This is a genomic window from Andreprevotia sp. IGB-42 (genome assembly GCF_009848685.1).
Taxonomy (GTDB): Bacteria; Pseudomonadota; Gammaproteobacteria; order Burkholderiales; family Chitinibacteraceae; genus Andreprevotia.
Genome location: NZ_WXTX01000009.1, coordinates 112050 through 169720, shown reverse-complemented (window position 1 = coordinate 169720; position 57671 = coordinate 112050). Strand labels below are relative to the sequence as shown.

Sequence of the window (57671 nt, the reverse complement as noted above, 5' to 3'; positions counted from 1 at the left end):
GCCGTCACAGCGGAATAGCCGTGCCCTTTCAGTGAATAAATTATAGTTTTTAACTATCAAAGTCAATCGGGCCGCATGCAAATTGCCATCTTGCATACGCATCCGCCCGGCAGCGCCTGCCCACCCCGCCGGGCGCAGCACGGCCACAACGTGCGCGGGCGCCACACCGGTACGCAATTACCGGCAGCGTGGCGCATCCCTTGGCTACAATCAGCGCAACACGTCGCCGGCAAACCGCGCTGCCGGCACCACCACGGATCAAACATGCGTACCCGATACCTGATCGCACTGTTGTGCTGCACGCTGCCCATGCTGGCGCGCGCGGACGACGGCATCAAATGCAAGGCCGATGGCAACCAGCAGCAGATGAATGCCTGTGCGCTGGATGATTACCGCAAGGCAGACAAGACACTCAACGACCGCTACCAGGCGCTGATGGGCACATTGCCCGCGCCGCGCCAGCAAACCCTGCGCAAAGAACAGCGCGCCTGGGTCAAGCAGCGTGATCCGCAATGCAAGGCCGCAACCAAAGCCAACGAAGGCGGGTCGATCTGGCCGCTGGAATACTATGGCTGCCTGCAGGCCGCTACCGCCAAGCGCACCAGGGCGCTGGAAAAATGGCAGCGCTGACCGAAGCCGCCTGCACGGCCTGAAAGCCAATCATCAATGCCGTCCTACTCCCCCGAAGGAGCAAAGCAATGAGCCATATCCTGAACGCCAGTTGCGAGTGCGGCGCAGTGCAGTTCACCAGCACGCATGCCCCCATTCTGCAGCTGTACTGCCACTGCAGCGATTGCCAGCACGCCACCGGCAACGCCTACGCGCGCACGGCATTCTTCAGGCTGGCCGATGCCGACATCAGCGGCACGCTGGCGATCCATCGCTACCAGGCTGCATCGGGTGCAGCCACCACGCGCGAGGCCTGTGCCAGTTGCGGCACCCTGCTGTTCGATCGCTCTGCCGGCTTTCCCGGGCTGATCGGCGTGATGGTGGAAACGCTGGGGGACGGCTTTGCATTCAGCCCCTCCTGTCATATGTGGACACGCAGCAAGCGCGTCGATGTAACCATTCCGGATGGCATCGCCCAGTTTCCCGAGAGCCCGCCCTTTTCCTGATTTTCCTGTTCGCCCACTACGGAGGTTTACCCATGCAACGCAACCGCAAGGACATCGCATCCAGCTTTCTGCAACTGGTGGCAGCAGGCAGCGTGCGCGAAGCATTCGGTGAATACATCGCCGGCAACTTCCGCCACCACAACCCATCCTGCGCTGGCGACGCACATGCGCTGATGCTGGCGATGGAAGAGAACGCTTCCGCCATGCCGCAGAAAACGCTGCAGATCCAGCGCGCGCTGGTGGAGGGCGATCTGGTGGCCATCCACTCGCACATGGTGCCGGCACCGGGCGAGCGCGGCGTGGCGCTGATGCACCTGTTCCGCTTCGAGCGCGACCTGATCGTGGAGCTATGGGATATCGGCCAGCCGGTACCGGCGCAATCGGTCAACCAGTACGGCATGTTCTGATGCTGTAACCCTGCTTGCGGCTGATTCACACATCGACCGCATGGCCAGCACGCTTTCTGCACACAAGCAAAAACCCGCCGGATTCTTTACACAAAACTGAATCTGCTATGCTGTGAGTTCCGCATTCCGCCGGGCATTGCACCATGCAAGCAACGCAGGAACCTGTGCTGGCGCGCACCGGCAGGCCAGCCTGATGTGATGAAACGCCGCATCACCATCGCACTCTTCACGCTGCTGGCCGCCATGGCATTGCTGCTGCCCATGCTGCTGGGCGTGCAGTTGGCACAGCGCGAGGCCAACCGGCGCGAACACCGGCAACTGCAGGCCTATGCCGATACCGCTGCGCAGCTGGCGCAGCGCATTACCGTGCAGGCCACCACCGCCTTGTTCGAGATGGCGCGTATCCCCTATGAGCGCTGCTCGCCCGGCTACATGACGCAGATGCGCCGCATCACCTTTACCTACCCGGATGTGCGCGACGCCGGTGCGCAGGACGGCCAAGTACGCTTGTGCTCCGCGCTGCTGGGGCCGGAAGGCCTGCGCAAGCAGCGTTTTCCCGAACCGGACTGGCGTGGGCACAACGGCTTCGATGCGTGGAGCGATGTACCCAATCCGTTCGGCTCGCGGCACAAGGTGATGCTGCTGGGCTTCCAGGGCAACTATGTCTCGCTGGACCCTGCGTCGTACGTGGATCTGGCTGACCCCGGCATGCGCCACGTGGCCGTGTTCAATACCGAAACCAGCCATGTCTTTGCGGCCAGCCCCGGCGCGGATACGCAGCAGATGCTGGATGCATTCCATAATGGCAATCACCTGCCGGACCGGGATCATGTGTTTGCCAGCCGCATCACCGGCATCGGCCCGCTGGCGGTGGTGGCCAGCATGCCGCGCGGGCAGATGCTGGTGGCGTGGCGCCCGTTGCTGCTTGGCGGGCTGGCGGCAGGGCTGGTGAGTGGCACGCTGCTGGCGTGGCTGGTGCTGAGACTGCTCTCGCAGCGACTGTCGCTGGCCGGGCAGTTGCAGCAGGCGTTGCAACAGCATGAATTCACCGTGCATTACCAGCCCATCGTCGAGCTGGCCAGTGGCCGCTGCGTGGGCGCGGAAGCGCTGGTGCGCTGGCAGCAAGATCAGCAACTGATCAGCCCGGATCTGTTCATTCCGCTGGCAGAAAGCACCGGGCAGATCACGGCCATCACCGATCAGGTGCTCGAAACCGTGCTGGCCGAACTGGGTTCCCATCTGGTCAGCCAGCCTGCACTGTATGTGTCGATCAATGTCTGCGCGGCAGACCTCAGGACCACGCGTTTTCTGCAGGTGATTACCCGTGGGCTGGCCGGCACCGGCATCAGGCCGGCGCAGATCCGCATCGAGGCCACCGAGCGCGGCTTCCTGGATGCGGAGGCCGCCAGCAACACCATTGCCGCATTCCGCGCTGCCGGCCACCCGGTGTATATCGACGATTTCGGCACCGGTTATTCCAGCCTGTCCTACCTGCAAAATTTCAGGGTGGACGTGCTGAAAATCGATAAATCCTTCGTCGATACCATCGGGCAGGACGCGGCCTCCAGCAGCGTGGCGTCACACATCGTTGCCATGGCGCATACGCTGCAACTGCAGGTGGTGGCAGAAGGCATCGAGCACGCAGCGCAGGCGCAATACCTGCAAGAGCGCGGCGCGCAGTACGGGCAAGGCTGGCTGTTTGCCAGGGCCATGCCGGCGGCGGGGTTCCTGCGTTACCTGTCACAAGGCACGACAGCGCAAGCTACACCACCGCCCGGTACGTAAAACCCGGCGCCTTATCCGCCGCGCAGCAGCCGGAAGCTCTGATCGGGTGCCGGCTTGGCGCCAATGCCCCAGCCGATCGAGCGGCGATAGCTGCCCAGCAGTTCGGCCGCTTCCAGCTGTGCCTGCGCCACGATGATCTGCTGCTCGGCAAACGGTGCCACGTACAGCGCATCCACCGGGCAATACGCTTCGCACATGAAGCAGGTCTGGCAATCGTCCTGGCGGGCAATCACCGGATTGTCGCCCGGTACCGCATCGAACACATTGGTAGGGCACACCTGCACGCACAGGTCGCAATTGATGCAGCGCTCGCTGCTCACCAGCTCGATCATGCGGCCACCGCTTCGGCTTGCGGCGCGGTATGCCACGCGGCGCGATGCGCCTGCGTCCACACGGTATCGAGCCCGCCGCTATGGATGAAGTGCTGCTGTGCAGGGTCTTGCCCCACGCTATCCTGCCGCTTGTGCATGCCGCGTGATTCGGTGCGTGCCAGCGCGCTGCGGTACATCCAGCGCGCGGTCGCCACCAGCGCGGCCGCTTCGCGATCGCGCGCCTGGTCGGCCAGCGTATCGGCCGGGCCGGCCTGCTGCAGCGCCTGCCAGTAATCATCCAGCCGCGTGAGCGAATCGGTGAGCTTCTCGCCGGTGCGGAACAGGTTGCGGTGATAGGGGATCACCTCCTGCTGCACGGCTTCGATCACGCCGCGGCGGTCGATGGCACGGCCGCCACCGGCCAGCGTGGCGGTGCCAGCCCCTTGTGCGGGGCGGCTGGCGGCGTGCGCACCTTCTGCCAGTGCAAACGCAGCAGCCGCTTCACCGGCCCAGTAGCCCGATGAGGTGGCCCACGCCGCATTGTGGCTGCCACCACCGGTAAAGCCACCGCAAATCAGTTCGCGCGTGGCCGCATCGCCCGCCGCGTACAGGCCGCGCACCGTGGTGGCGCAACCATTGTTCACCAGCCGCAGCCCACCGGTACCGCGCACCGTGCCTTCCAGCCGCAAGGTCACCGGAAACTGCTGGGTAAACGGGTTGATGCCCACGCGATCGAACGACAGGAAGAAATTGGGTTGCGCTGCACGTGCATGGCGGCGGTCTTCATCAGTCGCCAGATCCAGCTTGGCATAGACCTGCGTACCTTCCTGCAGATGGCGCGCAATGATGCTGCGACCATGCTTGGCGCCCGCGCCGTCGATCAAACTGCCATCGGCATAGCGGAAGGTGGCCCAGCGGTAGAATGCCGATTTGGTCACCGGTGAAAACGCCGGGGATAGACCATACGCGTTGGAGAACTCCATGCCCGAGAACTCGGCGCCAGTTTCCGCCGCCATCAGGTAGCCATCGCCGGTCAGCACATTGCAGCCCAGCGCATTGGACAGGAACGCGCAGCCACCGGTGGCAATCACCACCGCACCACTGCGCACCCGCCAGGCCTCATCACCCTGGCGACTGGCGCCCTCCGCGCCCACCACCGCGCCTTCGTCATCCACCAGCAACTGCAACGCCGGGCTCTGGTCGAGGATCTTCACCCCCGCCTGCTTGATCACCTTGCGCATCAGCTTCATGTATTCCGGCCCCTGCAGCGACGTGCGCCGCTGCCGCCCGGCATCATCCACCGGGAACGGATAGCCCCACTGCGCCACCTGTTCCAGGTTGGCGTAGGTCTGATCGAGCACGCGCGTGGCCCAGCCACGGTCGGCCAGGTGGCCGCCCAGCGCCTCGCGGCTGGTCAAGGCGTTCTCGCGTGCTTCCGCCTCGGGTGGCACATACCATACGCCGGTGCCCGACGGCGCGGTCGCGCCGGATGTCCCCACGTAGCCCTTGTCGGCCAGTACCACGCGCGCGCCGGCCTGCGCAGCGCGCCACGCGGCCCAGCAGCCTGCGGGGCCACCGCCGATCACCAGTACATCTGCTTCCAGATTGCGCACTGCGGTGCGCACCGTTGTTGCCGGGGTGCTTGTCTGAGTCACTTCCATGCTCCTGGGTGGATAGCTGCGCGGCCGGTCAGGCACGCAAGGCAATGGCAAAGATGCGGGCGCCTTCCTGGCGGATGCCCTTGCCGTTGTGGGTGGCATCGAGCGCCACGCGGATCTCCTCGCGCGCGCCGGCCCGCAATGCCTCGGGCAGATGCCCAAGAAAATTGCCAAATGAGCTGGCCTGCGAGAAATCGATGGCGGCATCCGCGCTGGCGTGTACCTGCTGGTTGGGGCGCACATCGATGCGCACCGCACGGTAGCCGCCCTGCGCCAGCAGGCTGCCCAGCTCTGCGGCAGCCAGCCGGTCGGATGCGCCCTGCTGTGCCTGCGGGTAATCGCTGTACGGCGCTTGTGCCAGCACCTGCTGGCGGATGCGCTGCAAGGCGCTGGGATGTTCGCGCGAGCCGGTAGCAATGCCGATGCGGCCACCCGGCTTGAGCACACGGTGGATTTGCGCCAGCGCGGCCGGCTTGTCGTTCACCCAGTGCAGTACCGCGTTGAGGTAGACCACGTCGAAGGAAGCAGGCTCGAATACATCCAGCGCCAGCACATTGCCCACCGCAAAGGTGAGGTTGGCGGCGCGGCGGCGCTTTTGCTGCGCCAGCTCGATGCGCAGCGGCAACGGGTCGATGCCGATCACCCGGCCATGCGCCCCCACACGGCTTGCCGCCTGTTCGGCCAGCAGCCCCGTACCGCAACCCACGTCGAGCACCTGCTCGTTGGGCTGCAGCGCCAGCACATCCAGCAGCTGCAAACCGGCCTGGAACTGGCGCTCCACACTGACTGTTTCGTAATGCCGGGCGAGTTCGGGCGTATCAAGAACAAGGCTGGTACCGGACATGCGGCCTCCTGCACAGGGGCGATGGGATGCGTTCACTCCAGCACAAGCCGTGCCACCCTTTCAACCCACTTGCACATTGCCTTGCCGCCGCGTGCTCCGCTCAAGTATGCAGGCGCACTGTCGCGCAGCCAGCAGCACGGGCAGCGCTTTGCTGGCTTTGGTGCAGTCACTGCATCTTTGTACAAATGATCTGCGGCGCCCACCAGCAACTGCAACCTGACTGTCATATACGCGCCGGATAATCCACCCGGCGACGGCACCGGCAAGGATGCCGGCTGCGTGGCGCAGGCAAGGATGCCGGCTGCGTGGCGCAGGCAAGGATGCCGGCTGCGTGGCGCAGGCAGGCGCGCAAGCCATCATGCTGCCAGCCGTTGCGGCCTTCATCGGCCTGTCCAATCCATGCCGCCCCGGCGGCGCCCAACGCGAGCCGCCATGTCGCAACCCATTGCCCAAGCCACCTATGGCGCCGACCAGGCCGGATTGATCGCCGGTTTCCGCTTTGCCAGCGGCCAGGCCGGTACCGAGATCGATTCAGCCCAGGCATTGCAGTGGCTGCAAAAGCACAGCGATGCCGAAGCCGCGGGCAATGACCGCGCCAATGCCAGCAACGACGACGACGAATTCCTCTGGCTGCATTTCAACCTGGCGCACGTGGCGTGCGAGCGCTGGATGCATAACCACCTGGGCCTGCCCGATGCATTTTTCCAGGCGCTGCGCGAAGGCTCCAGCTCCACCCGCATCGAACACATCGACAACGTGCTGCTGGCAGTCATCAACGATGTGGCGTTCAGCTTCGGCATGGTGTCGTCGGACATTGCCACCATGTGGGCGTGCGCCAACCACCGCGTGCTGATCACCGCACGCGCCAAGCCGCTGCGCTCGGTAGACCAGCTGCGCGAGGCGGTGAAGCGGCGCGAGCGCTTCCACTCGCCGCTGGCGCTGCTGGTGCACCTGCTGGAAGACCAGGCCGATGTGCTGCTGCATATCGTGCGTGAAACCAGCGGCAAGGTGGACGGCATCGAAGACCGGCTGCTGGCGCAGCGTGTGAACGACAACCGCGCCGAGCTTGCCGCCATGCGCCGCACGCTGGTACGCCTGCAGCGCCTGCTGGCGCCCGAGCCCGGTTCGTTGTTCCGGCTGCTGAACCGCCCTCCCGCCTGGCTGCAGGAAGAGGATGTGAAAGCACTGCGCGAATCCACCGAGGCGTTCTCGCTGGTGCTCAATGACCTGACCGCACTGGTGGAGCGTATCCGCCTGGTGCAGGAAGAGCTGGCCGCGCAGCTCAACGAGCAAACCAACCGCACGCTGTTCACGCTGACCATGGTGACGGTGCTGGCACTGCCGATCAATATCGTGGCCGGCTTCTTCGGCATGAACGTGGGCGGCATTCCCATGGCCAACCACCCGCACGGTTTCTGGATACTGGTGGCGCTGGTGGCCAGCTTTACGGTGCTGGCAGGGCGCTGGGCATTCCGTAAGCAAAGCCAGTTTTAGCTGCCAGGCGCCCGCCTGCAAGCGCAGGCGACCCGGCAAGGCCATGCGCTGCAGTGGTCCACCATATTGCATGCTCGGCAATCGTCCACGCATCCTGTCGATCATGCTGCAAGCCGCGCATTTGCTCGAATGCATTCTTCCAGCACATGGCGGTACTGCCAACTTGCGGATTAAACCGTCAGTCGCAACGTAAATCTTTGTCTAACAAGGTGTTTTTATAAACACCAGCCGTTCATCCGCCGATCCGGGTGCCTGACTTCAAACGATCATCCCCAGCTACGCAAAGCAGGTACTGCATTGCGCTGTGCAAACCCTCATTCCTGCCCCCCGCTCCTTGCCGGCCAGCCCGGACTGCAGCCCTTTTGCCACATTGACTTTGCCCGGTGCGGCCAAGAATATGGTACAGCGCCGTGTAAGGATTGGCGCAGCGCTGGCGACATCCAGGCTGGCGTACCAAACACAATAAAGGAGCGAGATATGTTGGAAACCATTGCAAGACATCGCCACGGCAAGCTGGCCAGAAACACCCTGCTTGCCGCCGTACTGGGCATCAGCCTGCTGGCACAGGCCGCACCACTGTGGCAGGAAGGCAATACCTATACCGCCGGCACCGTCGTCACCTACAACGGCAAGGACTACAAAGCCCTCGTCACGCATTCCGCCTATGTAGGCACCAACTGGAACCCGGCGGCCACGCCAACGCTGTGGGCTCCCGTCAGCGGCTCCTCCAGCCCGGTGCCTACCCCGGTACCGACCGGCGCGCCTGTCCCCACGCCGGCCCCGTCCACCGGCAACTGCAGTGCCACCACATGGACAAGCGGAGTGAACTACACGCTGGGTACGGTAGTGCGCTACAGCAATGGCAGCTATTACAAGCTGGTGAACGTGGGCGGCAATGGCAGTGACGGCACCGATCCCACCGTCAGCACCTGGTACTGGCAGCCCACTACCTGCACCGGTGGCGGTGGCGGCACCTCCCCCACCCCGACGCCGATTCCTGGCGGCGGCAATGGCTTCGTGGTGAGCGAAGCCGATTTCAACCGCATGTTCCCGGGCCGCAATACGTTCTACAGCTACCAGGGGCTCGTCAACGCGCTGTCTGCCTACCCCGCATTTGCCAACAGCGGCAGCGACACCACCAAGCGCCAGGAAATTGCCGCCTTCCTTGCCAACATTGCGCATGAGACCGGCAACCTGGTGTACATCGTCGAGCAGAACCAGGCCAACTGGCCGCTGTATTGCGATCCGGGCAGCCGCTATGCATGCGCGCCGGGCAAGCAGTACTACGGCCGTGGCCCCATCCAGCTATCGTGGAATTTCAACTACGGTCTGGCCGGCGAAGCACTCGGCCTGCCGCTGCTGGCAGACCCGGATCTGGTCGCACGCGATTCGGCCGTAGCATGGAAAACCGCCATCTGGTACTGGATGACGCAAACCGGCCCGGGCACCATGACACCGCACAATGCCATCGTCAACGGCTACGGCTTTGGCGAAACCATCCGCAGCATCAATGGCTCGCTGGAATGCAATGGCCGCAACCCGGCCCAGGTGCAAAGCCGCGTAAATTCGTACCTGAACTTCACGCAAGTTCTCTCCGTCACTGCGGGTAGCAACCTGAGCTGCTGACCGCCAGACCGAGCCTGCCCCGCCGGGGCAAATGGCAACGGGGCCCGCAGATGCGGGCCCCGTTTTTCATTGCTGCATACGCGCTGGTGCCGGGTGCATCAGCCCGCCATCATCACCCTCTACTGTTGGCCGGTAGCCGGTTCAGATGAGCGGCCAGCGCGCTTCGGGATGACGGGCAGCGGCCCGCCACCCCCCCGCCTGTTTACGCCTTCTTCGCCGGTGCCTTCGGCGCTTCCACCACGGTTTCTGCTGCAGTCGGGCGGCCGGTCTTGATGTTTTCAACCTGGGCCAGCACGGCTTTCAGCTTGGCAGCTGGCAACGCTTCCAGCGCATGCAGGCCAGCGCGCAGCAGCTCGCTCTTCTTGATGCCGATACCCAGGCCCAGCGCCGTTTTCTTCAGCGCATCGATCTTGGCGTAGTCCGATTCAGGCATGGTGAAGCTATCGCGGATCACCTTGGCCTTCTTCTTTTTCTTGCCGGCCTCTGCTGCAGCCGCGGCTTGCCGGGCGGTTGCGGCCTTGCTGGCTACCGGCTTGGCAGCGGCTTTGGCCTTGGCCGGCGCAACTGCCGGAGTACTGGGCTTTGCAGCAGCCTTGGCAACGGGTTTCGCAGCCGGCGCAGTTTTCGCGGTCGCTGCCGGCTTCACTGCAGCGGTGGCGGCTGGCGCTGCATCAGCAGGTGCAGTGGCAGGTTTTGCTGCAACCGGCTTTGCGGCGGCTGTTTTTGCAGCAGCAGGTTTTGCCGGTGAGGCTGCAGCGGGCTTCGCCACTGCTGGCTTGGCAGCAACTGCTGTCGGTGCGGTTTTCTTCTGCGCTGCCACCGGTGCAGCAGCTTTGCCGACGGCCTTGGCAGCAACTGCAGCGGTTTGCGCGGCAGGCTTGGTATCGGTGCTGGCGGGGGCGGTCGCTACTGTGGCGGTCGGTGTAACAGCTTTTTTCATTCTGGCTCAGTCCAATCAAAGTGATGATTAAACAATATATACCGTTTACCCCGTTACGGGAAATGACTGTTTTGTGTCAACAAGAAAATAATTATCCTGTAGCGACCGCAGCCAAAATCATACACCCGCCGCTTTTACCAAAGCCATTCAGCCAGTTTGCTGTGCACTGGCCAGTGCACGCGCCAGCAGGAACACGCGATCCATCCGCCAGTGCTCGTTGGCATAGCGCGGGTCGCTCGCCCATTCATCCCAGCCCGAATCACGACGGAACTGCCCCAGCAGCCCTTGCGCCAGCACCGCCTGCCGATCCACCGGCTGCGCCGATTCACAATCCGCCCCTACGAAGATCGCATCTTCCTGGCAATACAGCTCGCACATGAAACAGGTCTGGCAATCTTCCTGGCGGGCAATGCGTGGCGGGCCGTCGCTAGCGGCTTCCAGCACATTGGTCGGGCACACCGCAACGCACTGGTTGCAGCCGGTACAACGGTCACTGACGATCCATTCAATCATGCTGGCTGCTCCTCTGGTTGCGGGGTACTGACTGGCGTTTGCCACTGCGGCTGATCCACACCGTGCTGCACCAGCCGGTGCGCCAATGCCGCATCGGTTTGCCGGTGATCGAGGCGATGATGCATGCCGCGTGATTCCGCCCTGGCCAGTGCGCCGCGATAACTCCAGCGCCCGCTCGCCACCAATGCGGCGGTTTCACGCCATTTCATCCGGTCTGCACCATCCACGCCGGCGCTGTCGCGGATGGCCTGCCAAGCGTCATCCAGCAGTGTGAGCGATTGGCGCAAGCCGGCGCCCGTACGGAAGTAGTTCTTGTCCAGCGGCAGCATTTCCGCTGTCACCAGCTGGCGTACCGCTGCCAGTGGTGGTGGTGCCGCACGCGTACGGGGGCGCAGCCCTGCCTCGCCCGCGCCCTGCACTGCCGCTTGCGTGCGGATACCCACGCTGCGTGCATGCCGCGCGGCGCCCTGCCCGGCCCAATGGCCGGACGACAACGCCCACGCCGAGTTCTGTGCGCCGCCACCCGATGTGGCGCCGGCAATCAGCTCGCGCGTGGCCGCATCGCCAGCGGCATACAGGCCCGGCACGCGCGTGGCGCAATCGTCGCTCACCACGTCCAGCCCGCCGATGCCGCGCACCGTGCCCTCACCCCGCAAGGTCACTTCAAAACGCTGCGTGTACGGATCGATGCCCTGGCGCGCGAACGGCAGCATCACGTTGGGGGAAATGCGTGGCAGTTGCGCGCGCACGTCCGCCGGCATCTTGTGCAGGCTGCAGAACACCGTGCCCTGCAGCAGCGCACGCGCCAGTGCATCGGTGGAGCCGGGGCCGGGCGGAATCGGCAACTCGTGGCCTGCGGCATCGTAATAGGTGGCAAACGCGTACGACATCGATCGCGTCATGCTGGTGTGCACCGGCGCCACCGTGTAGTAAGTGGTGAACTCCATGCCCGATAGCGCCGCGCCCGCTTCGGCCGCCATCAGGTAGCCATCGCCGGTATTGGTATGCGCCCCCAGCAGGTGCGAAAGGAATGCACAGCCACCCGTTGCCACTACCACCGCACCGCTGCGCACCTGCCAGTCCTGGCCCAGCTGGCGCTGGTGGCCGCGGGCGCCAGCCACTGCGCCATCAGCCAGCAACAGCAATTCCAGCGCCGGGCTCTGGTCGAGGATCTGCACGCCCTGGTCCAGCGCCAGCCGGCGCATCGCCCGCATGTATTCAGGGCCGCGCAAGCCACGGTATTGCGTGACGCCTGCATCATCTTGCGGAAAATCGTAATAGCCAGCCAGCGTGGGCAGCGTTTGCCACGTCAGCTCGATGATGCGCGCCATCCATGCCGGGTCGGCCAGGCCAAACGCAGTGGCCAGGCGTTTCTCGATCGCGGCGCTGCGCAGTGCCGGGTCGGGCGGCACCCACCAGTGGCCGGGCCCGGCCGTGGCCGTCACGCCGCTGGTGCCGCAGTAACCCTTGTCCGCCAGGATCACGCGCGCACCGCTGCGCGCGGCCGCCACTGCCGCCCAGGTACCGGCCAGACCGCCGCCCAGCACCAGCACATCGGCTTCCAGCTGCAGCGTTTCGCGCATGTCATGGCTCCTTGCTGAACGAGGGGTCCAGCCCCTGCGCGGCATTGAGCCTGGCCGTGATCACACCGGAGTTGAACCAGGTATCGGCCGTTTTCTGCTGTGCGGCGATCACTTTCTGGTCAATCGGCACCGCCTGCGCGCTGGCGCGCTGCGCGGCAAACTTGTGTACCGCTGGCGTCAGGCCGGTGATGCGCGACTGGATCAGCGCGTGCTCGTCCAGATGCGTCAGCGCCCACTGCTGCGAGATGCGGTAGCGGCGCAGGTAATCTGTCAACGCGGCACGCTTGGTGCGGATTGCTTCATCGGTCGCCACCTGGTAGCTCAGGCCCGACAGCAGCCCGGCACCATCCACCACCACCCTGGCCTTGTCGTTGATCTGCGCCAGCGCCGTGTACGGATCCCACACCGACCACAGATCCACATCGCCCGAGGCCAGCGCGGCTTTCGCATCCGACGGGTTGAGGAAGATCAGCGTGACATCGCCGGGCTTGAGCCCGGCTTTCTGCAGCGCAGCGATCACCAGGTAATGGCCGATCGAGCCGCGCGTGGTGGCGATGCGCTGGCCCTTCAGGCTGGCCGGCCCCTGCAGGGTGGAATTGGCGTTGGCGAGGATAGCTACCCCGCGCGATGTGTTGCGCATCGCACCCACGCCTTTCACCGGTGCCCCGGCTGCTTGTGCAAACAGCAACGGTGCATCGCCCACCCCGCCGGCATCGATGGCGTTGGCGCGCAATGCCTCCAGCAACGGCGCGGCATTGGGGAAGTCGGACCATTCGATCTTGTAAGGCAGGTTTTTCAGCTGGCCGGATGCCTCCAGCGTGGCGCGTGCGCCGCCACGCTGGTCGCCGATACGCAGCGTAACGGTTTCTGCCGCGTGGGCGGCAAGCAGCAGCACGCTGGCAGCGATGGCCAGCAGGGCGTGGATTCGATGCATGTTCATGAAGTCTCCGTATGCCCGCGTGATCAGGTAGCGGGCAGTCAGGGCCGTGCCGGGGCAACGGCCGGATTGGGGAAGAAGCTAGTCGAAACGGTAGGTCAGCCGTGTGTAGTAAAAACCGCCGTTGATGCCGAACGGGGAGAAGCTGCCGTAGCCGCCGTTGCCGGTCTTGGCATCGATCACGCCGATCTTGTCCGGGTACACGTCGAACAGGTTGTTGGCGCCGATGGCGAGATTCACGTTGGGCGTGAACGCGTACGACACATCCAGATCGGTGATCCACTTGGCGCTATAGGTGCGGTCGTTGGCCGCATACACACCGGTTTCCACGTAATCGCCGTAGCGGGTCAGCCGCAGGTTCACGTTCCACTGCTTGATCAGCCAGTCGCCCGACAGCACCAGCTTGTCCTGCGGCGTGCCCACGGTGAGATCGCCCTGTTGCTGGCGGTTGAACAGGTCGTAGCCGATCTTGCGCAGCTGCTGCGGCGTATCCTTGATATGGGTGATGCGTGACTTGTTCCACGAATAGCCGGCGCTCCATTTCACTGCGCCGTAGTCGTCAAGGTTGCTGGTGTATTCGCCCACCACGTCCACGCCGCGGGTGCGGGTATCCACCGCATTGGTGTAGTACTGCGCAGACAGCCCCGGCGTGAGGCCATTGGCCGCCAAAATGGCAGAAACCACCGGGCCATTGAGCAAGCTGGTCTGGGTGATGCGGTCGCTGATGTCGATCTGGTACGCATCCACCGTCAGGCGTGCCGAGCGCGTGGGTTCCAGCGTGAAGCCCACGCTGTAGTTGAGCGATTTTTCCGGCTTGAGCGGCTCCGCACCCAGCGCTTTTGCTTCCGGCGAGGTCACGCGCAAAACCTTGATCGGGAAGGTCTGCCACACGCCGGTCGGTGAAATCTGCCCGGTGAAGGTGGACGACGAATACAGCGTCTGTGCCAGCGACGGCGCGCGGAAGCCATTGCTGGCGGTACCGCGCACCGCAAAGCCCGGCGTGAATTCGTAACGCGTGGTCAGCTTGCCCGAGGCGGTATTGCCCGCGCTGTCCGAGTAATGCTCGAAGCGCCCTGCCGCTCCCAGGTACCACTGTTTGGTGATGTCCGCGCCCACATCCAGATACGCCGCGACGTTGTTGCGGGTGATCTCGCCAGAATCTGCCGGTGACGTACCGTTGTACGACGCCAGCCCCGGCTGCGGGTGCAGGCCCTTGAAGAAACCGCCGGGGATCACATAGTTGCCGATTGCGTACGACGATGGATCGCCCGGCAGGATGCGGTACTGCTCCCAGCGCTGCTCGAAGCCGATCGAGACATCCAGCGGCTTGGCGAGGCCGGCATCGAAGCCGCGCGTGAAATCGAGGTTGTTGGTCCACTGGTCATAGATTTGCGTGGCCAGGTTGAACGATGTGGGGCTGGCTGGCCCGAGCGTGGCGTTCAGCGTGTTCTCGCCATCGAGCTTGGCGTGATCCTGCCCGTAGGTGGAGCTCAGGTCCCACTTCCAGTTGCTGACCGTGCCGCGTGCACCACCCGCCACCTGGAAATCGGTTTCATAGATGCGCCGGTAGGCATTGAAGCCATCCGGGTAGAGTTCGGGCAGCGCGTTGAGGTTGTTGGGCAAAAAGCTGCCGGTGTTCTTGCGCGAGTTGCGATACGCCAGCGTGGAGAACGAATACAGCACGATGTCGTTCACCGGCAGTTCGGCGTTATAGGCGCCACTGACCACCGCATCGCGCCCCTGGCCGTAGCTCAGCCCCCAGGTCCGGCGATTGACGGTCTTGTCGCGCGGGTCCGGCTGGCCGTTGGGCAGCGGGTTGTACACATGCGCCAGTGATGAAGGATCGCCACGCGGCGCCGCTTCGTTGGCCTTGGCATCCAGCGAGAAATGCGCAAAGCCCTCCTCACCCAGACGGATGCCCCAATCGAGCGTCTGGTGGCCGGATGCACCGTCCCCCTCGTAGTTCTGGCCGATGGTGGTGGTGGATTCACCGCCGGAATCGGTCTTTTTCAGCACGATGTTGATCACGCCGGCAATCGCATCGCTGCCGTACAGCGCGGCAGCGCCATCGCGCAGCACCTCGATATGGTCGATAGCCGCGACGGGGATCAGGTCCAGATCCACCGGCACGCCGCCATTGCCCACCCGCGCCAGATTGTTGATCAGCGCGGTATTGTGCCGGCGCTTGCCGTTGACGAGGTACAGCACCTGATCACCGCTCAGGCCACGCAAGGTGGTGGCGCGTACCGTCCACGAGGTACCGCCGCCATTGATGCCGGGCAGGTTGAACGACGGCAGCAACTGGTTGAGGATTTCCTTCAGGCCGGTCTTGCCGGTGGCCTGGATCTGCTCGCTGGTCACCACGTCGATCGGCACCGGGCTATCGGCCACCGTGCGCTGCTCGCCGCGCGTGCCGGTGGTCACCACCACGTCCTGCACCTGGCCGCTGGGTGCCGTCTCTGCCCATGCCAGCGGCAACGATGAAAACAGCGCCAGTCCAGCCCAGAAACGGCTGCGTTTCGATAATGCCCCCGGAAATTGCTCAGCTGCCATGACCCACCCTTTTTATAATTAAAACAAATATAAAAACAAAACAAAATCGTTATTGGATATTTGAAAGCGAGCATACGGGTGGGCGTACTGCGAGGGCAAATCAATAATCAACATGCTTTTCATGCAAGAAACGCATGAAGCGGACGGGGTTTCCGCCAGGCAAAAAAAACCGCGAGGCTGGACTCGCGGCAGGGCAACAGGGCACGACAGCCCTGCCATGGAAACGGGCAGGCTGCCGGGCTGATCAGGCAGGCCGATCACATGGCTTTGCTGGATACGGCTACTGCGCGGCCAATACCTTGAAGCCATGCGTGCCATCCCGCCCCAGTTGGGCCACCAGGCCGAATTCCCAATCCAGGTAAGCCTGCATCGCGCTGTGCGGGTTATCGGTGCCCTCATACGGGCGGCGGTAAACATCATCCGGCGGGCTGGCAAAGCGCACCGGCTCGCGCTCCAGCGGCAAGCCGGCGGCCAGCCATGCCTGGGTGCCGCCATCAAGCACCTGCACCGGCCGGCCATTGATTTCCGCTAATTCCGCGGCCGCGTAGCTGGCCAGCGCACCATCGCCGGAGGCCAGCACGTAGTGCGCGGCCTGCGGCAAGTCGGCGGCAATCTCCACCAGTTGCGTGCGCAGTGCAAACCACGCGCCGGGGACATGCCCTTTGCGGTATTGCGGGCTGGGTGCCAGATCAATCACCACCGCCTGGCCGTTCTGCAGCAACGGTTGCAGCTGCCGGGCGGAAATCACCGCAACCGCCGGCAACGCCGGGCGCCGCGGGCGGTAGGCACCGGTTTCGGTCCACCGGCTGGTATCGAACTCATCGAGCACGCTCACATCCCAGCCCATCTGGGCCAGCCACGATGCCGCCATATTGGCGCGGGTACCGTCATCGTCCAGCAGCACGATGCGCGCACCGCGCACCGGCGCCACGAAATCGGTTTCCTGCACCAGTTGCCCGCCCGGTGCGTTGATCACGCCGGGCAGGTGGCCAAGCTGGTATTCGGCCGGATCGCGCACGTCGAACACATAGGTGGTGCGGTGCAAGTCTGCCCGCCACTCGGCCAGCTGCCGCGCGGCAATGCGCGCCACGCCGGCACGGTCGGCCAGTTGCCGGGCTTGGGTGGCTGCCCACGCCCGCGCTTCGGCCGAGTACACCCCCGCACGGCGCGTCTGGCCGCGCTCCAGCGTCTGGCCGGCCAGCGTCCAGCCTATGGTGCCGTTACGCAGCGCCCAGACCGGGTTGGGCACGCCGGCGTTCACGAGGGATTGCGTGCCGATGATGCTGCGCGTGCGCCCGGCGCAATTGACAATCACCGGCGTGGCCGGATCGGGCGCCAGATCGCGGATGCGCAGTACCAGCTCGCCACCGGGCAGGCTTTGCGAACCGGGGATATTCATGGTGTGGTATTCATCGAAGCGGCGCGCATCCACCACCACCGGCGGCGCATCGCCCTGCAGCAGTGCGTGTACCTCCGGCGCGCTCAGCGACGGCGTATGCCGCTCGGCCTCCACCAGCTCACCGAATGATTTGCTCGGTACATTCACATCACGGAACAGCTCGCCGCCACCGTGCTCCCAGCCGGCCAGGCCATCGGCCAGCAGGCTGACCTGCGTGTAGCCCAGTGCATGCAGCCGCTGTGCCGCCTGCAATGCATGCGCATCATCGTTGCCGTAGATCACCAATTGCGTGGTCAGGCGCGGAATACGCTCGTACACATCGGTTTCGATGCGACCCAGCGCCAGGTTGGCGGCAAACAGCGGGTGCGATTCGGCATACGGTGCTTCCTCGCGCACATCAAGCAGGGCAATTTCCTGCCCGGCCAGCAATGCCGCGCGCACTGCGGCACCGGTGGTGATGGCAAAGTCGCCGATCACGGCGTTTTCAACTCGGGTATTCATGCGGATACATCCTGTTGCAAAGTCAGTGGGCCTGCCCAGATATTGGGCAGGTGCGTATTGGAATAACCGGAAATGAATGGCTTGGCCGCACCGCCGGGCTCGAACGTGCTGCGGGCAATGGCGCCAATATTGCCGCCATACACATGGATGCTCACCGATACCCCGCCCGCCAGCGCATTGCTCACCTGGTGCACGTCACCGATGCTGGGCGATACCAGATCGACCTCGCCCGCCTCCAGCCGCTTGGGCTGGCCACTGGCCCGCAATTGCCCATCGCCGCCGCGCCCGAATGCCTGCGCCGTTTCGGCACCGCGCAGCACCCCCACCGCGCCCCACACCGTGTGGTTGTGCACGGGCGTGAACTGGCCCGGCCCCCACACGAAGCTGACCACGGAGAAACGCTCGCACGTATCGGCGTGCAGCAGGTATTGCCGGTAACGCTGCGGATCGGGCACTGCGTATTCATCAGGCAGCCAGTCGTCGTGCGCCACCAGCGCGGCCAGCGCGCGGGCTACCGCCGGCAACAATTGCGCCTCGGCCGGTTGTGTATCCAGCAGCGCGCCCACCTGGTGGACGAAATGCCGCAGACGTTGTTCAGGCTGGATGATCAGTTTGCTCATGGTGGATCCTCAAACGTTGATACGGGTCTGACCGCCGGACCGGTCATGACTGCTTGCCGACGGCCTGAATGCCCGAGCCTGTTTCCCGCCAACCAAGACCGATAGCGCGGCACCCTCACAGCGGCGAGCACCGCTGTCGCACCGGCCCCCGGCCTGGCCGGGGGCTTGATCGCGCGGCCAGTGGATGGTCGCCACAAAAGACATCACAGGCGCTCAGAAGTTGTACTGCTCGCTGAGCAACCAGGTACGCGGCGCGTTGTAGTTGCTGTAGTACGCGGTGCTGGATGGCACATAGGCGCTGGACTGCGCATACGCATCGTTGAGCAGGTTGCTGACCGACAGCCGCGTGAGCCAGCGCGAATCTGCCGACAGGTAACTGATATTGCCGTTGATGAATTTCTGGGCCGGGATCAGGTAGGGCTGCGTGTTCATCGCGTTGGCGTAAGAGCTGGTCTGGTACTGGATATCCGCGTTGAAGCGCAGCACACCCGGCAGTTCCACCGGCACCACATAGCTGACCGCAGCGCTGGCACTCCAGTGTGGCGAGAAGGTCAGGTCCTTACCGGCGGCATTGGTGCCCGGCCCGCCCGCATTGGCAAAGTCGTCGTACACCGCTTTCAGGTACGCCAGGTTGAACTGCAGCGACAGGCCACGCGCCACGGTGGCCGCGCTTTCCACTTCCACCCCCCAGGTATGCGCCTTGGCGGCATTGAAGCGCTGGTTGGCGCCGGTTGCCGGGTCAAGCGCGGTGGCTTGCAGATCGTCATAGCTGTTGTAGAACAAGGCAGTGTTCAGGCGCAATTTGCGATCGAACAATTCGCTCTTCAGCCCGGTTTCATACGTGGTGACCGTTTCGGGCGAGAACGGCGTGGTGGCCGCCAGATAGGTGGGCGCACGGTTATCGTAGCCGCCGGCCTTGAAGCCGCGCGCCACGTACGCGTACTGGTTGGTGGTGGGGTTCCACTGGTAATCCACGCCCAGTTTCGGCGTGATGCTGGACCATGCTTCGCTGTCCTGCGCGGCGAAATCGCGGCCGATGATCTGCTGCGCCGGGTTCAACAGGTAATGCGTGTAGTCGAAATCCTTTTGCTCCCGCGTAAAGCGGATGCCGGCGGTGGTACGCAGCGCATCGGTGATGCGGTAATCGCCCTGCCCGTACAGCGCAATGCTGTCGGTCACCGTGGTGCTGTACTCGCCCAGCCGCGAGGTCTTCTTGCTGGCCGCCACATAGGTATTGTTGTTGCGGTTGGCTTCGAAGTTCTCGTGGTAGTAGTAAAGGCCGGCGGTGAAGTCATAGCGGTCGTAACTGCCGTTGAGCTGGAATTCCTGCGTGAAGTAGTGCTGCTTGTACTTGATGAGGTTTTGCTGGATCTGCGCCGCCTGGCCCGAGTTGTCGTAATCCACCGGCTGATCGAATGCCGAATACGCGGTCACCGATTTGAACTGCAGATGGTCATCGATGGCATACAGCGCACGCAACACGCCGGACCCCTGGTTCAGGTGGTTTTTCGGATCGAGCGATGAATACGTTACCCACGGGTCGTACTGCCCGGGTGGTTGCTGCTGCGGGGTATAGCTGGTGGTATCGCTGCGGTCCGCCAGGCCATTCACGGTCAGCTGCACGTCCCAGCCAGCGGCCGGCTTGGCGCGCAGCTTGCCGCGCACGGCGGTTACATCGATATTGTTCACGTACTGATCACGTGTGGGGTTCCAGCTGGTGCCATCCCGCGACAGATGGATCAGGGATAGACTGCCGAACAGCACGTCGTCCTTGATCGGCCCGCTGATCAGCGCACGCACATTGAGCGCATCGAAGTTGCCGCCGCTCACCTGCACGAAACCACGGGTATTTTCATCCGGATCGCGGGTGATCACGCGGATGGCACCGGCGCTGGAGTTGCGCCCGTACAGCGTACCCTGCGGGCCACGCAGCACTTCCACCTGCTCGACATCGTTGAAATCGAGCATGGATGAAATCGCCCGCGGGATATACAGGTCATCCGCGTAGACGGCGACTGCGGCTTCCTGGATCGGGTCCGATTCCCCGATACCGCGCAGCGAATACGTTTGCGTGCTGTAGGAGATCGATGAGCGCGGCATGTTCAGGTTGGGCACCCGGCCGGCCAGATCGCGTACCGATTCGATTTTCTGGTCTTCCAGCTGTTGCTCGCCGAACACCGACAGCGCGATCGGCGTTTTCTGCAGGTTTTCTACCTTGTGCTGCGCAGTCACCGTCACTTCCGGCACGCTGCCATCGCCATCCTGCGCGTGGGCCAGCGGCGCCAGCAAGGCAGCCACGACGGCAAGACGGGCTGCTGAGGGAACAAAACGGGATTGCGGTTCAAGCGGGTGCTGCGGCGCAGGCTTGCCCTGCGCACGCCCGTGGGGGCGAACGATACGTGTCATGACAAATCTCCCTGATTGTTTTTTCAGGCGCCTTTCCGGCGCCCGGCCCGTGGGCTACCACGGGGTTCAAATGGCTGCTGGCGCGATCTCTCGTCGGCCTGCCCCGGCCATCACCCCGCTACATCAACCCAGTACATCGTTCAGGCGCTTGTCCCACAGCGGTGCCACGTTCACCCGCTTGGGGATCACGCCGGCATCGGCAAACAGATCGGCCACACCCTGTTGCGAGCGGATGGCCGCGTCGTCCACTTTCACCAGGCGCGGCGCGGTGCTGCGCTGGCGGAACTCGTCCAGGAAAATTGCCTTGGGTACACCGGTGATCTGCGCGCTGCGTGCCGCCCATTTCTCCGGATTGGCGGTAATCCACTGGTACACCTGCTGCTCGCGCTTGAGGTGGATACCGATGGCAGCGCGGCGCAGCGGGTCGTTCAGTGCATCCTTGTGCGCGGCCACCAGGTAATTGCCGGACAGATAACCCTGCGCGGTTTTCAGTACCCGCGCGCCGCCGGCCAGTGCAAACTGCACCACCAGGCCGTAGATCACCCATGCGTCGAGTTGCCCGCTCTGGAATGCCGCCAGCCCATCCTGCGGCGACAGCGCCACCGGGGTGATATCGGCAAACGACAGGCCCTTTTCCCGCAGCAGGCGCAGCAGGAAGTAATGCGAGGTGGTCGAGCGCACATAGCCCACCCGCTTGCCCTTCAGATCCGCTGCATCGCGTATCGTCGAGCCACCCGGAACCAGCGTCACCTGGTTATTCACATCACCGCGCAATACCGCAATCACCCGCAGTGGCGTGCCGTTATCCGCTGCGAATACCGGCGGAATCTCGCTCATGCCGCCCACATCGATGGCGCCGGCAGAAATCGCCTCCACGATCAGGTTGCCGCCGGCAAACTCCGCATACGAGGTGCGATATGGCGGCGCGGGCAACGCCGCTTCCTTGAGGAAGTACGAGTTGTCGCCCTTGTAGTTGGCAATGCGCAAATCCAGTTTGGCCAGCTGCGCATCGCTGCCGGCGGCAGCGCGCGCCAGCGGTGCCAGCAAGCCGGCCGCGCCGATACCGGCCACGCCCAGCAAGCCCAGCGCATGGCGCCGTGTCATCTCCATACTCATGATGTGCTCCGCCGCTCAGTGCTTGCTTGGCTCGGAAACCAGCGCCACCTTGGCAAAGCCGGCATCGCTGATTTCGCCCATGGTTTCCACCACGGTGCCGTAGGCAATGGCGCGGTCACCCTTCACATGAATGCGCCGCGTGACATCACCGCCGGTTGCCGCGCGCAACGCAGCCACCAGGCTCTGATCACCCACGGCGTTCTTGTCGATATAGCGTTTGCCCTGTGCATCCACACTGACCGTGATCGGCGGCTTGGTATCGGTCAGCGGCTTGGCATTGGCCTTGGGCAGATCGACATTGATGCCGCTGGCCATCAGCGGTGCCGCCACCATGAACACGATCAGCAGCACCAGCATCACGTCCACCAGCGGAGTGACGTTGATTTCGCTGACCGCAACCGGTATCAGCGCGTTGTTGGCATTACCCAGCTTCACGCCCATGTCATGCCCCTTCCGCGATCAGCCGGCCACCACCTGCGGAGGCGTGGCTGCTGGTCTCGGTAGCGCGGCGCGGCGTATCCGCGCTGGTGTGGTGTTCCACCGTGGCGCGGCTGACCGCAGCCGGTGCTTCACCGGCAGACAGGCGGCGCGAGAACTCCACTTCGGTCAAACCGATCAGCGTGCCCAGCCGGTTGGCGTAGTTGCCAAGGTCGCCGGCAGCGCGGTTGTAGGCCACCACGGCAGGGATGGCCGCGATCAGGCCCAGCGCGGTGGCGAACAATGCCTCCGCAATGCCCGGTGCCACTACGGCCAGGCTGGTGTTGTTGGTGGCGGCAATGCCCTGGAACGCGTTGATGATGCCCCACACGGTGCCGAACAGGCCGACAAAGGGCGAGACCGAGCCGATGGTGGCCAGGATCTGCAAACCCTTTTGCAGGCGCTCGATTTCCACGCCCAGCGCAATCTGCCCTACGCGATTCAGCCGCTCCTTGAGGCTTTCCTTGTCGTTGTCGCTCTTGAGCAGCCCGCGCTTGTGCGTTTCGCGCCATTCGGTGGCCAGTGCGCCGTGGATGCGGGCAAACGGATCATCCGCATGGCCGGGCAAATCGCGCTCCAGCTGCTGCAGCGATGCATCGCTCGCCACGCCGGCCAGCCAGAAGCGCGCACGCTTCTGCAGTTTCGAGAAGCGGATCAATTTATCCAGGATCACGCCCCAGCTGGCAACCGATGCCAGTGCGAGCAAAATCATGATGGATTTGACGACGCTGTCCGCCTGCAGGAACAACGCCAGCGGGGACAGATGTGCGGCAATGGCCGCGCCTGCGAGGGGGATTTCGGTGCTCATGGTGTAACTCCTGGCAAATCGAGATTGAAATACGTTCGGTACGGCACGCCTTCATCGGAAGGCGGCTTCAACTGGTCAGCTTGTAAACAATGGCGCCGCTCAGCTTGTAGCTGCTGCCGCCCAGATCGGGCAGCTTGGGAAACGGCGATGCCGCCTTGAGTGCTTCCTCGGCCGCCTTGTCGAGCGCTTCGATACCGCTGGTATCGATGTCGTAACTCAGCAGCTCACCTTGCGGGTTGAGCACCAGCCGGTAAGCCACCCGCCCTTCCTGCCCCTTGAGCATCGCGCTCTTGGGATAGCGGCCAGCGGCAATGCGGTTGATGCGGGCAAACACCTTGTTCACGTAATCGGTGGGGATACCATCGTTGACGGCCGATGCCTTGGCCGGTGCCACCGCAGGCTGCGCGGCGGGAGCTGCCGGCGCGGTCGCCACCGGTGCAGCGGCAAGCGGTGGCGGCGCATCTGCAACCGGTTCGGCGTTCTGCAACGGCGGGCTGGTATCGGCGCGGGCCGGTGCCGGCGCAGTGGCCGGGCGCGGCACTTCTGCGCGTGTCACCGGTTGCAGTTGCTGTACCGCCTTGGGCGGCACGATTTCCTGCGGTTTTTCCGGCTCCGGCGGCACGATCACCATTTCTACCGGAGCATCTTCTGCCGGTGGCGCTTCGATATGCCGGAACGTCCAGGCCACCACCAGTGCGCCGGCAATCACGTGCAGCACCAGCGAGGTGGCATAGGCGCGGCTGCCGGAATCCGCTGCGCGTGGTGCCGGGCCGCCAGCCCAGGCCTGCGGGGTCAGCGCGATGCTTGCACTCATGGCCATTACTCCAGGAAATCCGGCTGATCGCGCAGCACGCGATCCCACAGCGGCAGAAAGCTGAACCAGCTGCCCACCTCGGTACCCACCTGGCCGGCGGTATGCGAAGCCACCTCGTGCGACAGCGGCCGGATCGAGCCGGCAGCCTCGGCCAGCAACTGTGCCTTGGCGGCGTCGTCCATGGCGATGAAGCGCCACACGGCAGCCTCCACCGATTCGCCCACGGTGAGGAAGCCATGGTTCTGCAGGATGGCGGCTTTCTGGTTGCCCAATGCCGCAGCAATGCGCTCGCCCTCGCTGGTATCGAGCACCACGCCGCTGAAATCGGCAAACAGCGCATGGTTCTGGTAGAACGCGCATGAATCCTGCGTGATCGGCGCCAGGTGCTTGCCCAGCGCGGAGAACGCCTTGCCATGCAGCGCGTGTGCGTGCGCGGCCGCAACCACGTCCGGGCGGGCGATGTGCAGCTGCGAGTGGATGGCAAATGCCGCACGGTTGAGCATGCCCGCACCCTCGACGATATCGCCATGGTGATTCACCAGCAGCAGGTCGGAAACGCGGATATGCCCGAAGTACACGCCCACCGGGTTCACCCAGAAGTGATCGGTCAGGATGGGATCACGCGCGGTGATATGCCCGGCGCCGCCCATGTCGTAGCCATACAATGCAAACAGGCGGAACGAAGCGGCCAGCCGCTGCTTGCGGTGCAAGCGCTCGGCTTCCGGCGTGGCTTGCACCGGTACGCTCTTCCAGCGGAACGGGCTGTCGCCACGCGACAAGCCATATACGGACGGTGCCGGGCGGCTGGCACGCGGCGGCGCGGTGGGAACGCGTACGGGGGCTTCAAGCGTAGAGGTCGTCATCAGTCTGTCCTTGCAATCGGGTTCGGGGGTGTCGAACGGCGGCGGCCTCTCGCCGCCACCGCTGCAGCACGCCGTTGTTCTTCAATAGCCGCGCGCCGGGTCCACCACATCGGTCAGCGCCGCGCCGCTGCGCCACGCGGCCAGGTTCTGCACCAGCCGGCTGGCCAGGTCATCGAAAATGCGTGGCGAAATGGCCGAGGTATGCGGCGACAGCCGTACCTGCGGGTGGCTGTAATACGGGTGGCCGGGTGGCAATGGCTCCGGCTCGGTCACATCCAGCGATGCCAGCGCGATCTGCCCTTGCGCCAGCGCGGTCAGCAGTGCCGCATCATCGATCAGGCTGCCGCGCGCCACGTTCACCAGGTGCAGGCCGGGCTTGGCGCGTGCCAGTACCTGCTGGTTGACGATATGGCGCGTTGCCGCCGTTGCCGGCGCCGCCAGCACCACGTGATCGGACAGCGCAAACAGCTCGCCGATATCCGCCACGCGCTCGACCCCCTCGATACCGGGGTCGGCATCGCTGCGGCGCACGGTGATCACCTTGATGCCCAGCGCCAGCGCCTTGCGGGCCAGCGCCTGGCCGATGGCGCCAAAGCCGAAAATGCCCAGCGTGCTGCCGGCCAGCAAGGTCACCGGCTGCCATTTCCAGTCGCTGGCCTGACTGATCCACGTGTGTGGAAAATGCTTGGCTGCCGCCAGGATGGCCGCGAGGGCAAACTCGGCAATCGGTTCTGCCGCGGTGCCGCGCGCCGACGTCACCACCGGGCCATCGAACAGCCACGGCGGGTAGAAGTCGATGCCGGCGGATGCCAGCTGCACCCAGCGCACGCCGAATGGCCACCCTTTCGGGGGTGGGCCGTTGAGGTCCACGCCGAACGGGCGGAACGGCCGTACGAACAACACCTCGGCATCGTCCGGCAGCGTATCGGGCACGCCCGGCGCCACGCCGACCACGCGTGCATCCGGCACCTGCGCGCGGATCAGGTTGTTCAGCCGGTCATCCAGCTGGCTTGCAATCACGATGGACATGGCTACCCCTTACGCCGCGATGCGCTGATCGCTGCGCTCGGCAATCAGCCTGCGCACCAGCGGAATCAGGTGCCGGCCGTACTGCACGGTATCGGCCAGTGGCTCGAAGCCGCGGATCAGGAAGGTGGAAACGCCCACGTCGTAATAGGCCAGCAGCGATTCGGCCACTTGCTGCGGCGTGCCCACCAGGCCCGTGGAGTTGCCGCGTGCACCGGTCAGCGCGGCAATTTCGGTCCACAGGCGCTCGTCGGCCACGCGTCCGCTGCCGGCAATCTGCAATAGCCGTTGCGAGCCGACGTTCTGCGGAACCGCAGGGCGGGCGCGGAAGAACGGCGATTTCTCCAGGTTGTCACGCGCGCTGGCGAGGATGCGGTCGGCCTTCGCCCACGCGGCTTCTTCGCTGTGCGCCAGCACCGGGCGCAGCGACAGGCTGAAGCGGATATGCTTGTCGCGGCCGAATTCGGCGGCAGCAGCGCGCACCTTGCGCACCACTTCGCGCACGTTCTCCACCGGTTCGCCCCACAGCATGTAGACATCGGCATGCTTGGCGGCAACGCGGATCGCCGCTTCGGACGAGCCCGAGAAATAAATCGGGATACGCCCGTTCACCGGCTTCACCGGCGAATGCAGGCCGCGCACTTGGTAGTACTTGCCGTCGTGATCGAACGGCGCGGTGGAATCCCAGGTTTTCTTCAGCACATCCAGGTATTCGTCGGTGCGCTCGTAGCGCTCGTCGTGGCTGAGGAAATCGCCATCGCGCGCCTGCTCGACATCATCGCCGCCGCTGATCACGTTGATCGACAGACGACCGTCGCTCAGTTGATCCAGCGATGCAAATGCGCGTGCCGCCACCGTGGGGGCAACGAAGCCCGGCCGGTGCGCCAGCAGCGGGCTGAGCGTTTCGGTCTGGAAGGCCACTTGTGAGGCAACCTGGAAGCCGTCCGGTGCCTGGCTGAAATAGCCGATCAGCACACGGTCAAAGCCTGCGTTCTCGTGCGCGGTGGCGCTGGCGGCAACGTACTGGCGATCGATTGGCTTGCCATACGGCAGCAGGCTTTCGCTCGCATCCTGGGTGGAAACAAGGCCGATGAATTCAACTGTCATGTCGTTCTCCTCAAGCCGCAGCCAGTTCAGGGGCGTGTGCAACTGCATTGCCGTTGCCGGCGGTTTCCAGCGCGGCCACCTTGGCGCGCACCAGCGGGATCAGCTCGCGGCCGTATTGCAGTGCGTCTTGCAGCGGATCGAAACCACGGATCAGGAAAGTGGTCACGCCCAGCTTGTAGTACTCGATCAGCGCATCGGCTACTTGCTCGGCCGTACCCACCAGCGAGGTGGAATTGCCGGCAGCGCCGGTCAGCTTGGCAATTTCGGTCCACAGGCGTTCGTCCACCACCGCGCCCTGGTTGGCCGCTTCCAGCAGGCGCAGCGAACCGGTGTTGGTCGGGTTGCCGCGCTCCTGGTAGCGCGCGCTCTTGCCTACCACCTCGCGCGCGGTTTCCAGGATGCGCTGTGCACGCTGCCATGCCGCTTCTTCGGTTTCCGCCAGGATGGGGCGCAGCGACAGGCTGAACTGGATCGCGTCCTTGCGGCCATGGCGCTCTGCAGCGGCGCGCACCTTGGCAATGGTTTCCTTCACTGCTGCCAGCGGCTCGCCCCACAGTGCGTACACGTCGGCATGCTTGCCGGCCACATCGATGGCGATATCGGAAGAGCCGCCGAAGAACACCGGCAGGTGCGGCTGCTGCACCGGGCGCACGCCCGATACATTGCCCTTCACCTGGTAATGCTTGCCGTCGTAATCGAACGGCGTGGTGCTGGTCCAAGTTTTGCGCACCACATCGAGGTACTCGTCGGTACGCTGGTAGCGCTCGTCGTGGTTGAGGAAATCACCATCGCGCTGCTGTTCGACATCGTTGCCGCCGCTGATGATGTGCACGGCAATGCGCCCATCGCTGAACTGATCCAGCGTGGCCAGGCTGCGTGCAGCCAGCGTGGGGGCGGTAAAGCCCGGGCGGTGTGCGATCAGCAGCTTGAGCTTGCTGGTGTGGTGCGCGGCATACGCGGCAATCTGCAATGCATCCGGCGAGCTGCTGCCATAGGCGATCAGCGCGCGGTCGAAACCGGCGTATTCATGCGCCTGCGCCACCGAGCGTACCCATGCCTTGTTGATGACCGGGCCTGATGGGGCGATGGCTTCGCTGGATTCCTGGTGCGAGATAAAACCGATGAACTGGACAGACATGGTTACTTCTCCTTGAGAGCTTGAACGGCGGCCAGACCGTCAGAACGGGGCCAGAGTGGATGCGGCATGGCGGGCGAACCCGCTCTTGCCTGCCGCAGTGAGAATTGCGTCGTTTTGCGGGGTATGGATGCGGCTGCACAGCACATCGCGCAGGTGGCGCTCCAGCGGGTTGTGGCGGCTGAGCGCCGGGTTGCCGCTGATTTCCGCAATCTTCTGCACCGCCGCGATGGCGTTGCCGGTCACGATGTATTTGATGAAGCCCTGATCGGTGGGCGCGGTTTGCCCTTGCGTGGCCGCATGCAGGATGGTCTTACTGGCGAACAGCAGCGCATCGATCTCGCCCAGCGCTTCCTGAAAGCGCGGCACGCTGGACAGCGGCGCACCCAGGTTGGCGGGAACGCGCGAGTGCGCCCATTGCACGAACCAGTCACGCGCGGCGTGGGCAACGCCGTCGTACAGCGCGGACAGCAGCACGCTGGTCCACGAGAAAAAACCGCCATCGGCACGCGGGGGCGCGCTGGCCAGTTGCACGTCGACCGCATGGTCAGCCGGCACCAGCACATCATCGAATACCACTTCGTGGCTGCCGCTGGCCCGCATGCCCAGGTGATCCCAGTTTTCGATCACGCTGATGCCCGGCGTATCGCGGTGCACCAGCCAGCTGCCCACCAGCGGATCGGCATCGTCGCTACGCGACCACACCGCCAGCCAGGTCAGCCGGGGGATGCCGGTGGAGTACAGCTTGCGCCCGCTGATGCGCCAGCCCTCGGGCACGCGCCGCGCCACAGTGGCCGGCAGCCCCCCGCGCGCCGGCGTGCCCAGCTCCGGCTCCACACGCAGCGCATTGATCAGTGCGCCGCTCTGTACCGCATCGTGCGCAACCCGCTCCCGCAGGTGCGCCGGCCAGGCGGTGCTGCGGCCTATCATCACCTGGAACAAATACTGCATCACCAGCACCAGCGCGGTGGATGGCTCGCCCCGCGCCACTGCGTGGATCACGCTGGCGGCCTGCGCCAGGGTGGCCTCGGCACCACCCTGGCTGCGCGGCACGGTGAGCGACAGCAGGCCATGCTCGTGCAGCGCAGCGAAGTTGGCATGCGGGAACGATGCATCGCGGTCATGTACGGCAGCGGTAGCGGCAAAGCGGTGTGTCAGTGCCAGCAGCAGCTCATCCCATTCCGGCGTACCGGGCTCGGGGTGGCGCAATGCGCTACCGGCATCGAGCCTGGCGATGTCGGCGCTGGCGATTTGCAGTGCGGCGCTCATGCGGCCACCCGGATACGTTGGGTTTCTGAATGGTTTTCCGGTTGGGTTTCTGTTTGGAGCTGGGCCTCAGCATCACGCCGCGCCTCCAGCTGGGCCGCATGCAGCGCATCCAGTTGCGCGCCCTGCTGGGCCACATAAGCGGCATAGGTAGGCTTTTCTTCCACCCCCAGCAACGCCAGCAACTGGCGGCGCTTTTCCTGCAGCTGCGGGTCATCGATATGCCGCGGGCGGGCGCCGGCGTTGCTGATTTCCGCCGCCACCTTGCCATCGGCCATCACCAGGATGCGGTCAGCCAGCAGCAGCGCTTCATCCACATCGTGCGTCACCAGCAGCACCGCGGGCAGATGGGCCTGCCACAGGGTAAGAATCAACTGGTGCATGCGGATGCGGGTGAGCGCATCCAGCGCGGCGAAGGGTTCATCCAGCAGCAGCAATTGCGGCTCGCGCACCAATGCGCGCGCCAGCGCCACGCGCTGCGCCTCGCCGCCGGACAGCGTAGCCGGCCACGCATGCGCGCGCTCGGCCAGGCCCACTTCCGCCAGCGCCTTGAGTGCCAGTTGCTGCACATCCGGCTTGCGCACCCCCAGCGCCACGTTACGCCAGGCGCGCTTCCACAACATCAGGCGCGGCTCCTGGAATACCGCTGCGCGCACCGGCGGCATGCTGAGCGTGCCACTGGTAATGGCGTCGATGCCCACCAGCGCACGCAGCAAGGTGGTCTTGCCGCAGCCGGATCGCCCCAGCAGCGCCACGAACTCGCCCGGTGCGATATCCAGGCTCAGTCCGTCCAGCACCTTGCGCTCGCCAAAGGCTTTCACCACATTGCGTGCGGTGACCGCCAGCGCCTTGCCTGCCGGCGGGGTCTTGTTCAGGTCAGCTTTGCCGTGAACGGCTCTGGCTAGATCCGCATTACTCGGATCGGCTTGCTCGAGATCGGCTTTATTCAGATCAACACGTTCAAAGGGCGTCATGCTGTTCAGCTCCGCAGGAAGGAAGGGCGCCATGCCAGCGCGTGGCGCTCGATGGTGCGCACCAGAAAATCGGTAAACAGGCCCAGCAGGCTGTACACCAGCAGGCAGACCACGATGATGTCGGTACGCATGAAGTCACGTGCGCTGTTGACGAGGTAGCCCAGGCCGGCCGTGGCATTGATCTGCTCCACCGCAACCAGGCTCAGCCATGAGATGCCCAGCGAGTAGCGCAATCCCACCAGGAAGGATGGCAATGCGCCGGGCAGGATCACGTGCACGATCAGCTCTGCACGCGTCAGCCCCAGGCTGATGCCGGCTTCGATCAGCTTCACGTCGATGCTGCGGATGCCGCTGTACAGGTTGAGATAGATGGGGAAGACGGTGCCGAAGGCGATCAGCGCGATCTTCGGGGTCTCGCCGATGCCGAACCACAGGATGAACAGCGGCACCAGCGCTAGGAACGGCAAGGTGCGCAGCATCTGCAACGGCGAATCGACAATGATTTCGCCACGGCGCGACAGGCCGGCGATCAGCGCAAGGGCGGTACCGGTGAAGATGGAAATGCTCAGGCCCTTGGCGATGCGCGCCAGCGACACCAGCATGTGCGACGGCAACTCACCCGACCACACCATCTCGGCAAAGGTGCCGACGATGGCAGACGGCGCGGCGATGATGCGGGTGGGCAACCAGCCCAGCCGGCTGGCCAGCTCCCAGAGAAGCAGCAACACCAGCGGGCTGGCAATGCGCGAAAGGCCCGCAAGGCCGGACAGGCGCTGCGCGATCCGCACGCGCCCTGCCTTGGGTGTGGCCTTTTCTGCTACGCCTGCATCCAGCGGCAGGGACAAACTTTTAGACATCGCGATCTCCGCGACCGCCCCGTGTAGCAGATAGCGCCATCAGGCGTTACCGATGCTGCGTTGGCTGCAACATGGTGTTTTTTCCACATTGCGTACGGTCGATTGCTTATAATTAAACAGAATTAAAGATATAATTTATCTTCTTTTTGATTATTTACGAGCAAGCTTATCCGTGCCAAAATAATTAATCCAATGCATTATTTGCATGTATTTCATGCAACAAACACATGAAAACTGAAGACATCAAAGCGTTCGTCGCCGTGGTCCAGAAGCAGTCGATCAGCCATGCGGCCGAGGTCCTGCATATCACGCAGCCCGCCATTACCCGGCGTATCCAGAACCTGGAAAGCGCGCTGGGTATCGACCTGCTGGACCGCAACACCAAGCCGCCCAAGCCCACGCCGATGGGACGGCGCGTGTTCGATCAGTGCCAGGCGGTGCTGCGCGAGCTGAAAGCACTCAAGACACTGGCCGCCAGCAATACCGCCCCGGCGGGTGACTTGCGCCTTGGCATCACGCAAGTAATCGGCGATTACGTGCTGATCGATGCGCTCAAGGATTTATCCGAGTCCTTTCCCGATGTGCAGGCCAAGCTCTCCACGCACTGGAGCGCCAGACTGATCACCCAGGTAGCCAGTGGCGATCTGGATGCCGCCACGGTGCTGATGCCGGCCGGCTTCGCCTTTCCCGAGCACGTCAGCGTGGATAACCTGCTGGCGCTGGAAATGGTGCCGGTGGGCCGGCGTTGCGATTTTGCCGAGCGCCCGTATACGCTGCGCGATCTGCACCAGCATGGCTGGATCCTCAATCCGGAAGGCTGCGGCTTCCGCAACAAGCTGCAGCGCGCATTGGCTGCGCAGGGGCTGCCGCTGCAGGTCAACCTGGATACCTTCGGCACCGAACTGCAACTGGGCCTGGTGGCCAGCGGCGTGGGCATCGGCCTCACGCCCCATTCGCTGCTGTCGGCCAGCCGCCACCGCGACAGCCTGATGGCGCTGGATGTCACCGACTTCAAGCTGGAGGTCAATCTGTGGCTGGTGCACCTGGAAGAGCTGGGCAACCTGCTGCAACCGGTACGCCAGTTTGGCGCGTCGATTGCAGCCGGCTTCAGCGCAGGGCTGCCCGCTACCGTGCAGCCCTGACGGCGGCCAGCACCGGGCCGACATCGGTACGGTCCAGCCAGTCCGGCGCCACATCGATGAAGCGGATCACCCCGGCACGATCGAGCACGATGACGGTGGGCATCGGCAGTTCCCACTTGCCGGTACCGGTGATCTCGCCGATCGCGTAACCCTTGGCGAGGGCCGCCGCTTTCGATGCATCGTCATACTGGTAGACGATGCCCAGTTGGTGGCCCAGCTGATTGTCACTATCGCTGGCCACTGCAAATTCGAAACCATGCTTGCTCTTGATCTCGCCCAGCCGGTCCACCTGTTGCGGGCTGACCGCCAGCAGGCTGGCGCCCAGCTGTTGCAGTGCCGGGTACAGCGTGCGCTGGTAATACGGCAGCGCGATATTGCAGGCCGGGCAGGTGGCAAAGCGGAAGAACACCAGCACCAGCGGGCCATCTGCCAGCAAGGCGTCACGCGTCAGTTGGCCACCGTTCACCTCTTCCAGCACAAAGTCGGGAAAGGCATCACCCACCTGCGCCGCGCTGGCGGCATCGAAGGTGTCCTTCAGGTACTGGCGCTGCCGGATATTGCTGGCAAGGTCAGCCGGGGCCATGCTCTTCACGCGTTGCGCGTGCAATTCATCGAACAGATGCTTCAGGTTCGGTTGTGTGGTGATCACCTGATCAAGCACTGCTGTGGTCATTTTTTCTCCAGCCGGGTATGAGTGATGTTGCGATTGCTCAGGCTAAGCCCGCTGGCAGGGCATTCCCAATCAAACTTTTGCATGATGAATATGCATGCAGCGCCCGTGCCTGCCGCCCCGCCGGCAGTTACCGCCAGCACGCGCTATCTGCACCGGGCGGCACGCGGATCAGGTCATCCCTTGATGGCAAAAAAAGCTGCTGCTGTTACGATAGTCGCCTGCGCACCAGTCAATGCTGTATCGATTTGGCAGCGCACTCAGGGGCACAACCACACGCTGATGCCCCCCTTACCGACCGTTACCGGCTCTGGCACATCGCATGCAAAATAACCCCTCTCCCGCCGCCGCCCGTTCACACCAGAGCGCCAAGGCAGAACTCGCCATGGGCCTTGGCGGCTTTGCCATCGGCACCGGCGAATTCGTCATCATGGGCCTGCTGCCGCAAGTGGCAGACCAGTTGCACGTGACCGTGCCGCAGGCCGGCTACGTGATCAGCGCGTATGCGCTGGGCGTGGTGGTTGGCGCGCCGGTGATTGCCGCGCTGGCGGCGCGCTGGCCGCGTCATCTGCTGCTGATCGCGCTGATGGCGTGCTTTGCACTCGGCAATGTTGCCAGTGCGCTGGCGCCCAATCATCTATCGCTGATCGTGGTGCGCTTCCTTGCCGGCCTGCCGCACGGCGCCTTCTTTGGCGTGGCTGCGCTGGTGGCTGCATCACTGGTGCCGGCCGCGCAACGCGCGCAGGCCGTGGGCCGGGTGATGCTGGGGCTGACCGGCGCCACGCTGGTGGGTGTGCCGCTGGCCGCGTGGCTGGGCCAGGCATTCGGCTGGCGCATGGCCTTTGTATTTGTCGGCCTGATCGGCGTGCTGGCTTGCTGGCTGATTCACCGCTGGGTACCCAGGCAAGCGGGCGATAGCGCCGCCAGCCCCATGCGCGAACTCAGCGCGTTGCGCAGCAAGCAGGTACTGCTGACGCTGGGCGTAGGCTCGCTCGGTTTCGGTGGCGTGTTCTGCGTATTCAGCTACGTGGCGCCAACCATGACGCACGTAGCTGGCCTGGCCGAATCGTGGTTGCCCGTGGTGCTGGCGCTGTTCGGCGTGGGCATGATCGTGGGCAACCTGCTGGGCGCCTGGCTGGCCGACCGCGCGCTGATGCCCACCATCGGCGGCATCCTGGTGTGGAACGTGGTCGTCACCGGTCTGTTCTTCTTCACCGCGCATTACCCGCTACTGGCGATGATCAACATCCTGCTGATCGGCACCGGCGCCGCGCTCGGCCCCGCATTGCAGATCCGCCTGATGGATGTGGCTGAACACGCGCAAACCCTCGCCGCCGCGCTCAACCACTCTGCTTTCAACATCGCCAACGCACTGGGCGCCTGGCTGGGCGGCGCCGCCATCGCCGCCGGCCTGGGCTGGACTGCCACCGGTTGGGTGGGCGCATTGCTGCCGGCCGCGGCGATTGCCGTCTACCTGCTATCGCTGCTGCATATCCGGCGTAGTGCCTTCGTCAAGGCAGAGGCCTGATACAGCAAGGCAGCATATCGTTGCCCCGGGCGCCGCCACCGCTACTGGTGGCGCTTCGGGTAGCGGGGCCCCTTAACCGGACGCCGGGCTGCCATCCGGATTGGCGCACAGCGGGCATCCCCCATGCCGCCCTCAAGCAACTGCACCCTTCTTGCGCCCCCGCAACAGTACATAGAACAACGGCACAAAGTAGATCGCCAGCGCCGTTGCCGAAATCATGCCCCCCAGCACCCCGGTGCCGATGGCATGCTGGCTGCCGGATCCCGGACCGTGCGCCAGCACCAGCGGGATCACGCCAGCGCCGAATGCCAGCGAGGTCATCAGGATGGGCCGCAGCCGCTGCCGTGCACCGGCAATCACGCTTTCAAGCGCCGGCGCACCGTTGCGCACCGCGTTCTCGGCAAACTCGATGATCAGGATGGCGTTCTTTGCCGATAGCCCGATGGTGGTCAGCAAGCCCACCTGGAAGTAGATATCGTTGGGCAGGCCGCGCAAGGTCAGCGCCAGCACCGCACCCAGTATCCCCAGCGGAATCACCAGCAGCACCGCGCATGGCACCGCCCAGCTCTCGTACAGCGCAGCCAGGCACAGCAGCACGAACAGGATCGATACCGCGAACAGCATTGGCGCCTGTCCGCGGGACAGCTTGTCCTGATACGACAGCCCGCTCCATTCCAGCAAGGTATCGGTATTGCGTGCGGCGGCGCGCTCGACGATATCCATGGCATCGCCGGAACTCACACCGTGTGCCGAACCACCGAACAGCTGCGTGGCGGCCACGCCGTTGAAGCGCTGCAGCCGCGACGGGCCATGCTCCCAGCGCGTGCTGCTGAACGCGGAGAACGGTGTCATCTCGCCCCCCTGCCCGCGCACGAACCAGTCGCCGATATCCTCGGGGCTGGCGCGGTATGGCGCATCGGCCTGCACGAACACCTTTTTCAGCCGGCCATCGTGCACGAAGTCGTTCACGTAGCTGCCACCCCAACTGGTGCTCAGGGTGCGGTTCACGTCGCCCAGATCCAGCCCCAGTACCGCAGCCTTGTGCTGGTCGATTTCCACATGCAGCTGCGGCATGTCGTTGCTGCCACCATCACGCACGCCCGTCAGCCGGGGTTCACCCGCCAGGCTTTCCATCAACTGGCCGCTGGCCGCCGCCAAGTGCTCGCGGCCACGGCCGGCGGTATCCTGCAGCCAGAACTCGAAACCGTTGGTTTGCCCCAGCCCCTCGATCGGCGGCACCACGAAGCCATACACATCGGCATCACGCAAATCCGACAGCGCGGCGGAGGCCCGGTCGGCAATCGCCTGTGCCGAGTTCTCTTCTCCGGGGCGCAGTGCCCAGTCCTTCAGCGAAACGAAGGCCATGCCGGAATTCTGCCCGGAGCCACCCATGCCAAAACCGGCCAGGGTGAAGATACCGTCGATATTGGCCTTTTCCTTTTCCAGGAAATGTTTCTCCACCGCCCTCACCACCGCATCGGTACGCGGGAAGGTCGCCCCTGCCGGCAGGCTCAGCTGCATGATCACCGTGCCCTGGTCTTCCTCCGGCACAAAAGCGGTAGGCAGGCGCTGGTAACCCCAATAAGTGGCGGCACCGATCAATGCATAGATGATGCAGATGCGCACCGGCCGCGCCAGCAACCATTGCAGGCGCCGGCCATAACTGAGCTGGCCGGCTTCAAAGCGGCGGTTGAACCAGGCAAAGAAACGGTTCTGTTTGGCCGCGCCCACCGGCTTGAGCAAGGTGGCGCACAGTGCCGGCGTCAAGGTCAGCGCCACGATCACCGACAGCCCCATGGCCGCAACGATGGTCACCGAGAACTGCCGGTAAATCACGCCGACCGAACCACCGAAATACGCCATGGGCAGGAACACCGCGCTCAGCACCAGCGCAATGCCCACCAACGCACCGGTGATCTCGCGCATCGACTGCCGGGTGGCGGTGCGTGCATCCACGCCTTCCTCGTGCATGATGCGCTCGACGTTCTCCACCACCACGATGGCGTCGTCCACCAGCAAGCCGATGGCCAGCACCATGGCAAACAGCGTCAGCGTATTGATGGAGAACCCGGCCACCGACAGCACCGCCAGCGTGCCCAGCAGCACCACCGGCACGGTGATGGCCGGGATCAGCGTGGCACGCCAGTTCTGCAGGAATACGTACATCACCAGTACTACCAGCAGCACGGCCTCCAGCAGCGTCTTGATCACCCCCTTGATCGACAGCTCGACAAAGCGCGTGGTGTCTTCCGCATAGTGGTACTTGATGCCGGCCGGAAAACCCGGCTTCATTGCATCGATGCGCGCCTTCACCGCATTGGCGGTACTGAGCGCATTGCTGCCCGGCGCCAGCATGATGGCCAGGCCCGACGACGGATGGCCGTTCAGCCGCGACGTACCACGGTAATCCTCGCTGCCCAGTTCCACGCGCGCCACATCGCCCAGGCGCACCACCGAACCACCGCTGCGTGCCTTGAGGATGAGGTTGCGGAATTCATCTGCCGTCTGCAGCCGCGACATCGCGGTGACGGTGGCATTGAGCCGCTGCGTATCCGCTGCTGGCCGCGCGCCCAGCTCGCCCACCGACACTTCGGTGTTCTGCGCCTGGATGGCGCTGACCACATCGCCCGGCATCAGGCCGAAGTTCATCAGCTTGTGCGGGTCCAGCCATACGCGCATCGCGTAGCCGGTACCGAACATGCGCACCGAGCCCACGCCCTGTACCTGGCTGAGCGGGTCTTGCAGCGTATTCACCAGCCACTCGGAGATTTCCGTATCGCTGAGCCGGTCGCTCTGGTCGTATACCGCGACGATCATCAAAAAGCTGTTCTGCATCTTGGCAACCGTCAGCCCCTGCTGCTGCACCGGTTGCGGCAACCGGTTGGCGGCCTGGTTGACCTTGTTCTGCACCTGCACCTGCGCCATGTCCGGATCGACACCCTGGCGGAAGGTCAGCATGATTTCGCTGGCGCCGGCCGAATCGCTGGAGGCGTTGAAGTACAGCAGGCCATCGAGCCCCTTCAGCGCCTGCTCCAGCACCTGGGTGACGCTGCTTTCCACCACCTTGGCCGATGCGCCTGGGTAGGTGGCCATCACCATCACCGATGGCGGCGCGATATCCGGGTATTGTGATACCGGCAAGCCACGCATCGCCAGCACGCCGGCCAGCATGATCACCACCGCTACCGCCCAGGCAAATACCGGGCGATCAACAAAGAATTGGCTCAGCATCGCTTACTTCACCGCCTTATCGGGACTGGGGCTGGCATCCGCTTTGGCCAGCGCCACCGCCTTGACCTTGTCACCCGGCTTCACCCGCTGGCCGCCCTCCACGATCAGCCGCTCGCCCGATTTGAGGCCGGCAGTCACGATCCAGTGATCGGCATCGGTGCCTTCAGTGGTCAGCACCCGCTGCTCCACGCGCTGGTCTGCCGCCACCACCAGCGCCACCGGCTTGCCCTGCGGATTGCGCGTCACGCTTTGCTGCGGCACGCGCAGCACGCCATCACGCTTGCCCATTTCCACCACGGTACGCACGAACATGCCCGGCAGCAGCACGCCATCCGGATTGGGGAACTGCGCACGCAACGTGACCGCACCCGTGGCGGCATCCACGCTGGATTCAGCCAGCCGCACATTGCCTGCATGCGGGTAAACGCTGCCGTCTTCCAGCACCAGCTTTGCACGTGCGCCCGCCAGCGAACCCGGCTTGTTGCCGCGTTGCTGCTGCAGCCATTGCTGGCTCGATTGCACGAAGTCGATATAGATCGGGTCCAGCTGCTGCACCACTGTCAGCGCGGCATCCTGCCCGTCACGCACCAGTGCGCCCTCCGATACCGTGGAGCGCCCCACCCGGCCGGCAATCGGCGCGGTAAGGCGCGTGTTGGCCAGATCCACGCGGCTGCGGCGTGCGGCGGCTTCACCGGCGCGCACATTGGCCTGCGCCTGCACATACGCCTCGTGCGCTTCTTGCTGCTGCTGGCGGCTGACGGCTTCCACATCCATCAGCGCGTCGTAGCGGCTGGCCCGGTCGCGCACGCTGGCAAGGCCGGCGCGGGTATTGGCCAGCGCCGCTTCGGCTTCGTCGTGAGCAGCCTGGTAGCGCTCGGGCTCGATCTGGTACAGCAACTGCCCTGCCGCCACCAGCGAGCCTTCTTCGAAGTTGCGCTTGCGGATCAGCCCGGAAACCTGCGGGCGGATTTCCGCCACCCGGTACGCCACCGCGCGGCCGGGGAATTCATGCTGCAATGTGACCTGCTCGGCCTTCAGCGCGGTAAAGGCCACTTCGCTGGCAGGTGGCGATGCGGGCGGCTCTGGCGCTTTGCACGCGGCCAGCACGATCAATGAAACAAGCAGCAATTTCCTGGGCATGGTGCAACAGGCACGGCGCGCAAGGCGCGGCGGGCCTTTCCTCTTGTGGTGGTTGTGGTGTGCCCGGGCGACACTGGCCGCCGGTACGGGGTATTACGGGAACGGGCTGGCGGAAACGCGGCCCGTTGCGGGCAGCACGCTTGCTGGCTTGCCATGGCCAAGCTGGCATCACCGCAACCCGCTACGGTGCGGGTACGTGGCAGCAGAGCCACTACTGCATCTGCAATGCAGGTGATGATCAGGCAGTAAAACCGGCCGGAATCGTGCAGATATTCTTGCTCAACGCGATCGGCCTTTGATCAGGCCATCGCTCAATTGCAAATGCGAAGCATTTCTATTTGTACTAAACTTAACACCACCACAGGGAAGACGTCAAACCCACGTCCGCCCGGTGGCAAGCTGCAGCAAGCAGCGGTACATGCTGGCATCATTGCAGACCGCGCCATGCGCAGGCAGTTCCATCCATGCATGAGGTTTTATCGTGAACATCCTGAAAGTAGCCCGCAGCGGCTTTATCGCGCTGCTGTGCGCAAGCGTACTGAGTGCCTGCGGCGACAAACCCGGCCCGGCCGCGCCGGTTGGTAGCGCGCCTGCTGCTGCGGCCAGTACCGGTAGCGCTGGCCAGCAGGGCTGGCCGCGCACGGTAGACAGCAGCAAGGGCAAGGTCACGCTGGCTGCGCAGCCGCAGCGCATCGTGTCCACCAGCGTCACGCTCACCGGCGCGTTGCTTGCCATCAATGCGCCGGTGGTGGGCAGCGGCGCCAGCTCGCCCAACAGTACGGTAACTGATGACCAAGGCTTCTTCCGCCAGTGGAGCAGCATCGCCAAGGCGCGCAAGGTGCAGCCGCTCTACAACGGCGAACCCGATGCCGAGGCCATCGTCAATGCCGCGCCAGACCTGATCCTGATTGCCGGCACCGGCGGCGATTCCGCCATCCGGCTGTATGAGCAGCTGAGCCAGATCGCCCCCACCGTGGTGATCAACTACGACAACAAAAGCTGGGAAGAACTGGCCCTGCAGCTAGGCGTGATGACCGGGCACGAGCAGGATGCCAATGCCGTGGTGGCCCGCTTTGCCGGACAATTACAACAAACCCGCGCGCGGCTGAAATTGCCGCCGCAACCTACCAGCGCGCTGGTGTATTACGAGGACGATACCGGCGCCAATGTCTGGACTGCCGAATCCGCGCAAGGCAAATTGCTGACCGAGCTGGGCTTCACGCTGGCCACTGTGCCCGCCAGCGTGCGCGGCAACACCAGCATGGGCGTGCGCAAGGACATCGTACAGCTGGGCGGCGAGAAAATGGCCGACGGCCTGCAAGGCCAGACCATGCTGCTGTTCTCCGCAGATGACAGCACCACCCGCCAGGTGAAGGCCAACAAGTTCCTTGCCCGCAACCCGGCCGTGGCCGCAGACCGCGTGTATGCGGTGGGGCTCGATACCTTCAGGCTGGATTACTACAGCGCCAGCAATTTGCTGAAACGGCTGGAGGAGCGGTTCCGCTGATCTCTCCAAGCTGGCGGAAGCACCCAATCCAGCCTTTTGTGCTAAAAGCCCATGATGTGTGCGACTTCTGTTCTCTTCCTGCTGGCGCTCGGTGCCGTATCACCCCCCTCCGGGCCAAGCCACCCACTGTGGACGATTTTGCCGGCAAATGGGTCGTGTCCGAAGTGGTCGGCTATGCAGAAATGGGGGGCGGCATTCCCCATGCCAAAGCGCTGCTTGGCAAAGTGCTGACCATAAACAAAGAGGCCATCACCTTTAACGGCAAAACCTGCAAAGCGCCATTTGGCGTTCGGGTTGTGGACACCCGTACCGAATTGAAAGAAAACAGCGCAGCAACCCGGGAGGACGCCAAGCTCCCGGCAAAAGCGCCGTTGCTGGCCGGTGGCAATTGCCCGTCCTTTTTCTGGGTAAACAAGGACCAGATTGAATTTGACGATCTGGGCGTGTTCGTCCGGGCGGATCGGGATCGGCAGCAACCCTGATCGCCCATGCCGGGCTGCCGATTGCCCTCACTGCCTCATTCGCCCTACAATTGCCCCAGCAATCGGAGATGGCATTCCTCCCCAAACCGCCCGCACGGGCTGATGATGCCTGCACTGTTCTGGTCACCCGGAATGTTGCAGGCCGTGCCTGCCGCACTGGTTGACCCGATTTGTTCAATCCCCAGCAAATCAGCAACCAGGTGCCATGACTACCCCCAAATATCCCGAACCCCTGCTGCTGCTGCCTTATGTGGGCAAGTGGCTGCTACTGGCCAGCCTGGTGGCGCTGGCAACCGGCAGCGCTTCGGCGTTTTTCCTGTGGGCGCTGGCGTGGGCCACGCAAACGCGCGAAACGCACCGCTGGCTGATTGCACTGCTGCCCGTTGCCGGCTTTGTGGTGGGCTGGCTGTACCTGCGCTTCGGCCAGCGGGTGGAGGCAGGCAACAACCTGCTGATCGATGAAATCCATGATCCGAAAAAAGTGGTGCCCTTGCGCATGGCGCCGCTGGTGCTGGGCGGCACGGTGATCTCGCACCTGTTTGGCGCATCGGTCGGCCGCGAGGGCACTGCGGTGCAGATGGGCGGCGCGCTGGCAGACCAGCTCACGCTGCTGTTCCGGCTGAAAGCGGAAGACCGCCGGCTGCTGCTGATGGCCGGCATCAGCGCCGGTTTTGCCTCGGTATTCGGCACGCCGCTGGCAGGCGCGATATTCGGGCTGGAAGTGCTGGCGGTGGGCCGTCTGCGCTACGACGCGCTGTTCCCCTGCATGGTGGCCGCCATCATTGCCGATCAGGTGGGCCTGCTATGGGGCGTGCACCACACGCCGTATGCCATTGCGCATATCCCCGCCTTCAACGCCTGGGGTTTTGCCGCCACCGTGCTGGCCGGCGTGGTATTCGGCCTGATCGGCATGCTGTTTGCCAAGGCCACGCACGGGTTGGCCGGCTGGATGAAACGCACCATCCGCTACGCGCCGCTGCGCCCGCTGCTGGGTGGCGCCGTGGTGGCCGCCGCCGTGCTGGGCCTGGGGGCGGATCGCTATATCGGGCTGGGCATTCCCACCATTGTCGACGCCTTCCAGCAGCCACTGGCCCCGTTGGATTTTTCCGGCAAGTTCTTGTTCACGGTGGCATCGCTGGGCAGCGGCTTCAAGGGCGGCGAAGTCACCCCGCTGTTCTATATCGGCGCCACGCTGGGCAATGCCATGGCCCCGCTGCTGCATATGCCGTTCGCACTACTGGCAGGCCTCGGGTTCGTCGCGGTATTTGCCGGTGCGGCGAACACCCCGCTGGCATCCACCATCATGGCAATGGAACTGTTTGGCGGCGAAATCGGCCTGTATGCCGGCGTGGCCTGCGTGGTGGCGTACCTGTTCTCCGGCCATGCAGGCATTTACCGCTCGCAACGGATTGCGCAGTCAAAATGCCCGCCTGTGCCAGGTCATTCCGATGATCTGCAAACGCAGCTGCACCCGCCTGTAACCGATCCGGCAAGCAAAGACCGCGGCATTTCAAAGTGAACAAAGCGCAGCACCGTGCGTGAAACGGCTGCTGGAAACAGGCAGCAAAAAGCCGGGGCAACATTCACCCCGGCCTGGCTGGCAAGCAACTGATCAGTTGCCGCTCTCTGTCACCGGCTGCGGCGAGATCTCGTCCCGCGGGTCTTGTCCTTCCGGCTCGTTGCCCAGCCGCCGCAAGCTGGAAAAACCCAGCCCCAGCGCGCCGGCAAGCAAGGCCACCGCGCCGCCATACGCCAGCACCGATGCGGCCGGCAGCAGCCAGCGTGCCACGCTGCCCAGCAGCACGGTGCCCACCGAATCGCCCACCACGTCCTGCGCGTTCCACAGGCTGTTTACACGGCCCAGCAGGTGATCAGGAGTGTGCGTCTGCACCAGCGTAAACTGCAGCAGCGATGCAATCGAACCCAGGTAACCCAGCACCGCCAAGGCCAGCAGGCCCGGTACGATATGGCCCACCACGCCCAGCGATGCCACGGTCAGCGCCGATGCCAGCACGGCCAGCAACATCACCATGCCGGGCTTGCCCACACGGCCGACCCAGCCGCTGGTGAACGCACCGATCATCGCGCCCAGCGGCACGGCGGAGTACATCAGGCCCACGTGGAAGGCATTGCCGCCCCACGCGTTCTCGGCCAGGTTGGGGAAGATGATGCGGATGGCGCTGAGCAAGGTTTGCAGCGTGCCCAGCACCACCACCGCGCCCACGATGGGGTGGCTGACCAGAAAACGCACGCCATCGGCCAGCGCGCGCAGCGGGTGTTCCGGCTCGCCGCCTTCCGGCAGCAGTTTGGGCAGCCGCACCAGCGGGATCAGCGTGGCCAGCGTGCCGATGCCGGCCAGCAGGTAGTTCCAGCTGACATCGCTGCTGGCAATCACCAGCCCGCCAATGGCGGGCGATATCACCGAGCCGAAGCGCACGATCAGCATGCTGAGCGCACCCGCGGCCGGCAGGTTCTCGCGCCCCACCAGCACCGGAATGCTGGCCATCAGCGCGGTAATGCCCATGGCGCCGAAGAAGCCATCCCAGATCGAGATCAGGTACAGCGCCAGCAGTGATGGCGCTGCCAGGAAGGCATTGAGCGCCAGCGCCAGAAAGCCCACCCCGCACAGGCCGCGCGCCAGCAGGATCAGCTTGCGGCGATCAAAGCGGTCTGCCAGCACGCCACCACACATCAGGCCGACGAACATGCCGAGGCCATCCAGCGCCATGGCCACGCCCACCTGGAACGCAGAACCGGTCAGCGCGTGAATCTGGATCGGCACCGCCACCGTCATCATGCCCAGCCCCAGCACCGACAGCATGCGGGCGATGAAAACGGCCCGGAAAGCACGGTTCTGCCTGAGCAGGCTGAAATCAAGGAAAATGGACTTGCGTTCACTCATGGGCGACACCTGCATCAGGGCTGTGAAAGGTTTTGAAACCTGGCGTTCATGTTTAAGCCGCGCATGGTACCATGCAAAAAAGACAATGCGTCTTATTCTCATTATCTTCCCATGCATTCAAGCACCGCAAAAGCGCCCTCCCCTGTCCTGATCCGCACCCCTGCGCGCCTACGCTGGCTGCTGGCCGCTGCCGCACTGCTGGCCATCGTGCTGCTGCTCAGCCTGGCTATCGGCGCCAAGCCCATTGCGCTGCCTGTCGTCATCGATAGCCTGCTGGGCCATGGCAACAGCGCCGATAGCGTGGTGATCCGCGAAAGCCGCCTGCCACGTACGCTGCTGGGTTTGCTGGGCGGCGCGGCGCTGGGGCTGGCGGGGGCACTCACGCAGGCGCTCACCCGCAACCCGCTGGCCGATCCGGGCATCCTCGGCGTGAATGCCGGCGCCAGTTTCGCCGTGATCATTGCAGTGGCGCTGTTCAATGTCAGCGGCCCATCCGCGTATGTGGCGTGGGCGTGCGGCGGCGCGCTGCTCACCACCTTGCTGGTGTACCTGGTGGGCGCGTGGGGCAGCAGCCGGCTGGAGCCCATGCGCTTCATCCTGGCCGGCGTGGCGGTGGGTTCCGTGCTGTTCGGCCTGTCATCCGGGCTGGTGTTGCTCAATCCCGGCGCGTACGACCGCATCCGCTTCTGGAATGCCGGCTCGCTGGATGTACGTGATCTGCAGCTGGTGCTGCAGGTGGCACCGGCCATCATTGCCGGCGGCGTGATTGCGCTGCTGCTGGGCCGCTCGCTCAACGCCATCGGCATGGGGCATGAATTCGCCGTCACACTGGGCACGCGGCCATTGCGGGTACAGGCGTGGGCCATCCTCGCCATCACGTTGCTGACCGGCGCCACCACTGCGGTGGCCGGCCCCATCGGCTTTGTCGGCCTGATGGTGCCGCAAGTGGCGCGCTGGCTGGTGGGGGCGGATCAGCGCTGGATACTCGCGCTCACCACGCTGCTGGCGCCCATCCTGCTGCTCAGCGCCGATATCGTCGGCCGTGTGCTGGTGCCGGGCGAGCTGCGCGTGTCCATCGTCACTGCTTTCATCGGCGCACCCATGCTGATCTGGATGGCGCGCAACAAGGCGGGCCGCTCATGAGCAGCGCTGCGCATGCACCCCGTAGCTGGCTGATCGGCCATCCCGATGCCGCCATCAACCTGCGCGTGGATCGCCGCAATGTGCTGGTGTGCGCGTTGCTGGCGTTGTGTTGTGCAGCGCTGGTCATCGCCAGCCTGTGTGCGGGTACGCTGGCATTGTCGCTGCACGAAGTGTGGGCGGCGCTCAGCGGAGAAGGCAGCCCGCTTGCTACTGCGGTGGTCACGCAATGGCGCTTGCCGCGCGCCGTCACCGCGCTGGTCCTTGGTGCAGCGCTGGGCATCAGCGGCGCCATTTTCCAGTCGCTGGTACGCAATCCGCTGGGCAGCCCGGACATCATCAGCTTCAACACCGGCGCGCATACCGGCGCGCTGGTCACCATCATCCTGCTGGGTGGCAGCTATGTGGAAATCGCCGGTGGCGCCATCGTCGGCGGCCTGGCTACCGCGCTGGTGGTGTATGCACTGGCATGGCGGCGCGGCATTCATGGCTTCCGCCTTATCGTCATCGGCATCGCCGTCAGCGCCATGCTGGGCGCGTTCAATACCTGGCTGAGCATCACCGGCTCGCTCGAATCCGCGCTGACTGCGGCGCTGTGGGCGGCCGGCTCGCTCAATGGCATGACCTGGGCCAAGAGCCTGCCCGCCAGCGCATTCTGCGTGCTGGCCATGGCGGCGGCCATGCTGCTGGCGCGGCGCATGCAATTCCTGGAAATGGGCGACGATTGCGCCGCCGCGCTGGGCATCCCGGCCGAGCGCACGCGCCTGCTGCTGATGGCGCTGGGTACCACGCTGATCGCCGCCAGCACCGCCGCAGCCGGCCCCATCTCTTTCATTGCGCTGGCTGCACCGCAGATTGCCCGGCGCCTGTGCCACAACCGCAGCACGCTGACCGGTGCCGCTGGCGTAGGTGCGGCGCTGTTGCTGGCCGCCGATTTTGTTGCCCAGCATTGCTTCACCCCGCGCCAGTTGCCGGTGGGCGTCGTCACCGTCAGCATCGGTGGCATCTATCTGGTTTACCTGCTTATCCGCGAAGCCCGCCGCTCATGATCGTTACCTCCATCGCCGCGCCAGCGGAAGCCGCTGCCACCAGCTCGCACAACAACACGGCGGAAACCGGCTCCTGCCGCCTGCAAGGTAAAGACCTGCAACTGGGCTATGCGGAACGCATCATCAGCCGGCAGCTGGATGTGCATATCCGCGATGGCGAATTCACCGTCATCATCGGCCCCAATGGCTGCGGCAAATCCACGCTGCTGCGCAGCCTGGCGCGGCTGATCAAGCCCACGCAGGGCCAGGTCACGCTTGATGGCAAGGCACTCGGCCAGTACCCGGCCAAACAACTGGCCACGCAGCTGGGGCTATTGCCGCAAACATCCACCGCGCCGGATGGCATCAGCGTGGCCGATCTGGTATCCCGTGGCCGCTACCCGCACCAAAGCCTGCTGCGCCAATGGCGGCGCGAGGACGAAACCGCCGTGGCCGAAGCCATGGCCGCCACCGGCATCAGCGAGCTGGCCCATCAGGCAGTCGATGCATTATCCGGCGGCCAGCGCCAGCGCGTGTGGGTGGCCATGGCACTGGCGCAGCAAACGCCCATCCTGCTGCTGGATGAACCCACCACTTACCTGGATATCGCGCACCAGATCGAGCTGCTGGAGCTGTTCCGCAGCCTGAATCAATCCGGCCGCACGCTGGTGGCGGTGCTGCATGATCTGAACCACGCCAGTCGCTACGCCACGCACCTGATCGTGATGCAGCAAGGCCGCATCGTGGCGGAAGGGCCGCCTGCCGAAATCATCAGCCCGGACCTGATCGAGCACGTATTCGGCCTGCCCTGCCTGATCATCGACGACCCGGTCAGCCATACGCCGCTGGTGATTCCGCGCGGCAAGCCGCATCAGGCCGCGGGCTGAAAAACGGCATCGCAGATCGGGCAGTCCCCCGTCAACCCGCGGGCCAGATCCCGATCAGCCCGGTCACCTCGATACCGTCCGGCATCAGGCCACCATATCCGCCCAGCGTCACATCGATACGGTCCAGGTAGCCGGCCGGATCAGAGAAAATCAGCACATTGATTTCCTCGGTCTTGTTCGATTTAAAGGCGAGCTCGCAAACCAGGCCACGTTCCAGCAGCGGTGGTATGCCCGGCGTCGGCGACACCGAAACAACAAACGAATTGCAACCGCAATCGCATGCCTCCCCGACCCGGAGCGCGTCCAGTTGGGCGTGCACGCCTGCAGGCAGCGCCTGTGCCTTGAGCAGTTGCAACCATTTTTCTGCGTTGGCAATCGATTTCATGATGCCTCGGGAATGCGCCCGGATCCGGGATGACACACCATGGTACAGCCCGGCCCGGATGAAGATTCGGGCGGACCATTGAAGAAGGCCCGGCACAAACGCACCGGGCCTTCTCGACCAGCAAACAACAGCAATGACTGCCAGTTACATCAACGCTCAGAAGCGGTAATCAAGCACCACACCGAAGGTACGCGGCGCACCCACATCGCCCACGATCATTTCCTGCGTACTCGGCCAGCGATCGCTGCCGATGTTCTTCGCGTACAGGATGTCCTGGTCGAACAGGTTCTTCACGTAGAAGCGGATGGCATAGTTGCCGTGATCGTAACCCGCTTGCAGGTTGGCCAGCACATAGTCACCGGCTTTCTCGCGGTTATCGTTGTCGATGCCCGAGAAATACTCGCCGGTATAGCTGACGTTACCGGATACGAACCAGTAACCACCAAACTTCTGGCGGAAGCCCAGGTTTGCCGTCAGCGCCGGGGCGGAATCAAACTCGTTGCCCTTGATCCTGGCGCCATATTGGCCGCCATCAGTCACTTCGGTGTGCAGCAGGCCCACCGAGCCGTACAGGCTGAGGCCGGTCGTCACCTGTGCGGCAGCATCGAGTTCCAGACCGTAGCTGGTGCCCTTGCCGATGTTCACCAGCCGATAGTTATAGAGCGCCTGATAGCCGGTGTAGTTGTTGTAGAACGCCGTGGCGTTGAGGCTCAGGCGGTTATCCAGCAGCACCGAGCGCGATGTGGCTTCATACGTGACGACTTCTTCCTTGTCGTACTCGTAGTAGGCGCTGGTCACCCAGTCCAGACCGCCGCCGCCCGGGTTGTAACCCTTGCGCACGGTAAAGCCCAGCGTGGTATCCGCCAGCTTGTACTGCACGCCGATCTTGGGCAGGAACATCGTTTCGCTCTTGTCGGTGTCCACAACACCCGCCCAGGGCTTGCCCGGCCATGCATCCAGATCGCGCTTCTGGCTTTCACGCTCGACGCGCCCGCCGGCAATCAGGTCGAACCGCTCGTTCAGGCCGATGGTGGCTTCGGCATAACCGGCAATGGTTTCCACTTTGTCATCGCCGGTAAAGGTGATCGCCAATGGGTCGGCAGCCAGCAGATTCTGCTTGCGGTCGAAATAGTACAAACCGGCTACGCCGCTCACACGGCCTTCCTTGGGGTTGTACACCACGCGGCCTTCCAGCGTGTTGCTCTTCTGATCCTGATCCAGGAAGAAGCGGTCGGCGCCGGATTCCTCGAAATGCAGCTTGTCATTGCCACGGCTGTACAGCAGGTGGCCGGTGGTCACGTCGTTGAACTGGTAATCGATGTCGATATTGGCCGTGTCGCCCTTGGAATCCTGGCGGCGCGTATTCGAGCTTTTGCCGTAGAACGCGTAGTTCTTGAACAGGTCGCCTTCGTTGCTGCAATCAGCATTGCTGCAAGGCGTTTCGATGCGGTTCAGGTACTCGCCCTTGTACTTGCGGTCGATCAGCGTCAACTTGGCCTTCAGTTGCGGCGCTGCGCTGGGCGTCCACAGCAACTTGCCGCGCACCGTGTAGTTCTGCAGCTCGGACGGATCCCACGGATATGAACCCTGGTAATCGATGAAGCCGTTGCCCTTGGTGCCCTCGACAGCCAGGCGGAATGCCAGTTCATCGCTCACGATCGGGCCGGAAACCATGCCGGCCACATAGGTGCGGCCATCTTCGTTTTCCACGCCCACGCGTGCTGCGCCTTCCAGCGTGAAGCTCGGGTCCTTGGTATTCACCACCACCGCGCCAGCCATGGCATTGCGGCCCTGGATGGTCGATTGCGGGCCGCGCAGCACTTCAACCTGCTCGACATCCCACAAGCCCACATCCAGGTATTGCTGGCCTGCCCAGGTTTCCGGCGCGCCGTCGACCGTGGTGCTCACGCGCGGCCGTGCACCGGAAATGAAGGTGAATACGCCGGTGGTGGGGCCAGAGCCGGCCACACCACGGATATTGATACCGCCCGCCGCATTGTGCGTGGCGTTGGGCACTTCCTGCGCCAGTTCGTTGATGTTGTGGTTCTGGCCGTCGTCAACCTTGGGAGTCTGGAACACCGATACCGCAGTGGTGGTGTCCTGCTGGCTGCGATCGATCTTCTCGCCGGTGACCGTCACCGTGGGCAGCGTGACTGCGTCATCGGCGTATACCGCACCGGATGCAGCAATACCCGCCAGGCTGGCCAACGCCAGCCGGGTGGCGAGGAACAGACGATAGCTGCGCTGCCGGGTGGCAGTGGACTTTCTCATGATGCTGAACTCCCTGGCTTTTTACATTGAAATGAAACCGTTCTGCTCCGGCGCCCCCGCCGGCCAAAAACGCTTACATACACACCAGAAAAAATATCCAGATCAAACAGCAACCAGAAAGCCTGAAGTGCAAACAACGCGGGTTTTGGCATCGGCAATGCGCAGCAGACTGCGGTTTTATGTTGCCGATTGAGCAAATTTATGCAATAAATGATAATACTTCTCATTAACAAAGGCAATACTTCCCTTTTCAGGTCCAGCAACGCCCGAAACCGGAATAAGCATGCAGTCAGATACTTTTTCAAAAAGTAAGCATCTGCTGATGTGTGCCACGCCTTTCCCATTGCAGTCCGCCCGCCCCGATGAATATGCATACCCTGGCGTTTGCCACCCCGACACCCGCTATGGCGCACCAGCTGGCCAGCAGCGATTGCGGCACCCCTGCCTGGTGGCAACGCCTGGCCGAAACAGGCATCCCCAGCGTGCTGCCCGCTGCCGATAACGCGTGCGCCGTCACGCTGCTGTGGCGTGATCCGCACGGCAACGATGCGCAATCACCGATCACCTGCGTGGTGGTCGACATGAACTCGGTCACCGATCACCACCGCCCCGAGCCCGAAGCCATGGCGCGCGTGCCGGGCACCGATGTCTGGTATTGGCACACCACGCTGCCGGCAGATTGGCGCGGCAGCTATGGCTTCATTCCGCTGCAAGCCGATCAATTGCCGCCTGCCTATCACGGCGCTGACGAAGCACGCCGCCAGCAACAGCGCGCGTGGTGGATCAGCATCATGGCGCACGCAGTAGCCGATCCATTCAACCCGCCCAGCCAGCCGGGCAATACCGCATCGGCATTGCACCTGCCGGCCGCGCCCGATCAGTCGTGCTGGCGCGATACCGATGCCGGCCATACCGGCCCCACCCAGCCAGAACGGCTGCGCGCATTGCCATGGCACAGCGCCATGCTGGCCAACCAGCGCACGGTGTGGCTATTTGAAACCGGCACGGCAAGTACGGAGCGCCCATTGGTGATCCTGCTCGACGGCCAGCGCTGGGCGCGGCAAATCCCCATCTGGCGCGCGCTCGAGCTTGAAACGGCCAGTGGCCGGCTGCCGGCTGCTGCCTATCTGCTGATCGACAGCATCGATGGCATGCACCGCGGCAGTGAGCTCGGCTGCAACGCCATGTTCTGGCAAGCCATCCAGCAGGAGCTGCTGCCGTTCGTGCACACCAGCATGCCGTGCAGCCAGGACGGCGCACGCACCGTGGTGACCGGGCAAAGCCTGGGCGGCCTTGCCGCGCTCTACGCCGGCTGGCACTGGCCAAGCCGCTTCGGCCGCGTGCTGAGCCAGTCCGGCTCGTTCTGGTGGCCGCATGAAGACCTGATGCGCTTGCCACCTGGCGTGGCGCCGCACCGCCGCGCTGGTGCCAGTGGCGAGCTGGCGCGCGAAATCGCCGCCGCGCCACCCGCCCTTACCCCACTGGCCGTGCTGCTGGAAGTAGGCAGCCGCGAGGATGTGATGATCGACGTCAACGAAGCCGTACGCGATGCACTGCTGGCCAACGGCCACCACGTGCAATGGCAGATTTTCGAAGGCGGCCACGACAGCCTGTGCTGGCGCGGCGGCCTGATCGATGGCCTGGCACGGCTGCTCGCGTCCACACCCACGTCATCCGGACCGCCCCCGTCCGGATCAACGCCGCCCACGCGGCAACCCGTTTTCTGAAAAATCCCTGACCTTTGCCGGAGCGCGCAATGAGCGATACCCAGACCAACCCGTTCGACGATGAAAACCTGGCCTTCCTGGTGCTGGTGAACAACCAGACCCAATACAGCCTGTGGCCGGACATCACCGCAGTGCCGCCGGGCTGGCGCGTGGTACTCGGCCCGGAAAGCCGCAGCCACTGCGTGCAATGGCTGGAACAAAACTGGCAGGACATCCGCCCCCGGGCACTGCACGCCTGATCTGCCCGCGTCGGCTGATCCATCAGCCTCCGTTTTCCCCCGGCCGGCCCCCTGATGCCAGCGGCACCGCCGCTGCCATCGCCGCGCCCGCCGCATCACCGCAGCGAGATTTCCATGAACACGTCTCCCATCGTTCACGCCTCCCCCGTCACCACCCTGCCCATCGCCGGCGCCCAGCTTGGCGTATGGCTGGCCGACCAGATCGCCCCGGTTTCCACCGCGTATACGGTGGCCCACCATATGGAATTCCACGGCCCGCTCGATGCCACGCTGCTGGCCCGCGCAATCCGCCTGGCGCTGGCCGAAGTGGATACCCCGCATGCGCGTTTTGAAGACAGCGCCACAGGCCCGCAGCAGCATCTGCCCGGCGCGCTGAATGCCGATGCATTGCCGCAACCCGACCGGCACGACCTGCGCGGCGAGGCAGACCCGCGCGCCGCTGCGCTGGCACTGATGCATGCCGATGTGGCCACGCCACTCCCGGCCGATGGCGCCGCGCCGCTCTACCGCCATATGCTGCTGCAACTGGCAGATGGCACCACGCCACACTGGATGTGGTACCAGCGCTATCACCATGCCTGCGTGGACGGCTATGCGTTTGCCGCGCTCACCCGCCGCATGGCCGAGCTGTACAACCAGTTGCTGTGTGGCGAAGCCATCGTGCACAAGCCGTGCACGCCCTACGCCGAAGTGATTGCGGAAATCCGCGCCTACCAGGGCTCGGAAACGCAGCAGCGCGATGCGGCGTTCTGGGTCGATTACATGCGCGATGCGGCCATCCCCGCTACGCTGGCGCAGCGCAGCGCCGGTGGCACTCTGGCCAATGCCGATGTATTGCGTGAACGCATCACCATCCCGCACGCCACGCTGGCGGCATTGGCCGCACAAGCCCCCACGCAGAACGTGGCCGAGCTGCTGGTGGCCGGCGTGTTCGGCTACCTCACCCGTATTACCGGCCAGGCGCAGCAGACTGTCGGCCTGCCTTTCATGCGCCGGCTGGGCTCGAAAGCCTTGCGCGCCTGCGGTACCGTCGTCAACGTCTTGCCGCTGGCGGTGCGCGTCGATACCGGCCTGCCATTGGCCGAGCTCGCCCAGCGGGTGAACCTGGAGCTGCGCCGCATCCAGCGCCACCAGCGCTTCGATGCCGAGGATTTGCAGCGCGCGCTGGGCCTCGTCGGCAGCGGCCGCGCGCTGTACGGCCCCACCATCAACCTCAAGCTGTACGATGCGCCACTGCAATTCGACGGCGTGACCGCGCACAACCAGCCGCTGGCAGCCGGCCCGGTCGAGGATCTGGAATTCGGCCTGTGGCCGGAAAACGATGGCTTCGTCATCGAACTGGCCGGCCACCCGGGTCGCTACAGCAGTGCCGAACTCACCCTGCATGGTGAACGCCTCGCCACCTTGCTGACTGCGCTCGCCGCCCAGCCGGCCCTCACCGTGGCAGAGACACCGCTGATCGGCGAGCGCGAAGCGGCCTTGCTGGCTGCAAGCTCTACCGGCGCCATGCCGGATGCGTGGCCGGGCCTGATGTCCGTCGCGCAGATGCTGGATGAACAGGCAACACGCCAACCGCAGGAGCGTGCGGTGGTATCCGGCGATGCCTCGCTCGACTACGCCACGCTGGCCGCGCGCGTGAACCAGCTGGCGCGCGAGCTGGTGGCGCAGGGGCTGGGCGCGGACGATATCGTCGCCATCGGCCTGCCGCGCAGCATCGACGCGGTGGTGGCACTGTTTGCGGTACTGACCGCCGGCGCCGCCTATCTGCCGCTGGATCTCGATTACCCGGATGAACGGCTGGCGCAACTGCTGGGCGATGCAGAGCCCGCAGCACTGATCACGCACGGCCCGGCGCTGGCGCGGCTGCCGCAGCACGCTACCACGCTGCGGCTCGATAGCCCGGCGCTGCAACAGCAGCTTGCCCGCCACGCCACCGCACCGCTCGGCGATACCGAGCGCCGCACTCCACTGGCGCTGGGCAACCTGGCCTACATCATCTATACCTCCGGCTCCACCGGCCGCCCCAAGGGCGTGATGGTGACGATGCGCGGCCTCGTCAACCTGCTGCGCTCGCACGGCCAAGGCTTCTTTGCCCGCACCGTAGAGCAACTGGGCGGACGCCGGCTGCGCGCCGCGCACAGCGCATCGTTCTCGTTCGATACCTCGTGGGAGCCGCTGTTCTGGCTGCTGCTGGGGCACGAGTTGCACCTGTGCGATGAAATCCTGCGCCGCGATGCGCAGGCACTGGTCGAGCTGGTGCAGGCGCAGCGCATCGATACACTGGATGTACCCCCATCGATGCTGCAGCAGATGTTCAACTGCGGGCTGATGACGGAAGGCCAGCACCAGCCGGCGCTGGTGCTGATCGGCGGCGAGGCCGCCTCGCCAGCGCTGTGGCAAGCAGCAAGGCAATACCCGCAGCTCACCGTGTACAACCTGTATGGCCCCACCGAATACACCATCGACGCCATGCAGGCCAGTGCCGCCATGGCGGCAGAGCCGGTGATCGGCCGGCCGGTGGCCAACACCCGCGCCTGGGTGCTCGATGGCAAGCTGCAACCGGTGCCGGTTGGCGTGCTGGGCGAGCTGTACCTGGCGGGCGAGAGCATCACGCTCGGCTACCTGCGCCGGCCAGACCTGACCGCCGCGCGCTTCGTGGCCGACCCGGCCGGCAACGGCACGCTGATGTACCGCACCGGCGATCTGGTGCGCTGGCGCGCCGATGGCCTGCTCGAATACCTGGGCCGTGGCGACCAGCAGGTGAAGATCCGCGGCTTCCGCGTCGAGCCCGCCGAAGTGGTGCAAGCGCTGCTGAAGCTGCCAGGGGTGACCGGCGCGTATGTCAGCGCGGAAGCAGCCGGGGCCAGCCACCGCTTGCTGTCGTGGTGCACGGTGGCCACGCCACTGCATGCGGATCAACCGGGGCTGGCGCAGCAACTGCTGGCCACGCTGGCGGTATCGCTGCCGGAATATATGGTGCCGGCGCAGCTGGTGTTGCTGGAGACCTGGCCGCTGAACGTCAACGGCAAGGTCGACAAGGCCCAACTGCCACGGCCTGCGGTGGAAACCCGTGATGTGGTCATCGGCCGCGCGCCAACCAATGCGGCCGAACAACTGCTGTGCGATGCGGCGCGCACGGTGCTGGCGCTCAACGCTGTCGGTGCCGACGATGATTTCTTCCATCTGGGGGGCGACAGCATTTCCGCCATGGCGCTCGGCACCGAACTGCGCCGCGCCGGCTGGCTGCTGCGGCCGCGCGATGTGTTTGCCCAGCGCACCCTGGCCCGCATGGCGGCGGCATTGCAGCCCTTGCATGCCGCCAGCGCCGAGCTGAGCCACGCTGTGCAAGGCCCTGTCGGCAAGCTGCCGATTTACGCCTGGTTTGCCGGGCATTACGGTCTGAACCGCCGCTACGCGCAGGGCGTGCTGATCCGCTTGCCCGCCGCGCAAACGGCCGGCGTGCTGACCACCGCGCTGCATGCGCTGGAGCGCGCCCACCCGATGCTGCGCAGCCATGTTGCACACGGCGAACTCGCCATTGCCGCACTGGCCACCACGCTGGATCACCGTATCCTGCAACAGGCCGAACTGACCGCCACCGGCTCTGCAGCGGCAGACTGGATCGACACGCGCTTTGACGCCGCCGCGCAGCGGCTATCGCCACACGACGGCCTGATGTGGCAGGCAGAACAGCTGCAATGCGGCAACGATGCCTGGCTGATGCTGGTGCTGCATCACTTGGTGGTGGACGGCGTATCGTGGCGCGTACTGCTGCCGGAGCTGAAGACCGCCATCGAAGCCGCCGCAGCCGGCACCCGGCCATTGCTGCCGCGCGAAGCCACCACGCTGCAGGAACGTGCACGCGAACTGGCCGCAGCGCTGCCAGGCCGCCAGGCGGAAGCTGCGCAGTGGCTGGCCACGCTGGCAGAACCACTGGCGCTGTTCGGCCCGCTCGATGCCGCACGTGATCACTACGGCAGCGCCCAGGCACGGCGCACCCTGCTTGATCACACGCTGACCGATGCACTGCTGTTGCAATTGCCGCAGGCGTATCACGCCAATGTCGAGGAAATCCTGCTTACCGCCGTGGCGCAGGCATTCCGCGATACCTTCAGCAACCACAAGCTGCGTTTCGCGCTGGAATCACACGGCCGCGAGGCATTCGACGACAGCGTGGATCTGTCGCGTACCGTGGGCTGGCTGACTGCCGAATACCCGGTGCTGTTCGCGCTGGAACCGGTCACCGCTGCCCACCCTGCCACCAATCCCGCTGCCGACGTGCGCGCAATCAAGCGCGCGCTGCGCGGCATTGCCGACCGCGGTATCGGCTATGGCATGCTGCGCTACCTCGATGCCACGCATGGCCCACGCCTGGCCGCGCTGGAAGCCACGCACCAGCCGCAAGTGCTGTTCAATTACCTGGGCCGCTTCAATGCCGGCCAGGGCAACTGGCAGGCCGAGCGCATGGGCCAGCGCTTTGCCGATGCGTTTGCAGTCGACCTCGATCCAACCATGCCGCAAGCGTATCCGCTCGAGCTCAACATCTTCGTCGAGGAATCCGCACAAGGCCCGCGGCTGGCATTGAACTGGAGCTGGGCACCCGCGTTGCTCGATGGTGCCATCATCACGCAGCTCGAACAGGGCATTGCACGGCATGCACAGGCACTGCGCCAGCTGGCGCTCGATCACCCCGCACAGGCTGCCGATACGCTGGTCGCCGCGGAAACACGCATTGGCCAGCAAGCACTGGATGATGCCGATCTGGCCCGCCTGAGCACCCGCCACGGCGCGCTTGCCGCCGTGCTGCCGGTACTGCCGCTGCAGGAAGGCCTGCTGTTCCACGCGCAACTGGGCGAGGCCGCCAGCAAATACAACTCGCTCACCCGCATCGATTTCCATGGCCCGCTGGACAGTACCCGCGTGCGCGCCGCGCTGGATGCAGTCGCGCTGCGCCACCCGCAGTTGCTGGCCCGCTTCGACTACGCGCAAAGCGGCGCGCCACTGCAACTGGTGCCGCTGCTCGCAGCTGGCACGCCACTATGGCCGTGGCTGGAATGCACGCTGGATGGTGACGCGGTGGAAGCGCAGATCAGCGCGCTGGAACAGGCCGAGCTGGCCCGCGATTTCATCATCGGCCAGCCCGATACCACGCCGTTGCTGCAGGCGGTGCTGGCCCACCATGGCGACCACCAACACACGCTGCTGCTCACCGCGCACCACCTGGTAGCCGATGGCTGGTCTACCCCCATCATGCTGCATGACTTCCTGCAGGCCTACAGCAGTGACGATGCCGATAAGGTAGTCCGCCTCGCCCCCACGCGCGTCGATTACCCCACCGTCGTGCGCGCATTGGCCAGCCGTGATCCGCTACCGGCACGCAACGCATGGCGCGACGCGCTGGCCGGTGCCAAGCCCACGCTGCGCTTCGGCGAAGAGGCCGCGACCGGCCCGGTGCGCGAGCTGGAAATCGTGCTGCCCAAGGCGCTGGAACAGGCACTCACCCGCTGCGCACGTGATCGCGGCCTCACGTTCAACACGCTGCTGCAAGGCATGTGGGCCGCGTTGCTGGCCATCGAAACCGGCCGCGACGACGTGGTGTTCGGCTCGCCCATTTCTGGCCGCTTCAGCCCGGTGGACGGTATTGCCGAGCATATCGGCCTGTTCAGCAACACCATCCCGGTGCGTATGAAGCTGCTGCCCAACCGGCCGCTGCTCGATCAGCTCAATGCACTGCAGGAACAGCAGATCGGTTTGCTGGAACACGATGCACTCGGCCTGGCGGAAATCCAGCGCCTGGCCGGTACCGGCACGCTGTTCGATACGCTGCTGGTGGTGGAAAACTATCCGGAAGACCCGGCACTGCGCACGCGGGATTACCACGGCGCACGGCTGACCGGCCTGCGCAACCGCGGCTACACGCACTACCCGCTGACCGTGCTGGCGCTGCCGGGCGAGCAGATGCGGCTGGTGGTGGAATACCGCGATGCGGTCAGTTCGCCGCAGCAACTGGTCGAGCGCATCCTCGGCCTGCTCGATCACCTCGCCTATACGCCGGAGCGCAACTGGGCCAGCTACGATGGCCGCACCAGCGCAGACCGCGCGCTGATCGATGCCACCAATGCCACGACGGTGGCACTGCCGCCCACCACCTTGCGTGCACTGCTGGCCGAACAGGCTGCCCGCAGCCCGGATGCCCCGGCACTGCACGATGCCGGGCACCGCTTCAGCTATGCCGAGCTACGCGCGCAAACCACCCA

46 protein-coding genes and 1 riboswitch (1 of these 47 only partly in view) are annotated in these 57671 nt (G+C 64.6%); of the genes, 18 read left to right on the top strand and 28 right to left on the bottom strand.

Features of this window, described 5'->3' with window-relative positions:
* Positions 1 to 264 precede the first annotated feature (264 nt).
* From IGB42_RS14895 to IGB42_RS14880, 4 genes are all read left to right on the top strand, one after another.
* Complete coding sequence (locus IGB42_RS14895) at positions 265 to 630, top strand: lysozyme inhibitor LprI family protein (protein WP_159673001.1); 366 nt, start codon at positions 265 to 267, stop codon at positions 628 to 630.
* Between the two features lie 68 nt (positions 631 to 698).
* Positions 699 to 1115: a GFA family protein gene (locus IGB42_RS14890; protein WP_159672999.1), complete on the top strand. Its 417-nt coding sequence runs from the start codon at positions 699 to 701 to the stop codon at positions 1113 to 1115.
* A 32-nt stretch (positions 1116 to 1147) separates the two neighbouring features.
* A complete protein-coding gene (locus tag IGB42_RS14885; protein ID WP_159672997.1) occupies positions 1148 to 1522 on the top strand; it encodes a nuclear transport factor 2 family protein in 375 nt (124 codons plus the stop codon).
* A gap of 198 nt (positions 1523 to 1720) precedes the next feature.
* Positions 1721 to 3307 carry an EAL domain-containing protein gene (locus IGB42_RS14880; RefSeq protein ID WP_159672995.1) on the top strand — a complete coding sequence of 529 codons (1587 nt, stop codon included), beginning with the start codon at positions 1721 to 1723 and terminating at the stop codon, positions 3305 to 3307.
* 11 nt (positions 3308 to 3318) lie between these two features.
* Here IGB42_RS14880 and IGB42_RS14875 read toward each other — a convergent pair whose 3' ends face one another.
* Genes IGB42_RS14875 through IGB42_RS14865 form a run of 3 tightly spaced genes read right to left on the bottom strand, consistent with a single transcriptional unit; the run spans position 3319 to position 6120 of the window.
* The gene (locus tag IGB42_RS14875; RefSeq protein WP_159672992.1) at positions 3319 to 3639 is read right to left on the bottom strand and encodes a ferredoxin family protein; all 321 of its coding nucleotides are present in this window, start codon (positions 3637 to 3639) and stop codon (positions 3319 to 3321) included.
* Positions 3636 to 5273 carry an FAD-dependent oxidoreductase gene (locus IGB42_RS14870; protein WP_201799953.1) on the bottom strand — a complete coding sequence of 546 codons (1638 nt, stop codon included), beginning with the start codon at positions 5271 to 5273 and terminating at the stop codon, positions 3636 to 3638. Before IGB42_RS14870 ends, IGB42_RS14875 begins: the two co-directional genes overlap by 4 nt.
* Before the next feature lie 34 nt (positions 5274 to 5307).
* Positions 5308 to 6120 (bottom strand): class I SAM-dependent methyltransferase, encoded by an 813-nt coding sequence (locus IGB42_RS14865; protein ID WP_159672987.1) that lies wholly within the window; start codon positions 6118 to 6120, stop codon positions 5308 to 5310.
* Between the two features lie 432 nt (positions 6121 to 6552).
* Here IGB42_RS14865 and IGB42_RS14860 point away from each other — a divergent pair, with 432 nt between their 5' ends.
* Both IGB42_RS14860 and IGB42_RS14855 read left to right on the top strand, forming a co-directional pair.
* Complete coding sequence (locus IGB42_RS14860; protein ID WP_159672984.1) at positions 6553 to 7614, top strand: transporter; 1062 nt, start codon at positions 6553 to 6555, stop codon at positions 7612 to 7614.
* A 477-nt stretch (positions 7615 to 8091) separates the two neighbouring features.
* Positions 8092 to 9240, top strand: a complete 1149-nt coding sequence (locus tag IGB42_RS14855; protein WP_159672981.1) for a glycoside hydrolase family 19 protein — start codon at positions 8092 to 8094, stop codon at positions 9238 to 9240.
* Positions 9241 to 9442: 202 nt separating this feature from the next.
* Here the strand turns inward: IGB42_RS14855 and IGB42_RS14850 are convergent, their stop codons facing one another.
* From IGB42_RS14850 to IGB42_RS14760, 19 genes are all read right to left on the bottom strand, one after another.
* A complete protein-coding gene (locus tag IGB42_RS14850) occupies positions 9443 to 10180 on the bottom strand; it encodes a hypothetical protein (RefSeq protein WP_201799952.1) in 738 nt (245 codons plus the stop codon).
* 147 nt (positions 10181 to 10327) lie between these two features.
* Positions 10328 to 10693: a ferredoxin family protein gene (locus IGB42_RS14845; protein WP_159672978.1), complete on the bottom strand. Its 366-nt coding sequence runs from the start codon at positions 10691 to 10693 to the stop codon at positions 10328 to 10330.
* A complete protein-coding gene (locus tag IGB42_RS14840) occupies positions 10690 to 12276 on the bottom strand; it encodes an FAD-binding protein (RefSeq protein WP_159672976.1) in 1587 nt (528 codons plus the stop codon). The genes IGB42_RS14845 and IGB42_RS14840 overlap by 4 nt, the downstream gene beginning before the upstream one ends.
* Before the next feature lies 1 nt (position 12277).
* Positions 12278 to 13216, bottom strand: coding sequence for an ABC transporter substrate-binding protein (locus IGB42_RS14835; protein WP_201799951.1), 939 nt, complete (start codon positions 13214 to 13216; stop codon positions 12278 to 12280).
* Positions 13217 to 13294: 78 nt separating this feature from the next.
* Entirely contained in the window at positions 13295 to 15766 is a 2472-nt protein-coding gene (locus IGB42_RS14830; RefSeq protein ID WP_159672974.1) for a TonB-dependent siderophore receptor, read from the bottom strand.
* Between the two features lie 280 nt (positions 15767 to 16046).
* Positions 16047 to 17666 carry a rhodanese-like domain-containing protein gene (locus IGB42_RS14825; RefSeq protein ID WP_174764220.1) on the bottom strand — a complete coding sequence of 540 codons (1620 nt, stop codon included), beginning with the start codon at positions 17664 to 17666 and terminating at the stop codon, positions 16047 to 16049.
* On the bottom strand, positions 17663 to 18286 hold the full coding sequence (locus tag IGB42_RS14820; protein WP_159672971.1) for a cysteine dioxygenase: 624 nt from the start codon (positions 18284 to 18286) through the stop codon (positions 17663 to 17665). Before IGB42_RS14820 ends, IGB42_RS14825 begins: the two co-directional genes overlap by 4 nt.
* A 213-nt stretch (positions 18287 to 18499) precedes the next feature.
* Complete coding sequence (locus IGB42_RS14815) at positions 18500 to 20692, bottom strand: TonB-dependent receptor (protein ID WP_159672968.1); 2193 nt, start codon at positions 20690 to 20692, stop codon at positions 18500 to 18502.
* A 123-nt stretch (positions 20693 to 20815) separates the two neighbouring features.
* Positions 20816 to 21808, bottom strand: a complete 993-nt coding sequence (locus IGB42_RS14810; RefSeq protein WP_201799950.1) for an ABC transporter substrate-binding protein — start codon at positions 21806 to 21808, stop codon at positions 20816 to 20818.
* 15 nt (positions 21809 to 21823) lie between these two features.
* The gene (locus IGB42_RS14805) at positions 21824 to 22249 is read right to left on the bottom strand and encodes a biopolymer transporter ExbD (RefSeq protein ID WP_159672966.1); all 426 of its coding nucleotides are present in this window, start codon (positions 22247 to 22249) and stop codon (positions 21824 to 21826) included.
* 1 nt (position 22250) lies between these two features.
* The gene (locus IGB42_RS14800; RefSeq protein WP_159672964.1) at positions 22251 to 23093 is read right to left on the bottom strand and encodes a MotA/TolQ/ExbB proton channel family protein; all 843 of its coding nucleotides are present in this window, start codon (positions 23091 to 23093) and stop codon (positions 22251 to 22253) included.
* Between the two features lie 67 nt (positions 23094 to 23160).
* Positions 23161 to 23907 carry a TonB family protein gene (locus IGB42_RS14795; protein ID WP_159672961.1) on the bottom strand — a complete coding sequence of 249 codons (747 nt, stop codon included), beginning with the start codon at positions 23905 to 23907 and terminating at the stop codon, positions 23161 to 23163.
* A 5-nt stretch (positions 23908 to 23912) separates the two neighbouring features.
* Positions 23913 to 24770, bottom strand: a complete 858-nt coding sequence (locus IGB42_RS14790) for a class II aldolase/adducin family protein (RefSeq protein WP_159672957.1) — start codon at positions 24768 to 24770, stop codon at positions 23913 to 23915.
* Positions 24771 to 24851: 81 nt separating this feature from the next.
* Positions 24852 to 25799 (bottom strand): D-isomer specific 2-hydroxyacid dehydrogenase family protein, encoded by a 948-nt coding sequence (locus tag IGB42_RS14785; protein WP_159672955.1) that lies wholly within the window; start codon positions 25797 to 25799, stop codon positions 24852 to 24854.
* A gap of 9 nt (positions 25800 to 25808) precedes the next feature.
* On the bottom strand, positions 25809 to 26903 hold the full coding sequence (locus IGB42_RS14780) for an LLM class flavin-dependent oxidoreductase (protein WP_159672953.1): 1095 nt from the start codon (positions 26901 to 26903) through the stop codon (positions 25809 to 25811).
* Positions 26904 to 26913: 10 nt separating this feature from the next.
* On the bottom strand, positions 26914 to 28041 hold the full coding sequence (locus tag IGB42_RS14775; RefSeq protein ID WP_159672951.1) for an LLM class flavin-dependent oxidoreductase: 1128 nt from the start codon (positions 28039 to 28041) through the stop codon (positions 26914 to 26916).
* Between the two features lie 39 nt (positions 28042 to 28080).
* The gene (locus tag IGB42_RS14770) at positions 28081 to 29307 is read right to left on the bottom strand and encodes an acyl-CoA dehydrogenase family protein (RefSeq protein ID WP_159672949.1); all 1227 of its coding nucleotides are present in this window, start codon (positions 29305 to 29307) and stop codon (positions 28081 to 28083) included.
* Complete coding sequence (locus IGB42_RS14765) at positions 29304 to 30278, bottom strand: ABC transporter ATP-binding protein (RefSeq protein WP_159672947.1); 975 nt, start codon at positions 30276 to 30278, stop codon at positions 29304 to 29306. The genes IGB42_RS14770 and IGB42_RS14765 overlap by 4 nt, the downstream gene beginning before the upstream one ends.
* Positions 30279 to 30283: 5 nt before the next feature.
* Positions 30284 to 31135 (bottom strand): ABC transporter permease subunit, encoded by an 852-nt coding sequence (locus IGB42_RS14760; RefSeq protein ID WP_159672945.1) that lies wholly within the window; start codon positions 31133 to 31135, stop codon positions 30284 to 30286.
* A gap of 227 nt (positions 31136 to 31362) precedes the next feature.
* On the opposite strand from IGB42_RS14760, the gene IGB42_RS14755 reads away from it, so the two are divergent.
* Positions 31363 to 32277: a LysR family transcriptional regulator gene (locus tag IGB42_RS14755; protein ID WP_159672943.1), complete on the top strand. Its 915-nt coding sequence runs from the start codon at positions 31363 to 31365 to the stop codon at positions 32275 to 32277.
* On the opposite strand, the gene IGB42_RS14750 is transcribed toward IGB42_RS14755, so the two are convergent.
* Positions 32261 to 32950: a peroxiredoxin-like family protein gene (locus IGB42_RS14750; RefSeq protein WP_159672941.1), complete on the bottom strand. Its 690-nt coding sequence runs from the start codon at positions 32948 to 32950 to the stop codon at positions 32261 to 32263. The genes IGB42_RS14755 and IGB42_RS14750 overlap by 17 nt on opposite strands.
* A gap of 319 nt (positions 32951 to 33269) precedes the next feature.
* On the opposite strand from IGB42_RS14750, the gene IGB42_RS14745 reads away from it, so the two are divergent.
* Positions 33270 to 34475: an MFS transporter gene (locus IGB42_RS14745; protein WP_159672939.1), complete on the top strand. Its 1206-nt coding sequence runs from the start codon at positions 33270 to 33272 to the stop codon at positions 34473 to 34475.
* 132 nt (positions 34476 to 34607) lie between these two features.
* On the opposite strand, the gene IGB42_RS14740 is transcribed toward IGB42_RS14745, so the two are convergent.
* Both IGB42_RS14740 and IGB42_RS14735 read right to left on the bottom strand, forming a co-directional pair.
* Entirely contained in the window at positions 34608 to 37706 is a 3099-nt protein-coding gene (locus IGB42_RS14740) for an efflux RND transporter permease subunit (protein ID WP_159672937.1), read from the bottom strand.
* Positions 37707 to 37709: 3 nt separating this feature from the next.
* Positions 37710 to 38846, bottom strand: a complete 1137-nt coding sequence (locus IGB42_RS14735; protein ID WP_159672935.1) for an efflux RND transporter periplasmic adaptor subunit — start codon at positions 38844 to 38846, stop codon at positions 37710 to 37712.
* Between the two features lie 481 nt (positions 38847 to 39327).
* Here IGB42_RS14735 and fepB point away from each other — a divergent pair, with 481 nt between their 5' ends.
* From fepB to IGB42_RS14720, 3 genes are all read left to right on the top strand, one after another.
* Positions 39328 to 40353, top strand: a complete 1026-nt coding sequence (gene fepB / locus IGB42_RS14730; RefSeq protein ID WP_236822598.1) for a Fe2+-enterobactin ABC transporter substrate-binding protein — start codon at positions 39328 to 39330, stop codon at positions 40351 to 40353.
* Positions 40354 to 40481: 128 nt separating this feature from the next.
* A complete protein-coding gene (locus IGB42_RS14725; RefSeq protein ID WP_159672933.1) occupies positions 40482 to 40835 on the top strand; it encodes a hypothetical protein in 354 nt (117 codons plus the stop codon).
* A 55-nt stretch (positions 40836 to 40890) separates the two neighbouring features.
* A riboswitch (Fluoride riboswitch) is annotated at positions 40891 to 40954 on the top strand.
* 86 nt (positions 40955 to 41040) lie between these two features.
* Entirely contained in the window at positions 41041 to 42354 is a 1314-nt protein-coding gene (locus IGB42_RS14720; RefSeq protein WP_159672931.1) for a voltage-gated chloride channel family protein, read from the top strand.
* 93 nt (positions 42355 to 42447) lie between these two features.
* Here the strand turns inward: IGB42_RS14720 and entS are convergent, their stop codons facing one another.
* Complete coding sequence (entS, locus tag IGB42_RS14715) at positions 42448 to 43737, bottom strand: enterobactin transporter EntS (protein WP_159672929.1); 1290 nt, start codon at positions 43735 to 43737, stop codon at positions 42448 to 42450.
* Between the two features lie 111 nt (positions 43738 to 43848).
* Between entS and fepD the strand changes: the two genes are divergently transcribed.
* Genes fepD through IGB42_RS14700 form a run of 3 tightly spaced genes read left to right on the top strand, consistent with a single transcriptional unit; the run spans position 43849 to position 46792 of the window.
* Complete coding sequence (fepD, locus tag IGB42_RS14710) at positions 43849 to 44880, top strand: Fe(3+)-siderophore ABC transporter permease (protein WP_159672927.1); 1032 nt, start codon at positions 43849 to 43851, stop codon at positions 44878 to 44880.
* Positions 44877 to 45926, top strand: coding sequence for an iron-enterobactin ABC transporter permease (gene fepG, locus IGB42_RS14705; protein WP_159672925.1), 1050 nt, complete (start codon positions 44877 to 44879; stop codon positions 45924 to 45926). The genes fepD and fepG overlap by 4 nt, the downstream gene beginning before the upstream one ends.
* Positions 45923 to 46792, top strand: coding sequence for an ABC transporter ATP-binding protein (locus IGB42_RS14700; protein WP_159672923.1), 870 nt, complete (start codon positions 45923 to 45925; stop codon positions 46790 to 46792). The genes fepG and IGB42_RS14700 overlap by 4 nt, the downstream gene beginning before the upstream one ends.
* A 31-nt stretch (positions 46793 to 46823) precedes the next feature.
* Here IGB42_RS14700 and IGB42_RS14695 read toward each other — a convergent pair whose 3' ends face one another.
* Together IGB42_RS14695 and IGB42_RS14690 are read right to left on the bottom strand one after the other, a co-directional pair.
* On the bottom strand, positions 46824 to 47177 hold the full coding sequence (locus tag IGB42_RS14695; protein ID WP_159672921.1) for a hypothetical protein: 354 nt from the start codon (positions 47175 to 47177) through the stop codon (positions 46824 to 46826).
* Positions 47178 to 47333: 156 nt separating this feature from the next.
* The gene (locus IGB42_RS14690; RefSeq protein WP_159672919.1) at positions 47334 to 49448 is read right to left on the bottom strand and encodes a TonB-dependent receptor; all 2115 of its coding nucleotides are present in this window, start codon (positions 49446 to 49448) and stop codon (positions 47334 to 47336) included.
* Between IGB42_RS14690 and IGB42_RS14685 the strand changes: the two genes are divergently transcribed.
* The 4 genes from IGB42_RS14685 to IGB42_RS14670 all read left to right on the top strand — a co-directional run.
* Positions 49447 to 49641, top strand: a complete 195-nt coding sequence (locus tag IGB42_RS14685; protein ID WP_159672917.1) for a hypothetical protein — start codon at positions 49447 to 49449, stop codon at positions 49639 to 49641. The genes IGB42_RS14690 and IGB42_RS14685 overlap by 2 nt on opposite strands.
* A 169-nt stretch (positions 49642 to 49810) precedes the next feature.
* Positions 49811 to 51175, top strand: a complete 1365-nt coding sequence (gene fes, locus IGB42_RS14680) for an enterochelin esterase (protein ID WP_201799949.1) — start codon at positions 49811 to 49813, stop codon at positions 51173 to 51175.
* Positions 51176 to 51204: 29 nt separating this feature from the next.
* Positions 51205 to 51414, top strand: coding sequence for an MbtH family protein (locus IGB42_RS14675; protein WP_159672915.1), 210 nt, complete (start codon positions 51205 to 51207; stop codon positions 51412 to 51414).
* A gap of 114 nt (positions 51415 to 51528) precedes the next feature.
* A protein-coding gene (locus IGB42_RS14670; RefSeq protein ID WP_159672913.1) for a non-ribosomal peptide synthetase crosses the window boundary here: on the top strand, positions 51529 to 57671 show its 5' portion. Its footprint extends 2449 nt past the window's final position; the window shows 6143 of its 8592 coding nt (coding positions 1-6143); it begins with the start codon at positions 51529 to 51531; its stop codon lies off the right edge, out of view.

What these genes read in the sequence shown, in the direction of transcription:
- IGB42_RS14895 (WP_159673001.1), top strand. Translation starts at nt 265, where the DNA reads ATGCGTACCCGATACCTGATCGCACTGTTGTGCTGCACGCTGCCCATG.
- IGB42_RS14890 (WP_159672999.1), top strand. Translation starts at nt 699, where the DNA reads ATGAGCCATATCCTGAACGCCAGTTGCGAGTGCGGCGCAGTGCAGTTC.
- IGB42_RS14885 (WP_159672997.1), top strand. Translation starts at nt 1,148, where the DNA reads ATGCAACGCAACCGCAAGGACATCGCATCCAGCTTTCTGCAACTGGTG.
- IGB42_RS14880 (WP_159672995.1), top strand. Translation starts at nt 1,721, where the DNA reads ATGAAACGCCGCATCACCATCGCACTCTTCACGCTGCTGGCCGCCATG.
- IGB42_RS14875 (WP_159672992.1), bottom strand. Translation starts at nt 3,639, where the DNA reads ATGATCGAGCTGGTGAGCAGCGAGCGCTGCATCAATTGCGACCTGTGC.
- IGB42_RS14865 (WP_159672987.1), bottom strand. Translation starts at nt 6,120, where the DNA reads ATGTCCGGTACCAGCCTTGTTCTTGATACGCCCGAACTCGCCCGGCAT.
- IGB42_RS14860 (WP_159672984.1), top strand. Translation starts at nt 6,553, where the DNA reads ATGTCGCAACCCATTGCCCAAGCCACCTATGGCGCCGACCAGGCCGGA.
- IGB42_RS14855 (WP_159672981.1), top strand. Translation starts at nt 8,092, where the DNA reads ATGTTGGAAACCATTGCAAGACATCGCCACGGCAAGCTGGCCAGAAAC.
- IGB42_RS14850 (WP_201799952.1), bottom strand. Translation starts at nt 10,180, where the DNA reads ATGAAAAAAGCTGTTACACCGACCGCCACAGTAGCGACCGCCCCCGCC.
- IGB42_RS14845 (WP_159672978.1), bottom strand. Translation starts at nt 10,693, where the DNA reads ATGATTGAATGGATCGTCAGTGACCGTTGTACCGGCTGCAACCAGTGC.
- IGB42_RS14840 (WP_159672976.1), bottom strand. Translation starts at nt 12,276, where the DNA reads ATGCGCGAAACGCTGCAGCTGGAAGCCGATGTGCTGGTGCTGGGCGGC.
- IGB42_RS14835 (WP_201799951.1), bottom strand. Translation starts at nt 13,216, where the DNA reads ATGAACATGCATCGAATCCACGCCCTGCTGGCCATCGCTGCCAGCGTG.
- IGB42_RS14830 (WP_159672974.1), bottom strand. Translation starts at nt 15,766, where the DNA reads ATGGCAGCTGAGCAATTTCCGGGGGCATTATCGAAACGCAGCCGTTTC.
- IGB42_RS14825 (WP_174764220.1), bottom strand. Translation starts at nt 17,666, where the DNA reads ATGAATACCCGAGTTGAAAACGCCGTGATCGGCGACTTTGCCATCACC.
- IGB42_RS14820 (WP_159672971.1), bottom strand. Translation starts at nt 18,286, where the DNA reads ATGAGCAAACTGATCATCCAGCCTGAACAACGTCTGCGGCATTTCGTC.
- IGB42_RS14815 (WP_159672968.1), bottom strand. Translation starts at nt 20,692, where the DNA reads ATGACACGTATCGTTCGCCCCCACGGGCGTGCGCAGGGCAAGCCTGCG.
- IGB42_RS14810 (WP_201799950.1), bottom strand. Translation starts at nt 21,808, where the DNA reads ATGAGTATGGAGATGACACGGCGCCATGCGCTGGGCTTGCTGGGCGTG.
- IGB42_RS14805 (WP_159672966.1), bottom strand. Translation starts at nt 22,249, where the DNA reads ATGGGCGTGAAGCTGGGTAATGCCAACAACGCGCTGATACCGGTTGCG.
- IGB42_RS14800 (WP_159672964.1), bottom strand. Translation starts at nt 23,093, where the DNA reads ATGAGCACCGAAATCCCCCTCGCAGGCGCGGCCATTGCCGCACATCTG.
- IGB42_RS14795 (WP_159672961.1), bottom strand. Translation starts at nt 23,907, where the DNA reads ATGAGTGCAAGCATCGCGCTGACCCCGCAGGCCTGGGCTGGCGGCCCG.
- IGB42_RS14790 (WP_159672957.1), bottom strand. Translation starts at nt 24,770, where the DNA reads ATGACGACCTCTACGCTTGAAGCCCCCGTACGCGTTCCCACCGCGCCG.
- IGB42_RS14785 (WP_159672955.1), bottom strand. Translation starts at nt 25,799, where the DNA reads ATGTCCATCGTGATTGCAAGCCAGCTGGATGACCGGCTGAACAACCTG.
- IGB42_RS14780 (WP_159672953.1), bottom strand. Translation starts at nt 26,903, where the DNA reads ATGACAGTTGAATTCATCGGCCTTGTTTCCACCCAGGATGCGAGCGAA.
- IGB42_RS14775 (WP_159672951.1), bottom strand. Translation starts at nt 28,041, where the DNA reads ATGTCTGTCCAGTTCATCGGTTTTATCTCGCACCAGGAATCCAGCGAA.
- IGB42_RS14770 (WP_159672949.1), bottom strand. Translation starts at nt 29,307, where the DNA reads ATGAGCGCCGCACTGCAAATCGCCAGCGCCGACATCGCCAGGCTCGAT.
- IGB42_RS14765 (WP_159672947.1), bottom strand. Translation starts at nt 30,278, where the DNA reads ATGACGCCCTTTGAACGTGTTGATCTGAATAAAGCCGATCTCGAGCAA.
- IGB42_RS14760 (WP_159672945.1), bottom strand. Translation starts at nt 31,135, where the DNA reads ATGTCTAAAAGTTTGTCCCTGCCGCTGGATGCAGGCGTAGCAGAAAAG.
- IGB42_RS14755 (WP_159672943.1), top strand. Translation starts at nt 31,363, where the DNA reads ATGAAAACTGAAGACATCAAAGCGTTCGTCGCCGTGGTCCAGAAGCAG.
- IGB42_RS14750 (WP_159672941.1), bottom strand. Translation starts at nt 32,950, where the DNA reads ATGACCACAGCAGTGCTTGATCAGGTGATCACCACACAACCGAACCTG.
- IGB42_RS14745 (WP_159672939.1), top strand. Translation starts at nt 33,270, where the DNA reads ATGCAAAATAACCCCTCTCCCGCCGCCGCCCGTTCACACCAGAGCGCC.
- IGB42_RS14740 (WP_159672937.1), bottom strand. Translation starts at nt 37,706, where the DNA reads ATGCTGAGCCAATTCTTTGTTGATCGCCCGGTATTTGCCTGGGCGGTA.
- IGB42_RS14735 (WP_159672935.1), bottom strand. Translation starts at nt 38,846, where the DNA reads ATGCCCAGGAAATTGCTGCTTGTTTCATTGATCGTGCTGGCCGCGTGC.
- IGB42_RS14720 (WP_159672931.1), top strand. Translation starts at nt 41,041, where the DNA reads ATGACTACCCCCAAATATCCCGAACCCCTGCTGCTGCTGCCTTATGTG.
- entS (WP_159672929.1), bottom strand. Translation starts at nt 43,737, where the DNA reads ATGAGTGAACGCAAGTCCATTTTCCTTGATTTCAGCCTGCTCAGGCAG.
- fepD (WP_159672927.1), top strand. Translation starts at nt 43,849, where the DNA reads ATGCATTCAAGCACCGCAAAAGCGCCCTCCCCTGTCCTGATCCGCACC.
- fepG (WP_159672925.1), top strand. Translation starts at nt 44,877, where the DNA reads ATGAGCAGCGCTGCGCATGCACCCCGTAGCTGGCTGATCGGCCATCCC.
- IGB42_RS14700 (WP_159672923.1), top strand. Translation starts at nt 45,923, where the DNA reads ATGATCGTTACCTCCATCGCCGCGCCAGCGGAAGCCGCTGCCACCAGC.
- IGB42_RS14695 (WP_159672921.1), bottom strand. Translation starts at nt 47,177, where the DNA reads ATGAAATCGATTGCCAACGCAGAAAAATGGTTGCAACTGCTCAAGGCA.
- IGB42_RS14685 (WP_159672917.1), top strand. Translation starts at nt 49,447, where the DNA reads ATGATGCTGAACTCCCTGGCTTTTTACATTGAAATGAAACCGTTCTGC.
- IGB42_RS14690 (WP_159672919.1), bottom strand. Translation starts at nt 49,448, where the DNA reads ATGAGAAAGTCCACTGCCACCCGGCAGCGCAGCTATCGTCTGTTCCTC.
- fes (WP_201799949.1), top strand. Translation starts at nt 49,811, where the DNA reads ATGAATATGCATACCCTGGCGTTTGCCACCCCGACACCCGCTATGGCG.
- IGB42_RS14675 (WP_159672915.1), top strand. Translation starts at nt 51,205, where the DNA reads ATGAGCGATACCCAGACCAACCCGTTCGACGATGAAAACCTGGCCTTC.